Here is a 54,055-nt window from a genome sequence, read left to right as displayed (position 1 = left end):
GTAGCGGCCGGGGTCGGCGTCACGGACCTGTCGCCAGACACACCGGTCCATGATCGCAGCGGTCGTCGACGACTCGGAGAGATAGGGGTACTGGATGAACACGTAGCGGACGGTCCCCGGACGAACGTGGTTCTCGACGAGTTGCGGGAAGGTGTTCTGCTCGAACCGGCGACAGAACGGGCACTGGTAGTCGCTCCAGTAGTACACGTCGACCGGCGCGTCCATCGCGCCCAGGATCGGGTGCCCCCCGAGGTCGATCCCGAAGCCGGTCGTCGCGGTACTGCTGTGTAACTGCGCGCCGTTCGATTCGTTCGATTCGTTCGACGCCGATCCGTCGGCGCTGTCGCCCTCGAGACGTGACGCGCCGTAGACGATCCCCCCGCCGGCGACGACCGTCCCCATGCCAGCGAGCATGGCGCGGCGTGTCGTCGATGAATCCGGACCTGCCATACGTCGTTGTCGTGGCGGGGCTCACATAGACCGTCCGGCGATTTGCTGAGTCTGCAAAGACCGGCCACGCGGGCGGCTACGGCACCAGCCGTCGCGTTCCGGTCACTGGAAGCCGATGGGCTGGGCCTGAGAGCTCTCGTCGCCGGCCTGGCCCATCTGCTGGGCGAGTTGCTGGCGGGCCTGGGCGATCTCTTCGGCCTGGTCGACGAGTTTCTGCGTGTCGACGTCGATCCCCGCGACGGGAGCGATGGCGTCGAGCAAGAGGGTGCGCGCCGCCTCGGGATCGGGGAACTGGGCGTTGGACTGGACGACGAACCCGAGGCCGTCGACGTCGTCCTGTTCGGCCCGCGAGAGGAGGTTCCCGGTCGGGCCGCTGATGAGCCCGCTCTGTGGCGGGGCGGGGATGTCGTACTCGGCGAGCAGGTCGCCGGCGTCGCCGGTCGCGATGCCGTGGAGTTTCGGCGGCCCGTCCTTCTCTGCCGGGAGCCCGCTGAGATACAGCGGCAGGGCGTCCTGCTCGTCGATCCAGCCCGAGAGACAGGCCGCGAACTCCGTCGCGTCGCTGGGGGAGACGGGCACGTCGCTCTGGAGGGCGAGCAGGTCCCGCTCGTGATCGGCGTAGATCCGGACCGGCGGCTCGACGGCGGGGTCGCCCTCGTGGTAGACGGCCACGTCGGGCAGTCCCTCACACCGACAGGACGCGTAGTAACTCATGTCGAACGTGTCTACGAGGTGGTCGGTCGCGATTTTCCCGACGAGTCCGACGCCCGGGAGCCCCTCGATCAGGACCGGGGATTCCAGCGAGCGGTCGCCGTGGACTTCGACGTGTGCCATAGCGGAGCATGGGACGGGAGCGAATAAAAGTTCCTGGGGGTCGCCGTCTTGCGGTCGAGTGCCGGATCGACATCCAGAGGTCCCCGAGGGATGGACAGGAGTTCTCTCCGCGAGGAATTCCACGAATATTATGTGCATTTGTGTGGTAGTGACGGGTGATGATACTCGGGGAACGGGATCCGGAAGTGAAGGCGGGGGTACAGGACGTGGATCTGTCCGGACAGACAGTGCTTGTGACCGGGTCGACCAGCGGCGTCGGCCGGCAGGCCGCCACGGCGATGGGGCGACTCGGTGCCGACGTGATCGTCCACGGGCGCGACCGGGCGGCCGGCGAGAGCGCCGTCCGGGAACTAACCGATCTCGGGTCGGACGCCCAGTTCGTCTCGGCCGACTACACCGACCTGGAGGCGGTACGGGAGATGGCCGCCGAGGTCGAAGCGTCGGTCGACGAGATCGACGTGCTCTGTAACAACGCCGGCGGGCTGTTCGAGGACGGCGAGACGACCGAACTCGGCGTGGATCGGAACTTCCACATCAACCACCTCTCGCCGTTCCTGCTGACGACGGAACTGCTCGACACGCTCGCCCCGGACGCCCGCGTCGTCACGACCGCCTCCATCGGCCACCGCGTCTCCTCGTTGAACCTCGACGCCCTGATCGAACCGAGTCCGTTCTCGGAGTGGGCGGCCTACTGCCGGTCGAAGCTCGCGAACATCCACTTCGCGAACGAACTCGCGCGGCGACTGGACATCGCCGGGAGCGACGTGACCTCGAACTCGTTCCACCCCGGCATCATTCCGGGCAGCGAGTTCTCGCGGACGCTTCCGGGACCGATCCAGCAGTTCGGCGACCTGCTCGACGAGGTGCCCCTGACCGACTCGCCCGAGGACGGGGCCGCGACCATGACTTACCTCGCCGCGTCCGAGGACGTCGAGGGGACCACCGGCAAGTACTACGCGCGCTGTCGCGAGCGCCGCCCCGCACCCGACGCCCGCGACGAAACCGCCCAGCGCGACCTCTGGAAGCGCAGTGCGGACCTGCTGGGCATCGACGAACCGCTCGCCGAGTGCGCCTGAAAGGTTTTCCGTGCGAACGTGGACGTGTCGGTATGGGTACGAGCCGTGGCCCCGTCGCCGGGCCGTTCGTGGTCGTCCTCGCCGGGGTCGTGATCGGCGCGGTGCCGCTCCTGCTCGGTGACGTCCTCGCCATCTTCGGGGCCGACGGTGCCCCGACGGTCGGTCTCGGGATCGGCGGGGCACTCGTCGTCGTCGGCGTGGCCGCGTCTCTCCTGCCCTCGTTCACGACAGAACTCGGCGTCGTCGCCATCGTCCTCTCCCTTTTGTCCGTGTTCGGCGCACTCGGGGGCCTCCTCGTCGGCCTCCTGCTCGGCGTCGTCGGCGGGAGCCTCTGTGTCGCCTGGCAGCCGTCGGCCGGGTGACCGGGCCGACCGGGACGTGTCTCGGCCCGCGAGAGGGTTTTGTGTCTCGGACTCGTCCGTCCCGTATGGGCTCGATCACCCTCTTCACCACGTCGGAGTACGAACCGCAGGCGTTCGACGCCGTCCTGTTCCGGGACCAACTGGTCGTCTGTGTGCGAGCGGACGAGGATTCGGTCCGGCTGGTGCCACTCGACAAAGTCAACCACGTCGACGGTGACGCCGAGAGCGTCCTCGTCGAGACCGAGATCCCCGAGTCGTTCTACGGTGGAGCCGAGTACGGCTTCGCCGACGTCGAGCAGTTCCCCGACCTGCAGGCCCACCTCGAAGACATCGAGAGCGAAGCGTACTGACCGCCCGCTGGTCGAGTCGCTGGCTCTCACGGGCTTGGCCCGTTCGAGTCGCGGTCGAAGACCGCACACTCCCCGCTCGCTCGTTCGGAGACTCTCCCGCTGGTCGAGTCTCCCGAGTCGGGATGACCGACGTTTTTACTGCCGGGAGCGAACGGGCGGCCAATGGAGGTACTGGACCGCTACGAACCGCTGATCGACGACTTCGAGGCGTTCCGTGCGGCCTGTGAGCGCCCGCTGCCGTCGGTGGTTCGCGTCAACACGATCAAGACCGAGCCCGAGACCGCGCGGGCGGCCCTGGAAGCCGAGGGGATCGGCGTCGAACCCTGTGGGTGGCACGCCGGGCTGTTCAGACTGGACACCCAGCCAGGGGCGAACTGGCCGTACTACCACGGCTGGCTCCACGGGCAGGAGGAGGTCTCGGTCGTCCCGGCGACCGTTCTCGATCCCGACCCTGGCGACCGCGTGTGGGACGCCTGTGCTGCCCCGGGGAGCAAGACCACCCAGCTCTCGGCGCTGATGGACGACCGCGGCCTGCTGGTGGCCACCGACAACAACCTCGGGCGGATCTCCGCACTCCGGAGCAACGCCGAACGGCTCGGCGTCACCAACGTCGCCGTCACCCGCGAGGACGCGCGCAACCACTCGCTGAAACCCTGGGAGGCGAAGGCGTACGACGCCGCGCTGGTCGACGTGCCCTGTTCCTGTGAAGGCACCATCCGGAAGAACCCCGACACGCTGGACGAGTGGACGCTCGAACACGTCGAGGGCATCGCCGGCACGCAGAAGGGCATCCTCCGCCGCGCGGTCCAGACCGTCCGGGAGGGGGGCCACGTCGTCTACTCGACCTGCACGTTCGCCCCCGAGGAGAACGAGGCCGTCCTCGATCACGTCCTCGGCGCGGAGGACTGCCGGCTGGTCGAGTTCGACCTCCCCCTCGACCACGTGCCCGGAGTCACCGCGTTCGAGGGCGAGACCTTCGACGAATCGGTCCGGAAGGCCAAACGCATCTACCCCCACCACAACGACACGGGTGGGTTCTTCTGTGCGAAACTGGAGGTGACCGGATGAGCGACGATCGCGAACACGACGGCCAGACGTTCGTCCGCCTGCCGACCGATCCCGACGACCGGATCCACGAGGACCAGCCCACTCGCGATGAGGTACTGGACTGGTGGGACGAACGGTTCGGAATCGGCCGGGACTACCTGGCCGACTACACCTTCTGGGAGAAAGGGCGCGGGAAGGTGTGGGCCTTCCACGCCGACACCGAGTCGCCGGTTCGGGTCGAGGGGCTCGGCATGAGCGTCCTGCGGACCCGTGGCGACCACTGGAAACCGACGACCAACGCGGTCCAGCGGTTCGGTCACCGGGCCGAGCGGAACGTGATCGATCTCACTCGCGAGCAGGCGGAAGCGTTCGTCGCGGGCGAGGATCAGGAGGTCCCGTGGGACGGCGACTGGGGGTACCTGATCGCCACCCACGACATCGCCGGGGAGACCGAACCGCTCGGTGTCGGGCTCTATCTGCACGGCGAACTGCGCTCACAGATCCCGAAGGGGCGGCGGCGAGACCTCTGAGACCGGGCGGGTTCGGATCAGTACCCGGCGCGATACTCACCGTGTTTGACGCCGAGGAACAGACAGATCCCGCCGAAGACGGCCATCGATGGGAGAACCATCATCAGAACGGTCCGGGTACCCATCATCGGCGCGACGAGCAATGCGCCCACGCCGACGACGATCAACGCCGCGAACAGTGCCAGCGTCTTCGCGAGGTCGAACTCCATACGTGACCGATAGGAAGCGACGGAAATCAGGATTGTGCTTCCGGCGGGTCGGTCCGCAGGCCAAGGACCACCTCGGCGGTCAGTCGTCGCCGTCGTCGCCGCTGTCGGCTTTGGGCCGGACGAGGTCGGCAAGCGTCACCAGGATGCCCAGGACCCATCCGACGGGGACGGAGATGCCGAACCACATCCCGGCGAAGGCGATCCCTTCGAGGTCGTACCGGGTCCGGAGGTACGCGTTCACGTCGGCGAAGTCGAGGGGGTTCTCCAGGAGCCAGATTGCGAGGCTCTCGCTCCGCGGGAGGACGACCTCCGCGACCGTCGGCGAGTACAGCGCCGCGACGATCGGCGGGAGGAAGATCGCCGTCATCGCGAACGGCCAGGCGAACACGACCGTCGTCACCCGCCCGCCGATCACCCGGAAGCCGACCGCCAGCGCGGCGGCGATCACGGCGACGCCGGAGGCCGCCGCGACCGCGAAGAAGCCCTCCGTGAGCCCGTCGAACCGGACGTACGACGCCGCTGTCAGCCCACCCCAGAGGACGAGAAAGAGGGCGACGACGCCCACGGTACCGAGCCGGAGCGCCGCGCTGTCGAGCCGCCGGCTCTGGAAGCGCAGGATCACCCCGAACAAGACGAGTGGGTAGACGAGTCCGATGATCGGAATCCCGAGGTAGTACCAGGTGTTGTAGGTCAGTTTCTCCCGGGCCGTCTTCGGTTCCCACTTCCCGAGGACGGAACTCGAAGCGTTGCGCTGACGCGGAAAGAACAGCTCCATCCAGGTCTCGTGCATCCGCCGGAGATCGAAGCGGATATCGTCGACGACACCGCCGCCCGACGCGCGTCCCGCTGCCATGTGCGCCGGGTAACGACGCGGGGTGTATAATCATTCTGGCCTCGTCAGACGGGTGTCAGCAGGACTGCATTCCCGGCTGACGATCACCGCGACCGACCGCTCACCAGGCGTCGGGCGCGAAGTCGGGGTGGACCCGCCGATCCCGCGCCTCGATGGCGTCGATCCGGTCGATCTCCTCGGCATCGAGTTCGAGTCCGACGCTCTCCCAGTTGTCCTGGATGTGGGCCTCGCTCGTGGCCTTCGGGATGGCGGTGACGCCCTTCTCGCGGAGCCACGCCAGACTGACCTGCGCGGGGCTGGCGTCGTGAGCCTCCGCGATGTCGACGATCGTGTCGTTCTCGAACACCTGTCCGCGAGCCAGCGGCGAGTAGGCGACCAGTTCGAGGTCGGTGTCGGCGGCGAACTCGCGGAGGTCTTCCTGGGGCAGGAGGGGGTGCATCTCCACCTGGTTGGCGAACACGGGCATCTCGGCGTGTTCGCGGGCCTGTTTGACGTGGTCGGGCTCGAAGTTCGAGACGCCGAAGCGTTCGATCTTGCCCTCGTCGTACAGTTGGTTGAACGCCGAGATGGTCCCCTCGGGGTCGTACTCGCGGGCCGGCCAGTGGATATACAGCAGGTCGACGTAGTCGACGCCGAGTTTGTCGAGACTCGCCTCGGTGCTCTCGATCACGTCGTCGTGGGACAGTTCCGAGATCCACACCTTGGTCGCGAGGAACACGTCCTCGCGGTCCACGTCGGCCTCGGCGATGCCGCGGCCGACGGCGTCCTCGTTGCCGTAGGCCTGTGCGGTGTCGATGTGGCGATAGCCCGTCTCCAGTGCGGTCCGGACGCTCTCGGCACACTGGTCTTCGTCGTCGTTCTGCCAGGTTCCGAGACCGAGCATCGGCATCCCGCTGGCTCGCGGGACACTTTCGGAGTCGAGTTGGGGGGTCATAGTCACTGGAGGAATGGGTGCCGCGTGCAAAACCGTTGTGAAACCGGCGAGCGGCGTCAGCGCTCGAAGAACTTCGCGATCGCCTCGACGGGACTCGCAGGGTTCGATCCGGTGGTGTCGAACCGCTCTTTTGCGTAGTCGACCAGGATCGGGAAATCGCCGGTGTGGATGAGCTTCCCGATGGCGATCGGGCTCCCCTTGTTGGCCTTGGCCAGTGTCTCGTCCGGCGTCGCCCGAAGGTCCGCCATGAGCTGGTCGTACCGCTCGTTGGGGGCGAGATAGAGAAGCCTGGTCATCAGCAGGCGGTTGCGCATCTTGGGGGCGACTCGCTGGTGCCAGAGGTCCTCGTATATTTCCATGTTCGCCGCGGACGTGTCGGGTTCGGCCGGGGTGAGGCACCTGTCGGCAGTTGCGGCCGCGACGCGACCGGACTCCATGCACTTGTGGATGCCCTCGCCCCACAGCGGATCGAGGGTCGGGACGGTGTCGCCGATAGCCATGAAGTTGTCCGTACTCATCTCACCGGGCATCTGGATGTGGGCCGAACCCCGGTGCATCTTGCCTTCGAGTTTCGTCGCGTTCTGGAAGCGGGGGTCGGTGTCGAGCCAGTACTCGAGGTGGTCGTCGATGGTCATCCCCTCGTGACCTCGGGACTGGTACCGGTCGTTCTGGATGTAACAGAGTCCGACCTTGGCGGTGTCCTCGCCGGTGTGGAAGATCCATGAGTAGCCGCCCGGCGCGAGGTCGTGATCGAGGCGAAGCATCATCGCGTCGGTCAAGTCGGCGTACCGGTCGTGGTCCACCTCGAGACCCTCGAACTCGTACTCGATGCCGATGGCCTGGTTCCGTCGTTCCAGATCGCTCACACCCAGCGCACGGGCAAGCGGTGCGGACGGCCCCGTGGCGTCGACGACGATGTCGGCGTACACCTCCTCGTCACCGTTGTACTCGACGCCGACGATCTCGCCGCCGTCCATGATCGGGTTGGCGACGCGGGCGTCGAACCAGTACTCGGCCCCGTTCTCGCGGCCTCTCTCGACGAGCCACTGCTTGAAGTCGGCGAACTCGAGTACCGCGCCCGGTTGGTCCTGCACGTAGTGGTCGTTGGGCGACTCCAGAACGACGTTGTCGGTGTAGTTCATCACCACGTCGCTTGGCACGTTGAACGAGGCCATCATCGACGGGAACGTGCCGGCGGTCGACTTGTTGCTCTGGCGCGGGAACTCGTCTTCGGCCTCGGTTTCGAGCACGAGGACCTCGTAGCCCCGTGCCGCCAGGTCGCGGGCGCACTGTGCTCCAGCCGGTCCTGCACCGGCGACGACTACGTCGTAGTGATCAGTCATAGCGTCGTGTTGTGTACTGCAGATCCGTTCTCGTGGCGCTGTTCCCCACCGGATACCGAACCGTCTCGCCGTGCGCAGTACCGACACCCCGACTCCGTGACGGCGGCCCCCACCGCGTCATCCCCCGCGATGTTTTCGGACTGCGCACTCATTGTTCACCATTATCGCCTCATCTCGTAAAAAAGGACCCTCTCCGCGGCGAAAACAGCCGGCTCTCGCGGCGACGGGGTGGGCCGGTTAAAAGAGGCCGTAATTGAGAGGTAAAACGTTCATCAGGGGGCGAGTGTGAAAGAAAGGCATATGTTCGACGACCAGCCGGTACGAGGGGACCTCGACGAGCACGTCGAGAATATGCTCGACTTGCTCAACGATTACGACATCACACTCTCGAAGGGGACACCGGAGGACGCACGCCACCAGCTGACGGTCATGACGGACCTCTCGACGGGCGAGCCCGAGGAGGTCGACACCGTCGAGGACGTGGAGATCCCGCCGGCCGGGGACGGCGAGGAGCCCATCCCGGCCCGGGTCTACGCGCCGGCCGGCGACGGCCATCCGACGGTGACCTACTACCACGGCGGCGGCTTCGTCGCGGGTGACATCGACACCCACGACGAACTCTGCCGGATGCTAGCTAACCGCGCGGAGGCGGTGATCGTCTCCGTCGAGTACCGCAAGGCACCCGAAGCGGCGTGGCCGGAGCCGATCAAGGACGCCTACGCCGGCGCGCAGTGGACCGCCCGCAACGCCGACGAGCACGGGGCCGACACGGGCACCCACGTCGTCGCGGGCGACAGCGCCGGCGGGAACCTCAGCGCCGTCGTCTCGCTGATGGCCGCCGAACGCGGGATGCCGGACATCGACCGACAACTCCTGCTCTATCCCGCGACCACCTACATGGATCCGATGCCGTCCCGGGCACAGAACGGCGACGGCTACTTCCTGACCGCCCAGGATATGCTCTGGTTCGTCAAACACTACATCGACGACGAGATCGACGCCCACCACCCGTGGGCGTTCCCGCTGAACGCACGCCGGGACGAGCTCGCCGAGACACCGCCCGCCTACGTTCTGACCTGCGGGTACGACCCGCTCCGGGACGAGGGCCACGCCTACGCCCAGGAACTCGCCGAGGCCGGCGTCGACGTGGAGTACAGCAACCACGAGTCGATGATCCACGGTTTCCTCAACATGGAAGGTATCGTCGACCACACCTACGAGGGCGTCGAGGAAGTCGCCGAACAGATCCGTAAAGCCTGACAGCGGGGCGTTTTTGCCGGTGGCTCACTATCTGCCGCTATGGTCGAGTCCGGGGTCGTCGTCGCCGACACCGAAGGCAAGCGGGCCGACGCCCTCGCCGTCCGCCACGCCGTCTTCGTCGAGGGCCAGGGTATCGACGAGGACCGCGAACGCGACGGGCTGGACGGCCAGGCGACTCACGTGGTCGCCTACGACGACGGGGATGCAATCGGGGCCGCCCGGCTCCGCGAACCCGAGCCCGGAACGGGCAAAGTCGAACGCGTCGCCGTCCGCGAGAACCGACGCGGCGAGGGGTGGGGCCGGCGCGTGATGGCGACCGTCCACACCGCGGCTCGCGAACGCGACCTACCTCGACTCGTCTTGCACGCACAGGTCGCCGTCGAGGGGTTCTACCGGCGACTCGGCTACCGCACGGTGAGCGACGAGTTCGAGGAGGCAGGTATCCCCCACGTCGAGATGGTCCGTGCGCTGGACCGAGGCGGCGAGATTTAGCAGTTCGTGACCTCGACGTGTTCGGCGAGTGCGACCAGGTCGTCCAGAGCCGAGCACGGTTCGACGACCGTCGCCTCGGGGTCGTAGTCGACGAGCCCGAGCGCATCCAGTTTCGGGAGCGTCCGGTGGTGCAGGTCGACGACGACGCGGTCGCGGTCCTGCGCACCGTCGGGGCGCAGACAGACCTCGGTCGCCAGTTCCTGCACCGGGACGGTCCCCTCGGTCCCATGGAGTATCCGGATGACCGCCCGCCGACGCTCGCCGGCGAGCGCCTCGAGCGCGTCCGCGACCGGAACCTTCCCGAACTCCGAGAGCCCACGAGCGGACTGCTGGTCCATCGGTTCGGCCTTTGGACTACACTGCGAAAGTGTTACTGAGCGACTTTCGATCAGAGAGTGATCGAGAATCAGGAAGTGATCCAGTTCACAGTTCCCGGGTCCGGTCTGACGCGACGATCTCGTCGAGGAACTCCTCGACCCACTCGACGGCGGCGTCGGTGTCGTTGGTGACGACCGCCAGCAGGCGATCCATATCGTTGGAGACGGAGACGGCGACGCGGCCGCCACCGACCGCCGCGCCGTAGTTGTAGGCGTGTTCGGTCGCGTACACCGTCGTGGTGTCGGCCTCGACGATTGCGCCGAACTTCTCGGGGTAGTTGGCCAGTCCGGTCTCGACGACCTCCTCGGAGAGAACGAGGCGGGCGGGCACCGCCTCTTCGACAGTCAGTCGGTGGAACCCCTCGACGATGTAGGGGATGATCCGGTTGGAGTAGCCGTAGAACTCGCCGGCGGATCTGGCGAGGTCGACCATCTCCGTCAGCGGTTCGTGTGGCGCGTGATCTTCGGCGCGGTGGACCTCGGCTCCGTCGAGGAGTCGCATATCGAATCCAGCGTCACGGGGGAGATGTGAGAACAGTCCCTCGACCTCGGTGAGCGTCTCCAGCGTCCCGGCGACACGCTCGAACTCCACACAGCAGAGGTCTCCGAAGTTGGTCAGTTCGTAGACGGTCCCCTCGGAGGTGAGGATGCCCGCGTCTTCGAGTTCGCGGAACGCCCGGTCGACCGTCGGACGCGAAGCCCCCGTTCGCTCCTGGACGGCCTGCTTGTCGAACACGTCGTCACACAGACACCTGAACACGTCGTGGCGCTTATAAAAGAGGTGAAGAATCCCGGCGACGGAATCTTCGCTCATCACCCCACAACTCCGCCCTCACCGAGTAAAGTATTCCGGTCGTTTCGCTAACAAGCCCCCGGTAGCGCTGTTGATAGGCCGGTTTGCGGTGTCGGTCGTGGCATCAAGCGAGCACCTGTACCGCGTCGATCACGTCGTATGTGATTCACAATAGGTCGGGCGTCCAGCCGTCGACGGTGATCGCGACCGTGTGAGGCCGCGAAACGATCTCGGTTTTTTCATACCCCGTCGCCGAACACCGCGCATGGATTCGAAGGACGGTTCGACGGACCTCGGCATATCGTCATACGAGGAAGACCGGGATCTCTGGCTCGACGGGTTCGCGAGTCTGTTCGGGTTCGGGTGGCTGGCGGAGCGGTTACCCGCTGATCTGCCGCCGTCGTACCTGTACGCAGTGGTCACGGTCGTCGGCTCCAACGTCCTGACGATCACGTACAACCTGGCCAACGGCGTCCCGTTGATCTACCGGACGAACCCGTACTTCGTCCTCCAGCCGTTCGTGTTGTTCGCCGCGGTCTACGGTGCGCGGACCCTCCAGGCGGAGTACGACAGAGTGATGGCGGAGATGGCGATCGCCGAACGGGCCGACGACCCCGGGTCGTTGCTCGATCCAGTCCCGTCGTGGCTCCCGTGGGTGCTGTTCGGCGTCGGCGCGGCACTCCAGCTCACCCGGGCGGTCCTCGACATGGGCGGATGGGGCGTGACGGATATCTTCGCCAACTTCGTCCTGTTCCCGTTCGTCTTCCTCCCCATCGTCGTGCAGTTTTTCACGGTCTACGTCTCGATCGAGTTTCTCGCGCCGTGGCAGCTCTCGAAGTCGACGGTCGGGATTCACTTCCTCGATCCGGAGGGTGTCGGCGGGCTCCGACCGCTCGGTGAGTTGATCAAGAAGGCTTACTACTACGTCGTCGTCGGGCTTGTCGGGTACGCACTCATCACCTACGCACCCTTCGTCGACACGTCGTGGCGTGTGTCGGCGGCCGCTGGTGCGATCTTCACCGCGGTCTGGGTCGGCACCGTCGCCACCGTCGCGTTCGCGGTGTTCACGCTCCACCGGTTCATGCACCACGAGAAACGCTCAGAGATCCAGCGCCTGGAACGGGAGATCCGCGAGCGCATCGAGAACCCGTGGGACGTGAAAAACTACGAGATTCCGGACGAAGACCGCGAAGAAGTCGAAGACCTCCGCGAGCGGATCCAGCAGGTCAGCGCGACCAGCGAGTATCCGGCGACGTTCAGCATCTGGTCGCAGTTACTCCTCAGCATCGCGATCCCGAAGGCGATCCAGCTGGTCCTCGCGAGTGCCTGAGTCGGGGGTGGCGGGGCGGTCGCGGTGCAGTGGCTGTGCGGTCGCGGTGCGGAGCAAGGAAGTCGTACGGAGTTCGCGCCGGGGGCGCGAACTCCGCCTTTTTTGGTCGAGCTTTTTTGCGCGAGCGGTTCGCCGTAGGCGAACCCGAGTGGTTCGAAAGGCGCGAGGCGCCTTTCGTCATCACGAGAGAGCGAAGCTCTCTCGAACGACGGAAAAAAGGTCGTCTAGTAGAACTCCCGGACCAGGTCCATCGCGTCGTCGGGCGCGCCGTCGGGGATGTCGTGCATGGGCTCGCTCAGGCCTTCACGCTCGTCGAAGGGAACTGACCCTTCGTCCTGGTAGATGACGCCCTGGTACTCCTTGTCGGCGTCGAGGATGGCCGACTTGGCGTCGTCGTAGTCGGTGGGATCGTGGTCGGTCTCGCTGAGGTCGACGATGGTGTCCCGGAAGTAGTCGTAGGTGTCGACGTCGTTGAAGGTGACGCAGGGGCTGTAGACGTTGACGAAGCCGAAGCCGTCGTGTTCGATGGCTTTCTTGACGATCTCGGTGTGGCGCTGGGAGTCCGAGCTAAACGACTGGGCGATGAAGGTGCCGCCCGCGGCCAGCGCGAGTGCGAGGGGGTTGACCGGGGGCTGTTTGGGCCCGTCGGGTGAGGTCGAGGTCTCGAAGTCCTCTCGGCTGGTCGGCGAGGCCTGGCCCTTGGTGAGACCGTAGATGCGGTTGTCCATGACGACGTAGGTCATGTCGACGTTGCGGCGGACGGCGTGGATGAAGTGGCCCGCGCCGATGGAGTAGCCGTCGCCGTCCCCGCCGGCGACCATCACTTCGAGTTCGGGGTTGGACAGCTTCGTCCCGATGCCCACGGGCAGTGCGCGGCCGTGGACGCCGTGGAGCGCGTAGCTGTGCATATAGGTGCCGATCTTCCCGGAACACCCGATGCCGGCGACCACGAACGTGTTGTCCGGGTCGTTGCCGGTGTTCGCCAACGCTTTCATCATGCCGTTCATCGTCCCGAAGTCGCCGCAGCCGGGACACCACGTGGGCTGCTTGTCGGATTTGAAGTCCGTGAATCTGATCTCGGAGCTCATTATTCTGCCTCCACCTCGGTGGGTTCGCCGAGTTTCGCTTCGATTTCTTCTGCGAGTTCGTCGGCCTTGAATCGCACGCCGTTGTACTTGTTGACGCGCTTGACTCGTGTGAGTGTGTCGTGTTCGAGAAGGTCCGCGAACTGGCCCGTCGAGTTACACTCGACGACGATGACCTCGTCGGCGGCGTCGATCTCATCGGACAGGTCCGGACGGGGGTGGATGTACGGCACCGAGATGAACCGCACGTCGGTGCCCTCCTCCTCGAGGAAGCCCAGGGCCTCACGCATCGCGCCCTCGTTGGACCCCCACGAGATGACGAGGGTGTCCGCGTCGGGCTCACCGTACTCGCGGTAGTCCCATTCTTCCTCCTCGCGGGCGGTGTCGACTTTCTGCTGGCGCTTGTCGACCTGCTCGATGCGGATGTCCGTGTCTTCGGTCCGGCGACCGAGTTCGTCGTGTTCGAGCCCGGTCGTCATGTGTGCGCCGCCCTCGGTCCCGGGGAAAGCCCGCGGGCTGACGCCGTCGGCGTTCGGGAAGTGGGGCTGGAACTGCCCCTGTTCGTTCTGCCAGTCGGAGATCGAGTCCTCGTCGACGACCTTCCCGCGGTCGATCTCGACCTCGTCCATGTCGAAGGTCTCCGGTGGGAACGTCTGCTCGGACACCGACATGGCTAGGTCCGAGACCAGGAAGACCGGCGTCTGGTACTTCTCGGCGAGGTTGAACGCCTCGATCGTCTTCCAGAAACACTCCGAGATGTTCGTCGGCGCGACGACGAAGCGGGGCACCTCGCCGTGGCCGCCGTACAGGGCCATGTTGAGGTCGCCCTGTTCCTGTTTCGTCGGCATCCCGGTCGAGGGACCCGAGCGCTGCACGTCGGTGATGACCAGCGGCGTCTCACTGGTGGCGACGAGACCGAACGTCTCGGTCATCAGGTCGATCCCGGCACCGGAGGTGGCGGTCATCGCGCGTGCACCGGCCCGCGCCGCGCCCAGTGCCATGTTGATGGCCGCGAGTTCGTCCTCGGCCTGCACGACCTTCCCGCCGTAGGAGTCGAGACGGCCAGTCAGGTACTCCATGATGCTCGTCGCGGGCGTGATCGGGTACCCGGAGTAGAACCGACAGCCGGCGGCGATAGCTCCCATCCCGAGGGCCTCGTTGCCGTTCAGGAGAACGTAGTCGTTGTCGGTCGTCTCCATGTCGTAGTCGGTGTCGGCGTCGCACTCCTCGGCGACGTACTCCTGACCGAGTCGGGCGGCCTTCTTGTTGTTCTCGACGATGGCCTGTCCCTTGTCTTTGAACCGCTTCTCGAGGGACTCGTCGAGGTTCTCGATGGGGAAGTTCGTCACCTCACAGGCGGCCCCGAGCGCGACGATATTACGCATGATCGCGCCGCCGGCGTCCTCGGCCAGCGATTTGAGGGGCACGTCGAGCCCGATCATCTCGTCGGGGATCTCGACGTCCTGCATCGTGGTGCGTTCACCGTCGTAGATGATGACGCTCCCCTCGTGGAGTTCGTTCATGTTCTCGTCGATGGTTCGCTCGGTCAACGCGATGAGAATGTCGAGCCTGTCGACGACACTCTCTACCTGGTCGACCGAGGTACGGATCTTGTACGCCGTGTACCCACCACGGATACGCGACGCGAAGTCCTTGGAGGTGAAGACGTGGCGACCGGCACGGGACAGAGCCTGCGCGAAAATCTTGCCCGTCGAGTCGATCCCGTCGCCAGCTTCACCGCCGATGGCCCAGTTGAGGTCCGCGGGCATACTAGCGAGGGGCTACCCAGCCACGACGCAAAAGCCTTCTGCAATAGGTGTTCAACCCCGCAAATCGGTCAGTTAACTGACTGTCCGTCCAGTTCTCTTCGGATCGAAAGCACCTTTCGGCAAGGGCACCCAGAGGGGAAATATGGAAGACGAACCCCTCTCCGTCGCCACCGTCGAGTCGGTCGGTCAGGACGCCATCGCCATCGCGTTCGAGTCACCCGCGGACTTTGCCGCCCGCCCGGGCCAGTTCGTCAAGCTCGTGGCCGACGTGGACGGCGAGCGTGAGAGCCGCTTCTACACGATCTCCTCGTCCGACGTCGAGGACACCTTCGAGGTCACCGTCGAGATCGACCCCGACGGAGCGTTCGGGCCGATCCTCGCCGATCTCGAGGCCGGCGACGAACTCGTCGTCTCGGGCCCCTACGGCAACGCCTACTACGAGGACGAGCCGCGCGTGGTCGTCCTCGCTGGCGGTCCCGGTGTCGGTCCCGCGGTCGGTATCGCTCGCCGCGCGCTCGCGGACGGTAACGAGGCCGCCATCGTCTACCGCGACGACGACCCCATCCACGAGGACGCACTGGCCGATCTCGAAGCCGAGGGCGCGACGGTCCACGTCATCGACGCCGGCGACGACATGGTCGCGACCACGACGGACGTGGTGACTGGCGAGGCGGGCGAACAGGTGTTCGTCTACGGCTTCGCGGACTTCCTGGACGCCGCGACGGCCGCCATCGACGCAGCCGGTGGCGACCCCGACGCCGCAAAGGTCGAGAACTTCGGCTGAGAGAACGCGGGTGGGATTTAACCCCCACGGGTCGGTACTCCGGGTGATGAGTGTGTGTCGGCCGTCACGCCCGGCCGCCCGGGCCGGTGTACTCCTGCTGGTCGTGAGCGCGGTGACGGTACTGGCGAATCCGGGATTTCTCGGCCTGGTGACAGTCCAGGCTCAGGAGGGCACCAACGGGACGACCGCGAACACGACCGGCAACGGCTCCCAGTTGCAGACCGCCGATAGCGAGGGGGCAGACGGCGGCAGTGGAATCGTCGGGACCGTTCTCGGCCTTCTCGGTGGCCTGGTCGGTGCCCTCGGCGGCCTCGTGGGTGCCATCGCCGGGTTCCTTGACAGCCCCATCGGCCACGCGCTGGTCGGGATTCCACTGGGGCTCTACCTCGGCCTGAAGGCCATCGCACTGTATCTGGAGTACTACGAGTAGCCGAACTGGCGACCCGGCGCAACTGCCGGTGACCCCGCCCGACGTATCGGTCCGCGCCTCATATACCGCCGCCAGTGTGAAGTGTTACAAATATATAATTTATACCTGTTGCAACACACCACCAGTTGATAATTGTCGCCGAGTCCTTTTTCAGTGGCATCGAACGTTCAGGTGGAGATGGGACCACTATCGGATCGCGACGCGGGTGGTACAGCAACCGACACACGCTGGCCGTGGTCGCGAACTGCGGCGATCACACGGAACCAGAGCCATACGGGAGGTGTCCAAGCATGAGCCACATCGACGACGGACGCACGGAACCGGACGTGACTGACCGAGAAGCGTACTTCGTAGGCGGCGGGATCGCGTCGCTGGCGGGCGCGGCGTTCCTCGTACGGGACGGCGGTATGCCGGGCGAGAACGTTCACGTCCTCGAAAAACTCGACGTGATGGGCGGGGCGCTCGACGGAGCGGGCTCGCCCGAGGAGGGATACGTCATCCGCGGCGGGCGGATGCTCAACTTCCCCACCTACGAGTGTACCTGGGACCTGCTGGACTCGATTCCCGCGCTGGAGGACGAGGACAGGTCGATCAAGGCGGTGATGGACGAGTTCAACGCCGAACACGAGACCTACGCGGAAGCGCGGCTGATGAACAGCGACCAGGAGATTCTCGACGTGTCTTCCTACGGCTTCGAGATGGAACATCGCCTCTCGCTGTTACAGCTCGTCCTCACGCCCGAGGAGAAACTCGGGGACACGCGGATCGAGGAGTGGTTCTCGGAGTCGTTTTTCGACACGACCTTCTGGTATCTGTGGGCGACGACGTTCGCGTTCCAGCCGTGGCACAGCGCCGCGGAGCTGCGCCGGTATCTCCACCGGTTCATGCACGAGTTCCCGCGCCTGCACACGCTCGAGGGCGTCGACCGGACCAAGTACAACCAGTACGACTCGATGGTCCGTCCGCTCCGCCGGTGGCTCGAAGCGCGGGGCGTCCAGTTCGAGGGCGGCGTCGAGGTGACCGATCTCGACATCGTCCCACGTCGGGAGGGCAAGACCGTCGAGGCGATCCACTGCGACACCGACGGTGGGTCCGAGACCATCGCGGTCGAGCCCGAGGATCTGGTGTTCGTCACGAACGGCTCGATGACCGACGGGTCGAGTCTCGGGTCGATGACGGCGGCCCCCGACCTGAACACGACCGGGGCCTCGTTCCAGCTGTGGAAGTCGATCACCGAGGAACACCCGGAGTTCGGCGATCCGTCGGTGTTCGCCGATCACGTCGAGGAGACCAAGTGGGAGTCGTTCACCGTCACCCTCGACGAGCCGGATCTGCTCGAACACATCGTCGAGGTCACGCAGGAAGAACCCGGGAACGGGCTGGTGACGTACACGGAGTCGAACTGGCTGCTGTCCACCGTCGTCGCCGCACAGCCCCACTTCGCGAACCAGCCCGACGACGTGAAGGTGTTCTGGGGCTACGGGCTGTTCCCGGAGGCAGAGGGCAACCACGTCGAGAAGAAGATGGAAGACTGTACCGGCGAGGAGATCCTCGAAGAGCTCTGTTACCACCTGGGCTGTCTCGACCGCTTCGAGGAGTTCGTCGACGACGCAAACTGCATCCCCTGCATGATGCCGTTCATCACGGGCCAGTTCATGCCCCGGACCCCCGGTGATCGACCGGACGTGGTCCCGGACGGGTCGAACAACCTCGCGTTCCTCGGCCAGTTCGCCGAGGTACCACGGGACGTGGTGTTCACCGTCGAGTACTCCGTCCGGTCGGCCATGATGGCCACCTACGAGCTGCTCGACATCGACGGGGAGATCCCGCCGGTGAGCGATCACGAGTACGAACCCGACGTGTTGCTCGACGTGGGGAAGGCGGCGTTCCGATAGCGTCGCCCTCGTCTTCGCCGTCCCGAACCGTTATTCGGGGGGCGACGGACCGTTCGCGCATGGGACTGCGAGACGCACTCGGCGAGTGGCTCGGAAGCGACGACGAACGGGTGAGAATACCGGCCGATGACGGGTCCGATGCGCTGGCACTGGCCCGTGAGATCGCCGAGAACCCCCGGACGATCGAGTTGCGGGACGGCCGGGAACTGGGCTACGCAGCCGTTGGCGACCCCGACGGCGAGCCCCTGCTGTTGTTCCACGGCTTCCCCAACTCGCGGGTGTTCGCGGCGGCGTTCGACGAGGTGGCTCGCGAGCAGGGCGTCCGCGTGATCGCCCCCGAGCGTCCGGGTGTCGGCGTCTCGGATCCGGATCCCGACCGGACGTTGACCGACTGGCCGGCCGACGTGGCCGATCTGGCCGACGCGCTCGATCTCGACGGGTTTCCCGTCCTCGGAATCTCGGCCGGCGGGCCCTACGCCGCGGCGACGGCCGCGCTCCTCGATCAGCGGGTCGAGCGAGCGGGGATCGTCTGCGGGCTCGGGCCGATGGCGGCGGTCGGCCTCCGGGATCGACTCTGGTACTACAGCGCCCGCGTCCTGCCGCCGGCGGCGAAACTCGGGCTGTGGCTCGCCGGGCGGCAGGCGCTGAACGACCGGGACGCCTTCCTCGAATCCATGGCCGAGAACGCCGCGCCGGCGGACGGGCCGGTCTGGACGGGCGAACTCGGGACGGTCGTCCACGCGAGCATGGTCGAGTCGCGCCGCCACCACGGCCTCGATCCGCTGGTGACCGAGACCGCACTCTTCGGCCAGTCGTGGGGCTTCGATCTCGGAGCCATCTCGGTGCCGACGTGGCTGTGGTACGGGAAGGCCGATACTGTCGTCCCGCCGGCGATGGGGTACTATCTCGCGGACGCCATTCCGACCGCGGAATCGCATTTCTACCCCGACCTGGGACACCTCTCGACGGTCGCGGAGACCGAGCGCGAGGTGTTCGAGACGCTCTCGACCTGAGTCGTGCTGCCGGGTCGGAGGACATTTCAGTGCGAACGAAAAGGATGGGGTGAGAATGGTCCGCGACGTGAACCGGACGGCGGTCGACCGCCGGCAGGACCGGTTGCTGTCGGAGTACGGCGACGTGCCCGTCCGTGAGGAACACGAAGAGGTGCCCGCCGACGTGTTCCCGGAGTTGCGTGACCTGGCCACGGAGGGGTACACCGGCGGCGGCTACGTCTGGGTGATTCGCGAACCGCCCGAGACCGCGCCGCTCTCGGAGTCGCTCCCGGCCGACATCGAGGAGGATCGGCGGGTCCTGATGATCCTCTCGCGGGGCTCGACCCGGTGGGGCCTGCCCGGCGGCGGCCGGGAGTGTGGCGAGTCCTACGAGGAGGCCGCGGTCCGCGAGGTGCGGGAGGAGACCGGGATCGACTGTCGGATCGTCGAACCGTTCCTGCTCCGCCGCCGGGTCAGCGTTTCGAAAGGTGATCACGACGAACGACTCCACACGCTGTGGGTCTTCTTCGACGGCCGCTACGAGGGCGGCCACCTCGCCATCCAACCCGGCGAACTCAACGGTGCAGCCTGGTTCGCCCAGCCGCCCGCGCGGATGCACCCGGAAGGCGAGTTCCGGGCCGCAGACTGGGAGTGATCGTTATCACGGCCGATAATACAGGAGACACCTTTTACTGTATTGGGAGGTATGCACAACCAAGACACACTGTCGCCGAGGGGACGGTATGCCGACCACGCCAATGTTCCAGTACAGTATCTACGTACCCGTATTGTTGCTCGTCGCGATCATCTCGTCGGTGGCCGCGTACTTGGGGTACGCAAAGCGCGACCGGCGCGGGACTATCTGGTACGCCAGGGCCATGGTCGCCATCGCGTCGTGGTCGCTGTTTCTGGCCCTGGCCGTGGCCAGCACGAGCTACCAGCTGAAACTGGTCTTTTTTTCGGGGTTTCTCGTCTCGACGGTCATGCTCTGTAGCTGTTGGTTCCTCTTCGCCATCGCCTACACCGGCCACTACGACAGGTTGCCGCGGTACCTGCCCCACGCCCTCCTCCTCGTACCGCTGTTGTACGTCCCGTTGACCCTGACCAATCAGACACACGGGTTAGTACTCGCGGACGCCCACCTGGTTCGTGAGGGGGAGACGGTGCTACTGGCGTACGACTGGGGACTGGTCCCCTGGGCGTTCATCGGGCTGACCTACGTCTTGCTGTTGAGCGCGACCGCGATCCTGTTCCGGAAGGCGATCCACTCTCGGAACGTCTACCGGAAATTGAGCCTTGTCCTCGCGTTCGGCGGGCTGTCGATGTGGCTGGGTAACGTGATCACCGTCGCCGGCTTCAGCCCGTTCCCACACATGATGATCGTCCCGCTCTCCTTCCTGTTCTGGGGAGCTGTTGCCCTCGTGCTCTTTACGAGTATCCGGTTCGTCCAGTTGCTCCCGATCAACGCCGTCCTCGCCCGGTTCAGTTCGCGGTTCGACGACGTGTTGCCGCTGGCCCGGGACTTCGTCATCGAGGAGATCGACAGCGGCGTCATGATCTTGGACGCCGACGGACGGATCGTCGACATCAACTCGACGGCCAGGAAGATGCTCGGCGTCGAGGACCGGGTCGTCGGCAAGCCCGTCTTCGGCGTGATCGACCTCGGCAAGTACTGGGACGACTACGAGGAGGGAGAACTCCTGAGCGAGCGCCGAAAGCAGATCTGGGTTCCGGTGTCGGACGACGAGGAACGTTGCTACGACGTGAACATCTCGGACATCGAGGATCGTTCCGGGAACTTCGCCGGGCAGAGCGTCCTGCTGTACGACGTGACCGAGCAGAAAGAGCGCGAAGAACAGCTCCGCCAGCGCGAGGAGGAACTCCGCCAGCAGAAACAGGACCTCGAACAGCAGGCCGAGCAACTCGAACACCAGAACGAGCGCCTGGATCGGTTCGCCAGCATCGTCTCCCACGACCTGCGCAACCCGCTGAACGTCGCCAGCGGCCGCGTCGAACTGCTGGGCGCCAAACTCGACGGCGAACATCGGGAGGACGTCGCGGAACTGGAGATGGCCCACGAACGCATGGGAGACATCATCGACGACGCACTCACGCTGGCCCGCTCGGGGAAGGCCATCACCGAGACGGAGGACGTGGACGTGGGATCGGTCGCGACCGAGGCCTGGGAGAACGTCGACACCGACCGGGCGAGGCTCGATCACGACCTCGATCTCCGGCTGGAGAGCGACCGTGACCGCCTGCTCAACGTCTTCGAGAACCTCTATCGGAACGCGCTGGATCACAACGACGGCGACCTCAGGATCCGGGTCGGCACCCTCGCCAACGACACCGGGTTCTACGTCGAGGACACCGGCACGGGCATCCCCGAAGACGAGCGCGAGGCAGTGCTCGAACAGGGCTACACGACCCACGAGGAGGGGACCGGCCTCGGGCTCGCCATCGTCCGGGACATCGTCGGGGCCCACGGCTGGGAACTGTCCATCACCGAGAGTCCGGAGGGCGGCGCGCGCTTCGAGATCGAGTGTTTCCGCGAGCCCGTCGAGGTCGGAGCGGCGACGGCCTGACGCCGGTCAGTGCTCGACGACTTCGAGCAGGACGCCGCCGGTCGATTTGGGATGGAGAAAGGCCACGTCGTGTCCCCAGGCCCCACCCCGCGGTTCCTCGTCGATCAACTCGACGCCGGCCTCACGAGCACGGTCCAGGGCCGCCTCGATGTCGTCGGTCGCCACCGCGAGGTGGTGAATGCCCGGGCCGTCCCGGTCGAGATAGCTGGCGATGGCTCCCTCGTCGTCGAGCGGTTCCAGCACCTCGAAGAAGCCGTTGCCGAGGTCGAGAAAGACCACCGCCATCCCGTCGAACTGTTCCTCGTGAGCGACCGTGGCGTCGAACAGCGTCGCGTACTGTTCGGCGAGCGCATCGGCGTCGGCGGTCGCGATACCCGCGTGATCGAACTGCATACCCCCTGCTGGGAGCGGCGGGACAATCAGCCCTGCGACAGTCGCGGGTATGTGTGGCGTGGTAACTGTCATCAATAACTAAGACGGTTCGCCGTGACCGTGAGGTATGGAGGCACCGAAACCGGGCCGACTTGACGACGACAGGCGACGGATCTACGAGTACGTCGAGCGGGAGGGGCGGGTCGAACCCGAGCGAGCGCGGGCGGCGCTAGGGTTCGAACACCGCCGCTTCGGCCACCATCTCTCGATGCTCAAGCGCGACGGCTACCTCACCGAGCGCGACGGACGACTGGAGATCGCGATGGATCCCGGCACGGCCGAGCAGTACGAGACCGACGGGCTCGCAGTGACGATCCGACCGGCCCGGCAGGACGACATCGCGGGTATCGTGGGCACACTCCGGCAGGTCGCGGCCGATGGGAGCTACATCGAGGCGGAAAGCGTCGCCCAGCAACTCGACTACGAGGACTCCTTGCTCCGGCACAACGAGTTCGAGTCCCGCGTCTTTTTCGTCGCCACCGTGGGCGAGGACGTCGTCGGCTGGGTCCACCTGGAGATCCCCGAACTCGACAAGCTCCACCACACCGCGGAGTTGACCATCGGACTGGTCGAGGCCCACAGGGGGCACGGCATCGGGACCCGCCTGCTGGATCACGGGCTCGACTGGGCCGAGGAGATGGGACTGGCGAAGGTGTACAACAGTTTCCCGGCGACCAACGAGGGCGCGATCGAGTTCTTCGAGGCCCACGGCGGGGCGGTCGAAGCCGTCCGCGAGGATCACTACCGGATCGACGGCGAGGCCGTCGACGAGGTGATGATGGCGGTCACGCTGTAGCGCCAGCGGGGACCTACTCGGGGTCGAAGATGTCCTCGATCCGGCAGTCGAAGTAGGTGGCGAGCTCGAAGGCCAGTTCGAGCGATGGGTCGTACCGGCCGCGCTCGATGGAGTTGATCGTCTGCCGGGTCACGTCCACCTCTGCGGCCAGATCGGCCTGGCTCAGATCGTGTCGCTCGCGTCGGTCGCGGAGGTCGTTTTTCATGCGTTGTAGCGGACGACGGTGTAGACGACCCCCCAGAGCAAGAAGAGGGCGGAGTAGGCGTAGATGCCGCCCCAGACGACCGGGGGGATCGTGTAGTAGCCGAGATTGTCCAGCAGGTAGAGGCCGATCACGACGGGAAGCCCGACGTAGGCGGCGATCATGATGAGCGCGCCGCTCGCCCGCTCGTGGAGTCGCTGTTCGCGCTCGTCGCTCAGCTGGACGGAACTCGCGAACTGCAGGTACAGCAGGGCCGTGATGCCGCCGAGACAGGCGACCGCGTACACGACCAGCCCGACGAAGGTCTGATCGAGCAACATTCCGGCGAAGAAACTCACGATCCCGACCGCGAAGACGGCCATGATGATCCGATTGTAGCGCTGTCCTCTCCGTGCTGGATGGTCCTGTGTCGTCGACATGGTTTTCAGGGCGGTGTAAAGCGACGTTTCCGTAAAGGTCGCTTTACAGTAAAGGAGACTTTACACGTATACTTAGTTCTGTCGCTGATCGGATGACTGTCGAAAACCAGATCGAGAGGGATTCTCCCGTCAGATACCGCCGCCCTGGTACTCGCCGAACACGTCCCGCATGGCGTCACAGATCTCGCCGGTCGTGGCGTAGACCTTGACGGCGTCGATCAGGTACGGCATGAGATTCTCGTCTCCGCGGGCGGCCTCCCGGACCGCGTCGAGTTTCGCCTCGACTGCCTCGTCGTCGCGATCGTCGCGGACCGCCGCGAGCGTCTCCTGTTGCTGGGCTTCGAGCGACTCGTCGACTTCCTCGATATCCACGTCTTCTTCTTCCTCGACCTGGTACTCGTTGACGCCGACGATGACCCGCTCGCCTTCCTCCTGTTCGCGCTGGCGCTCGAAGGCCACGTCCTGGATCTCCCGCTGGACCCACTGGTCCTCGATAGCCGGGAGCATCCCGCCTTTGCCGTCGATCCGGTCGAGAATCTCGAAGGCCTCTGCTTCGAGGTCGTCGGTCAGGCTCTCGACGTAGTAACTGCCGCCCAGCGGGTCGATGGTGTCGGCCGCACCCGACTCGTGGGCGAGGATCTGCTGGGTCCGCAGCGCGGTTCGGACGCTCTCCTCGGTCGGGAGCCCGACGGCCTCGTCTTTCCCGTTGGTGTGGAGACTCTGGGTTCCCCCGAGGACGGCGGCGAGCGCCTGGTAGGCCACACGGACGACGTTGTTCTCGACCTGCTGGGCCGTCAGGGTGGAGCCGGCGGTCTGCGTGTGGAATTTGAGTTGCTTGGACTTGGGATTTTCCGCGTCGAAGCGCTCCTCCATGATCTGGTACCACATCCGTCGGGCCGCGCGGAACTTCGCGACTTCCTCGAGGATGTTGTTGTAGGAGGCAAAGAAGAAGGATAGCTGCGGGGCAAAGTCGTCGACGTCCAGGCCGGCCTCGATGGCGGCCTCGACGTACTCGATGCCGTTGCCGAGGGTAAAGGCGATCTCCTGGGCGGCGGTCGATCCGGCCTCCCGGATGTGATACCCCGAGATCGAGATGGTGTTGAAGTTGGGGACTTCCTCGGCACAGAACTCGAAGATGTCCGTGATGATCCGCATCGACTGCTCGGGCGGGTAGATGTAGGTGTTGCGTGCGATGTACTCCTTCAGCACGTCGTTCTGGATAGTACCCCGCAACTCCTCGCGATCGACGCCCTGCTGGTCGCCGACGGCGATGTACATGGCCAACAGGACCGACGCAGGGGCGTTGATGGTCATCGACGTGGAGACTTCGTCCAGCGGGATGCCCTCGAACACGGTCTCCATATCCGAGAGGGAGTCGATGGCGACGCCGGTCTTGCCGACCTCGCCAGCGGCCATGGCGTTGTCCGAATCGTACCCCATCTGTGTGGGGAGGTCAAAGGCCATCGAGAGGCCGGTCTGACCCTCGTCGAGCAGGTAGTTGAACCGCTCGTTGGTCTCGCGTGCCGTCCCCATGCCGGCGTACTGGCGCATGGTCCAGAGCCGGCCGCGGTACATCGTCGGGTAGACGCCCCGCGTATAGGGTTCTTCACCGGGAAAACCCAGGTCCTCGTCGTAGTCGATATCGTCCACGTCCGCGGGCGTATACAGGCGGTCTACAGTCTGTCCCTCCGTGTCGGTAGTGAACGTCTCCTTGCGCTCACCGAACCGCTCGACGGTCGGCTGGACCGACTCCTCGTCCCAGTCGGCCTTCGCCGAGCGGATTTCCCGGAGGTCCTCCTCGTCGAACATGGCTGGGTGAACGGTGTGGCCGTGTATAAGCGTTGTCTGACCGGACGGCGACGACGCGGCGGGCGGCTCACTCGCCGAAGCAGTCCGAGTGTATATGGGCCGAGGGTAAATACGACGGGTCCATGAGCACCCACGAGGTCGTCTATCACGCGCTCCTGGCGGTGGGCGGGTTGCTGTGTGTGGGTGTCGCCTCTTACGCCTGGCGACGCCGCGAGCGTAGCGGCGCGAAGCTGCTCGTCGGCCTGTTCGTCGCCGTCGTCTACTGGATCGTAACGACTTCGCTGGTGCTCGTCTTCGCCGGCACGCCGCTCGGTCGCGCCGTCGCCCGGGCACAGTACGTCGGCGTCACGCTGTCCACGATGTTCGTCGTCCTGCTCGCGCTCCAGTACACCGGCCGCGAGAAGTACGTCACCCGATCGACGGTCGCGCTCCTCGCGATCCACCCGCTCCTGACGAACGTGGCGGTGTGGATCCCGCCGTTCCGGGAGCACTTCCTCACCTTCGGCGCGGCCGACCCCGGGACGTTCTACGGCTACGCCTACGAGTTCGGCGGCCTGTTTCTCGTCCACACACTGTACTCGTACATCCTCCTGGTCGCGGCCGCGGTGATGTACGTCAGCTTCGCCGTCCGCTCGGACGACATCTACCAGCGCCAGACTGTGGCGTTGATCGTCGGCCTGCTCGCGCCCTGGTTCGGGAACGCGATCTATCTGCTCGGCCCGATCAGCGTCGACATCACGTCGCTGACTTTCGCGATCACCGGGCTGGCGCTATGGTGGGCCATCTTCTACCAGGACTTCCTCGAGGTCGTCCCGGTCGCCCGGGGGACGATCGTCGACAACCTCAACGCCGGCGTCGTCGTCCTCGACCGCAACGACCGGGTCGTCGACATCAACCCCCGCGGGCGCGAGCTACTCGACCTCGACGACGCGGCGATCGGTCGCCCCGTCGCGGACGCACTCGCGTCCCACACGGCGATCCACGACGCGTACGCGACGCTAACCAGCCACGAGGACAGCGACGAGACGGAGGTCGCCGTCGAGGGGCGTGACTTCCGGATCGAAGTCTCGCCACTGTACAACCGACGGGACGAGCGGATCGGCAACCTGCTCGTCGTCGAGGACATCTCGGAGCGAAAGCGTCGCCAGCGGGAGTTACAGCGCCAGAACGAACAGCTCGAACAGTTCGCGAACGTCGTCTCCCACGACCTCCGGAATCCGCTCAACGTCGCGTCGAGCAGACTGGAACTCGGGATCGAGACCGGCGACGAGGAGCACCTTCGCCGGGTCGAGCAGGCCCACCAGCGGATGGACCGCATCATCGACGACGTGTTGACCCTCGCCAGAGAGGGGTAACAGGTCGAAGCCCGCTCGCGGGAGTCTCTCCGGTCGCTGGCCGAGCGCGCCTGGCGACACGTCGAAACACCAGCCGCCGAACTCGTGGTCGCGGACGACCGCGAGATCGAGGCCGACGAGCAGCGTCTCGTCCGGGCACTCGAGAACCTGTTCCGCAACGCTCTCGAACACGGCCGGGAGGACGCCACCGTCACCGTCGGCTCCACCCAGGCGGGATTCTACGTGGCTGACGACGGACAGGGCATCGCCACGGACCACCAGGACGAGGTGTTCGAGGACGGCTACACCACCAACGATGACGGGACCGGGTTCGGGCTCGCCATCGTCCAGAGCATCGTCGAGGCCCACGGCTGGGAGATTACGGTGCGTGACAGCGAGGACGGTGGCGCGCGCTTCGACGTGAGGGGCATCACGCCGCCGACCGGCCGAGAGGACGGCGTTACCCAGTCACCGCCGACCGATCTGTCGGGGTAGGCCGTCGTGGCTCCCGTGAGTCAGCGCCCGGTGTCGTACTTGTAGGTCGCTTCGTCGGGATCGATCCCGAAGTCTTCGGGGCCCTCCTCGGGTTCGCTCTCGCCCTCGTCGGCGGCGGCGCGTTTGAACGCCTCCCGGAACCGCCGGGGCATCCGGAACTCCGCGACCGACAGGGCCATCGGGACGGCGTCGGGCGCGGTCGCCTCGCGCTTCTCGTCCAGTCGGTCCTGCAGTTTCTCCGGGAGCGAGCCGGCGTCGATGGGCTCGAACTCGAACTGCCGGAGGTAGTCGGGTGCGTCGGTCAGCGAGTAGACGGTCTCGAACCCCTCGTCGCCGGCCTTCTGGATGAGCCGTTCGACGACGTGTGCCCCGATCCCCTGCCCGCGCCAGTCATCGAGGACGCCGATCGAGGTGAGTTCACAGACCGCCTCGTCGTCGGCCTTGTGGACGCGGATCCGCCCGAAGCCCGCCTTCTCGTTGGTCTCCTCGTCGATGGCGATGACGTAATCGCGCGAGCGAAACGCCGTCTCGTCCAGGCCCATGTCCTCGATGTGATCCAGAAGCCAGACCTCCTCGCGGTTTTTCGCGTCCCGGACGTACATACCCGACCCTTGGCCACGCCCGGCTAAAAACGTTGGCAGGCGTCAGACACCGCACGGAACGCCCCGCGGCTCGCGGTCTCGGACACTCGCCGCGACCGCGCCGCCCCCGACCGTAACCTATTTTCACTCCGTTGCTTTAGGTAGGCCTAAAATGGTCGGTGAGACGCTCTCGAAGATCAGGGCGCGGATCGAGGATCTGGCGGTCGACGGCGGGGAGTACCGGGTCGTCTGCGGGCGGACCGGTGTCTGTCCGGTCCCGGTCGCCGGCGCGCGGTTCCAGGACCGGGAGACTGCCGAGAAGGCGGCGGAGGCGGCGGCCGCTTACCGGGCCGTGTTGCGCCGGTGGGACCCGCAAGCGCCCTGCTACGACTTCATCGCCTGCGAGGAACCGAGCCGGGCGACCCGGACGGTGACACCCCCGACGACCGGCGAGACGGCGTCGCTAACGGGGTTCTGTCACGACGTGGCCGCGGCCGTGTTCGAGACACTGTCGGCCGAGGGGTACGCCGACCTGGAGTCGTCGATCATGGACGTGTACTGCGAGACCGCCGACGCTATCGACGACCCCGACGACCTCTGTCTACACCTCCTTCGGACCCTCTCGTTCGAGTTAGGAGCCAGACTCACCGAGGCCGAACAGACGGCCATCCTCCGGGCGGCGGCGACGGAGCTCGCCGAGCCTGCGGACAGCGACCGGCCGCTGGACGCCACTCTCCGGCGGTTACAGCGACTCGACATCCTGGACGAGTACGCCGTCGACGCACACGCCGACCCCGCGGACGGGAGCGCCTGGACGGTGACGATCACCGACTACGCGCTCACCTCGCGGTCGGCGTCGTTACCGACCTTGCCCATCGCGATCGACCTGCTCGGACGGCTCCCGGGCCCGGCGCTGACGCTGTCCGATCCGCGTCGCCTCGACGACGGCCGGTGGCGGTTCGACCTCACGGTGACCGATGACGGGGATTCCGGCGGACTGGTTCGGGTCAGCGCCACTGGCGCGTCCTGACGCACGTCGGTTCGGGACCTCGGTACGTCGCCCCGGCCGCCAATTCGTTCGGTGATAATGCGGCCCAAGTGTTTATCAACTATCTTAGCTTATCGCCAGCCATGGCTGCCTTCGGGTCGGCATCGACGACCGTCCTCTACGTGGGTGACGACGGAAGCGTCGTCGAGCGGGCGCTTCCGGACCTCGGCGGAACCGACGAGGAGGTGACGGTCAGGACCGTGTCGGAGATGGCGGGCGCTCTCGCAGTCGTCGAAAAAGCGGGCACCGACTGTGTCGTCAGCGAATTCGATCTGACCGACGGGACCGCGACGGATCTCGTCGCACGTCTCCGCGAGGACTACCCGACACTCCCGGTCCTCGTGCTGGCCGATGACGCGAACGAAGTGGCGGCGTGCATCGAAGCGGGTGCGACCGACGCGCTCACGACCGCGACGGCGACGGCCAGCGAGGAGTTACTGGCCGGACGCATCGAGAGCGCGCTGGCCCGTGACGAAGCCCCCGAGGCGACGGCGGCGACGGGTCGACAGTACCAGACGCTCATCGAACACGCCGAAGACATCGTGACGGTCATCGCACCCGACGGGACCATCGAGTACCAGAGCCCGTCCGTCGAGCGCGTGCTTGGCTGGGACCCCGAGGAGATGGTCGGTGAGTACGCGTTCAACTACATTCACCCCGACGACCGCGAGGAGATGCGACAGCAGTTCATCGACCTCGTCGATCAGGAAGGGACCGTCATCGAAGACGTGCGGTTCCGGCACAAGCGGGCCGACGGATCGTGGGCCTGGCTCGAAGCCGTCGGGAGCAACCGGAAGGACACGACCGTCAGCGGCTACGTTTTCAACTCCCGCGACATCACCGATCGACGGGAACGCGAGCGGGAACTGGAACGCTACGAGACCGTCGTCGAGGCGATCCCGGACGAGGTGTACACGCTCGATACCGAGGGAGTTCTCACGTCCGTCGAGCCACCGACGGGGCGTGACCAGTCGGTCGCCGGGTACGAACCCGAGGAACTCGTCGGCCAGCACGTCTCGACCGTGATGGAGGATGCCGACATCGAGCGCGCGGAATCGCTGATCCGGGACCTGATCGAAGACGACGACTCACGGCGCGGGTCCGTCGAGATGGATCTCGTGACGAAATCCGGCGAGCGGATCCCCTTCGAGAACCACATCGCCATCATGCCGTCGAGCGACGGATCCGTCCGGGGGACCGTCGGCGTCCTCCGGGACATCGCCGAGCGCAAGGAACGCGAACGGGAACTCCGGAAAGCCGAGACGACATTCCAGAACGCACAGGACGGGATCGTCCTCGTGGACGTCACGGACGACGACCGATTCGAGATACGACGGGTCAACCCGGCCTACGAGTCGATGTCGGGCCTGTCGGAGTCCGAGATGATCGGCCGAACACCCCGGGAGATACTCGACGGCGAGATCGGCGACCGGATCGAAGCCCGGTTCGAGGAATGTGTCGAACAGAAGACGACGCTGTCCTACGACGAAACCTTCGACATCCCCGGGATTCCGACCCACTGGCACACGCGGATCGCACCGGTCGTCGTCGACGGCGAGGTGGCGCAACTGGTCGTCGCGACCCGGGACATCACCGAGCGCAAAGAGCGCGAACAGGAACTGAAGCTTCGCAACCGGGCCATCGCAGAGGCACCCATCGGCATCACTATCGCCGACCGGACGCGGCCGGACACGCCAATCGTGTACGCGAACGGCGGGTTCGAGCAACTCACCGGCTACGACGTGACGGAGATCGACGGACGGCCCCTGACCCATCTCACCGATGCGGAGACCGACGCGGAGAAACAGGCAGAACTGGACGCGGCCGTCGACGGTGACGAACCCGCGACGGTCGAGCTCATGCTCGCCCGGCAGGACGGCACGCCGTTCTGGGGCCGGGTCAGCGTCGCGCCGGTCAGAAACGAGGACGGCGACGTGACACACACGGTCGCGTTCCAGCAGGACATCACCGAACCCAAAGAGTACGAACAGTGGATCGAACGCCGCTTCGACGAGTTCAGCGAGGTCCTCGCCGAGGACCTCCGAGAGCCCTTACAGGAAGCACAGAGGCAACTCTCGGCGGCCCGGAACGCCGACGACGAGCAGGCGCTGGACGCCGCCGCGGACTGGCTCGACCGCGCCGAGAAACTCCTCGACGACCTGACGACGGTCCACTCGTTCTCGGTCAAATCCCGCGACATCTCCGAGGCCGCCCGGCGCGGTTCGAGCGGGAGCGAGTGACGGGCAGACCCATTACTCGGCCGATATTATCACCCGTGATAGCATCGAGCGAACGTATTAGTATCGACACAACTAACAGCAAGTTGCAATCGGTTTAACCGCGAGACGGGGCCATGACAGAGACAGAACCGGTCGTTATCGTCGTCGAAAACAACGCGACCCGGGCGGAGCTGTACGAACTGTGGCTGGAGGAGTGTACGGTTCGGATCGCGCTGACGAAACGGCAGGTCGTCGAGGAGTTCGATGCGGCGGTCGACGTGGTCGTGCTGGCCGAGGAGTTCGGCGACGGGGCGGCACCGACGGTGCTGGAGAAGATCCGAGGGCACGGTGGCTACTGCGAGATCGTGACGACGACGCCCGACCGAAACAGCGTGTTCCCGGAACTCGACGTGGACCACCATCTCACGAAACCGGTGTTCGAGGACGAACTCCGGTCGCTGGTGGACCGACTCGCACGCCGGTCCCGGTACCGGGCGGCGGTGATCGAGTACTACAAACGAACGACCCAGCTGGCCTCGGCGGAGGTCGGTTCGAAGGCTGGCGACGGGGACGACGAGGAGCGTGTCGCCCTCGAACGGCGGGTCAAGGCGCTCAAACGGCGACTCAAGCGACTCCAGCAGGGGATGGACACCGACGATATCCGCGCTGTCCTCGATTCGATCAGCGAGTCACGTGAACCAGAGGAGCCGAGTGACGACCAGAGCAAGTACGCGCCGGACAAGTGCGTCAACTGCGGCCGGAAGTGGGGTGTCGGTCCAGGTGACGACCCGTCACGCGGGTACAAACGACTCGGCTCGTACGTCTGGCGGTGTACCGACTGCGGCCACGTCCAGATGCAGACCGACCCCAGCCACCGCCGACTCGCCCCGTACCACTGACAGGTCGGCTTCCGGCGGGGGAAGCTACTTTAGCGGGTCGGCGGAATACCGGACCATGGCATCCGAGTCCCTCGCCGATCTCGACGAGATCGTCCACGAGCCGAGCCGGGCGTTCGTCGAGTCGACCAACGTCTGGGAGTTCATGCAGACCTACGACATCGACGACTACGAGGCACTGATCGAGCGAACCACGACCGACATCGACGGCGTGCCCGAATCGGGCGTCGACTGGTTCTGGGACGAACTCGTCGACTACCTCGGGATCGAGTTCTACGAGGAGTACGACCAGATCCGCGATGACACGGACGGCCCGCAGTTCACCGACTGGTACCCCGGCGGCGAGCTCAACATCGCCCACAACGTGGTCGACCGCCACGCCGCCCCGGACAACGAGCGCCGGAACAAGGTTGCCACCATCTGGGAGGGCGAAGACGGCGAGATTCGAGAGGTTACCTACCACGAACTCCAGCGACAGGCCAACCAGGTGGCTAACGCGCTCGAACAGCGGGGCATCGGGACCGGCGACACCGTCGGGCTCTATATGCCGATGGTCCCCGAAGTCGTCTCGATCCTCTATGGCTGTTTCAAGGTCGGCGCTATCGCCGTCCCCATCTTCTCGGGCTTCGGCGTCGACGCCACCGCCACGCGCATCGAGGACCCCGAGTGTTCGGTCCTCGTCACGGGCGACGGGTTCCTCCGGCGGGGCGATCCGGTCACGCTCAAAGAGACCGCCGACGAGGCCATCGCACAGGCCGACACCGACGTGGAGTCGGTGATCGTCTACGACCGACTGGGCGCGAGCGACCCGGACACGGATCTCTCGATCCCGATGACCGACGGCCGCGACGAGTGGTGGGCCGACGCCGTCGCCACCCAGTCCGACGACTACGACACCAAATCGCTCCCCAGCGATCAGGAGTCGATGCTCCTCTACTCGTCGGGGACCACCGGCAAACCGAAGGGGATCGTCCACACCCACGCCGGCGTCCAGACCCAGACCGCCAAGGAACTGTACTTCGGGTTCGACCTGAAGCCCGCAGACCGCTTCTTCTGGGTCAGCGACATCGGCTGGATGATGGGGCCCTGGACCCTGATCGGGAACCACACCTTCGGCGGGACCATCTTCATGTACGAGGGCGCACCGGACCACCCCCAGCCCGACCGGTTCTGGGAGATGATCGACCGCCACGATCTCACCCAGTTCGGCATCTCACCCACCGCGATCCGCGCGCTCCGCAAGCAGGGCGACGAGTGGGTCGAGGGCCACGACCTCTCCAGTCTGCGCCTGCTGGGCTCGACGGGCGAACCCTGGGACCCCGAGTCCTGGCAGTGGTTCCACGAGACCGTCGGCGGCGGCGACACGCCCATCATCAACATCTCCGGCGGGACCGAGATCTGTGGTTGTTTCCTGATGCCCATGCCGATCAACGACCTCAAGTCCTGCACCCTCGGTGGACCCGGACTCGGCATGGACATCGACATCGTGGATTCGGACGGGACCTCGATCGAAGACACCCACGAACGGGGCTATCTGGTCGCGCGTGACTCCTGTCCCTCGATGACCAAATCCCTCTGGAGCGGTGACGAGCGCTACCTCAACGAGTACTGGTCGACCTGGGACGACCTGTGGGACCACGGCGACTGGGCCCAGAAGGACGCGGACGGCTTCTGGTTCCTCCACGGCCGGGCCGACGACGCCCTCAACGTGGCCGGCCGCAAAGTCGGACCCGCCGAGGTCGAGGGCGCGGCGATGGACCACGCCGCCGTCAACCAGGCTGCCGCCATCGGTGCCGACGACGACACCACCGGCACCGCCGTCGTCCTCTACGTGATCGTCGAAGACGAGTTCGAGGCCAGTGACGACCTCCGCGAGGAGATCCGCGAACAGGTCGGCGAGGAACTCGGCAAGCCGTTCCGGCCCCGAGAAGTCCTCTTCGTCGAGGCGTTCCCCAAGACCCAGTCGGGCAAGATCATCCGCCGGGCCGTCCAGGCAACCTACGAGGGCGAGGACCTCGGTGACATGAGTAGTATCGAGAACCCGGCCGCGCTGGACGCCATCGAGGACGCCCGGTAGTTACAACATCTGAGAATCGCGGACGAACACTTAGGCGGATCGACCTGTCCGTATGCGATATGCCCCCCTGGTTGTGGCTGTTCCAGGCGGCGCTGGTACTGGCCGGGGGACTGTCGGCCCTGCTCACGTACTACACCTGGCACAACCGCGAGCGCATCGGCGCACTACCGCTGTGTGCCACCATGGTCGGCGAACTCGTCTGGATCGGGGCCCTGCTCGTCGCGACGGCGGCGCGTGGCACCCCGGTAGCCCTGATGGCGAACCGGTTCGTCGTGCCCGGTTCGAACCTGGTGGTCGTGGGCTTCTTCGTGTTCGTACTGGAGTACACCAACCGCGAGGCGTGGGTGCGACCGCGGTACCTGCTGGCCCTTTCGGTCGTGCCGATCGTCGCGACCGTCGTCGCGTTCACGAACCCGACCCACGGGCTCTTCTTCGAGGTCGGCGGCCTCGACGCGACGCGACCGACGGGGTACCTGCTCGAACCCGGTCTCGGATTCCTGTTGAACACCGTCTTCACCTACTCGCTGATCGCCGCCGCGACCGTCATGCTACTGAGCTTCGCGGTCGATGCCGCCGCGACCTACCGCTACCAGACCGGGGCGATGCTGGTCGCAGTCGCCGTTCCCTGGATCGGCCACGCTCTCCGGACTGCCGGGCTGGCCCCGGCCGGAGTGACACCCATCGCGTTCGCCGTCACCGGTGGTGCGCTGGTCTGGGCGGTCTTCCGGGCGCAGTTGCTCGACCTCGTCCCAGTCGGTCGCCACCGCGTCATCGACGACCTCAGCGCGGGCGTGTTCACCGTCGACTGCCAGGGCCGACTCGTCGACATCAACCCCATGGGACGGCGGTTCTTCCGGGTCGATCCCGACCAGCGGGTCGTCGGGGAACACGTCGAGGACATCCTCGCCGACTACCCGACGGTTCGCAACTACTACGTGGCAGTCGCCGACCTCGGCGAAGAAGTGCAGTTCGAGGCGGGGCTCGACGGCCGCTACTACGAGATCGAGGCGTTCCCGCTGCACGATGCGCGCGACCGCCACGTAGGCCAGACGATCATCGTCCGGGACGTGACCGAGCGGACCGAACGCGAACAAGAACTCGAACGGCAGAACGAGCGGCTCGAGCGGTTCGCCAGCGTCGTCTCCCACGACCTCCGCAACCCCCTCAGCGTCATCAGCGGCCGCGCCGAGGTCGCCCGCGAGGCCGACGACGTGGAGCCCCACCTCGACTCCATCGTCGAGAGTGCCGACCGGATGGGCGAGATCATCGACGACGTGCTCGCACTGACCCGCGGCGACGACGAGCTGACCCGCGAACCCGTCGCCGTCGACGACCTCGCACGGGAAGCCTGGGACCACATCGACTCCGGCGGAGCCACCCTGGCCGTTCTCACCGACGAGACGATCCGGGCGAATCGATCCCAGCTCTCACAGGCCTTCGAGAACCTCTTTCGGAACGCCGTGGAACACGGTTCCACGAGCCCCCCTTCGCCCACTCAGGAGGACGCCGTGGAACACGGTTCCACGAGCCCTGACTCACAGGCTCGTCAGGACGCCGTGGAACACGGTTCGACAGGCACCCGGAACGCTTCGCGTTCTGGTGAGGGTGCCGAGGAAACCTCGGCAGACCATCGGACTGCGTCCGATGACACCGTGAAACCCAGCGACGCGGACCTGAGGGTCCGTGTCGGATCGTTCACCGACGGCGATCTCACGGGTATCTTCGTTGCCGACGATGGAACCGGCATCCCGACCGACGACCACGAGCGCGTCCTCGAAGACGGCTTCTCCACGAGTGAACACGGGACCGGCCTCGGACTGTCCATCGTGTCGGACATCGCCGCCGGGCACGGCTGGGACGTTCGCGTCGCCGACTCGGAGTCGGGCGGGACCCGGATCGAACTCGTCACCGGCGCACGGCCCACGGAAGCCGTGCGACCGGCGACGAGGGAGTGACGCCGCTCAGTCCAGTACGTCGTCGGGATCGAGGCCCGACGGTCCCTCACCGCCCACGACGAGCGTGGGCTCCGGCCCGTTCTCGGCCAGCAGTACCGAGGCACCGACCTGCAGGGGCGCGAAGACGCCCGCGACGAGCGTCCCCGGCCGAGCGAGCGACGCGCGAACCGCGACGGCGTCGTCCTCCGTGAGGGCCCGCTGGTCGACGACGCGCTCGGCGGCGGTCAGCAGATCCTCGTGCGTGTAGGTCCGGTTCGCCGTGATCAGCGCGGACTGGTCCGTCGCCACCGTGTCCGGCGGCATCGTGGGGTTCTCGCTCCAGATATCCCGCTCGAAGTGGATCACGTCGGGCTCCGACGGTTCGTCGCCGTAGATCACGCGTTTGGTGCCGGGTTCGACGCTCAGCCCCTCGATCTCCGTGGCGGGACCGACGACAACCCGCGGGTCTCCTTCGGGGGGGAGCCCGAACCGCACGGGCGCGCCCAGCAGCGCCGCGCCGAACACGGAAAGCAGCGATTGCGGTGCCGGGTCGACCGCGACGGCGACGGCCCGCTCGGGACCCACGCCGTGGTACCGGAACAGGCTCGCAGTCTTCCAGGCGTCGGTACAGAACTTGTGTGCGGTGTAGGGCTGTGACCCGTCGCCGTACACCAGCGGTTCTTTCACCCGACGCTCGCGCGCGACGAGATCGCCGATGACGTCCATACCGATCGTAACTGCCGGGCCGGTTTAAGTCGTCTGCCACGGCCGCGTGCCGCATTCGGTCTCCCGAATGGAGAAACGGCGCGAGGCCGCCAAGGGGGGAAGGGGTGGGATTACCAATAGCGGTCGAGTGACCGATACCGACCCCGCGCCGCTTGTAGGTATATAGTTCATAATATTAAGTCTAATTGTGGCGGAACTATCAGACAGTTGGACTCACAGAAGCGACCGGAGCCGAAAGCTCAGAAGCTGTTTTTCAGCCGCTCGAAAAAGCCCTGCTCGACGTCGACTTCCTCGCCGCCGGCTTCGGCGAACGCCTCCAGGGCCTCGCGTTGCTCGTCGTTCAGGCTCTCCGGCGTGACGACCCGAACCCGCACGAACAGGTCGCCGTTCCCGCGACCACGGAGTTTCGGCATCCCCTTGTCGTCGAGCCTGAACACCTCACCGCTCTGGGTGTGTTTCGGGATTTCGAGTTCGACCGCCCCGTCGAGTGTCGAGACCTCGACCGTATCCCCGAAGACCGCCTGCGGGAACGAGATGGCGTACTCGTGATAGAGGTCTTCGCCCTCCCGGTCGAATTCGGGGTGGTCCTCGATCGACACCTCGATCAGCAGGTCGCCGCTGGGCCCACCGCCTTCGCCGGGTGCCCCCTCGCCCTCCATCCGGAGGGTCTGGCCGTCCCGAATCCCAGCCGGGACCTCCACGGACAGGGTCACTTCGTTGCGGATCTGGCCTTTCCCGCGACAGGTGTCGCAGGTCTCACTGTAGAGCGTGCCCTCACCCTCACAGCGCCGGCAGGTCGTCGTCTGCTGGACCCGTCCCATCGGCGTCTGCTGGACACGGGTAACCTGTCCGCGACCCTCACACTCCGGACAGGTCCGCGAGTCGCTGTCGGGCGGGTGCCCCTCGCCGTGACAGTCGGGGCAGTTCTCGGGCCGGGTGATCGCCAGTTGCTTCTCGACGCCACTGGCTGCCTCTTCGAGGGTGATAGAGAGTTCCGTTCGGAGATCGGTCCCCTGGCGGGCACCGCCGCGACCGCCGCCACCGCCGAAGAACTGCTCGAAGATGTCGCCCATATCGCCGAAGGGACCGCCCTGTCCGAACGGATCACCGCCGGCACCGCGCTGCCCGCGTGCCCCGCCGCCACCGCCGCTGAACCCGCCCTGTTTCTGGGCCTGCTCGAACCGCTCGTGGCCCAGCCGGTCGTACGCCTGGCGCTTCTCCTCGTCGGTGAGGACCTCTTTCGCCGTCTTGGCTTTCTTGAACTTCTCTTCGGCGTTGGGATCGTCGCTCACGTCGGGATGGTACTCCCGAGCCTTCTCTCGATAGGCCTGCTTGATCTCGTCCTCGGTGGCATCCCGTGACACGCCGAGTACGTCGTAGAAATCCTCGCTCATTCGTTGTCCCACCCTATTCGATTGAGGTACTTGAAAAGAACGGGTCGGCCAGCGCCGTCCCGCCCAGTCTACGACCGCATATCCGCGTCGAGAACGATCACCACCGCCGCCAGCAACACGCCGACCGCCACCATCGACGGCGAGACCGCACCGGATACCGGCGTCTCACGGAGCGCCTTCTTCACCGGGATCCCGAGCCACGCCGCGGCCAACACGAAGACGATTCCCCCACCGACTATCGCGACCGCCCCGCAGTAGACGAGCCACTTCGCGGTCGCTACTACCCGTGCCAGCACTCCCTGTCCGTCCATCGGTTCGAGTTCAGGTTCTGACAGGCAAAAGTATTATCTTATGTATATGTCTGTATTTATAATCAGTCGAGGCGCGAAACCTGACGCTCGTCTATCGAGCCGACGAAGACACCTCCTTTCAGCCCTCGTCATAAGCTCAGAAAGCTCCGATGTCTGGCGGGCTCAGGAGGACGACTCCTCGCGTTACTCGTCGTCGCCCTCGTCTAACTCGAAAAGTTCACTCCGTTCACTTTTCGAGGCACCGTCAGCGCAAATCGCTGACGTGCTGACGAAGACTCGTCCTTTCAGTCCTTGTCCTCGTCAACATCCTCGAAGTCCGCATCTACGTACTCCTCGTCGCCACCCTCGGGACCCGCACCGCCCGGACCTGGACCGGCTCCCGCACCGGGACCTGCGCCCGCAGCGCCAGCACCACCGGGGCCCGCACCGCCAGCAGCCTGCTGGGCCTGCTCCTGGTACATCTGCTTGCCGATCTCCTGGAGTTCCTCCGAGAGGCTCTCAGTCGCCGATTCGAGAGCGTCCGACGCAGTTTCGAGTTCGTCGCTGTCGACGTTCTCGTACTCCTCGAGGGCCTCCTGAACGCGGTCGATCTCGGCCTCGATGTCGCTCTCGAGGTCGGCGTCGATTTCCTCCTCGTTCTCGTCGAGGAGCTTCTCCGCGCGCTGGATCGCCGACTCGGCCTCGTTGCGCGCCTCCACGAAGTCGCGGCGCTTCTGGTCCTCCTCGGCGTGTTCCTCGGCTTCCTCCTGCATCTCCTCGATCTGCTCGTCGCTGAGGCCGGCACCACCCTCGATGGTGATCGACTCGGCGTTCCCCGAGCCCTTGTCTTCGGCCTCGACGTTGACGATCCCGTTCTCGTCGATGTTGAAGCCGACCTCGATCTGGGGCGTTCCGGCGGGTGCGGGCGGGATACCCGTCAGCTGGAACTCACCCAGCAGCTCGTTCTCCTCGGCCATCTCGCGTTCGCCCTGGAACACCCGGACCTGCACGGAGGTCTGGTTGTCCGCAGCTGTCGTGAAGATCTTCGACTCCTCGGTCGGGATGGTGGTGTTCTTCTCGATCAGGCGCTCGAACAGGCCACCCTTGACCTCGATCCCGAGCGAGAGGGGCGTCACGTCCAGCAGGACGATGTCGTCCACGTCACCGGAGAGGACGCCGCCCTGAATGGCCGCGCCCAGCGCGACGGCCTCGTCCGGGTTGACGTTCTTCTTTGGCTCCTGGCCGGTCAGGTCCTCGACCTTGTCCTGGATCATCGGCATCCGGGTCGATCCACCGACGAGCAGGACCTCGTCGATGTCGCCCTTGGAGTAGCCGGCGTCCGCCAGTGCCTGCTCGGTCGGGCCGACCGTCCGGTCGACCAGATCCTCGGTCAGGGACTCGAACTTCGCGCGCGTGATCTTCTGTTCGAGGTCCTTCGGGCCGTCGTCGTCGGCCGCGATGAAGGGCAGATTGACCGTCGTCTCCTTTCGATTGGAGAGTTCGATCTTGGCCTCCTCGGCGGCCTCGGTCAGCCGCTGGAGGGCCTGCCGGTCGTCCCGGAGGTCGATGCCGTGTTCGGCCTCGAACTCGTCGGCCAGATAGTCGATGATGGCCTCGTCCCAGTCGTCGCCACCGAGGTCGTTGTCACCGTTGGTTGCGACGACCTCGTAGACGCCGCCGCCGAGATCGAGAATAGAAACGTCGAACGTCCCGCCGCCGAGGTCGTAGACGAGCACGGTCTGGTCGGATTCGTCGTCCAGCCCGTAGGCCATCGAGGCCGCGGTCGGCTCGTTGATGATGCGTTCGACCTCGAAGCCGGCGATCTCGCCGGCGTCTTTGGTGGCCTGGCGCTGGCGGTCGCTGAAGTACGCGGGGACCGTGATGACTGCCTTCTCGATCTCGTCGCCGAGGTACTCCTCGGCGTCGCGTTTGATCTTCTGGAGGGTCATCGCCGAGACCTGTTCGGGGGTGTACTCCTCGCCGTCCATCTCGACGGTGTACCCGTCCTCGCCCATGTGGCGCTTGATGGACTGGATCGTGTTGTCGGGGTTCTGGACGGCCTGGTTCTTGGCCGGTTTCCCGACGAGTTGCTCGCCGTCTTCGGTGAAGGCGACGATCGAGGGTGTGGTTCGGTCACCCTCGCTGTTGACGATGATCTCCGGGTCGCCCCCCTCCATCACCGCGAAGGCGCTGTTGGTGGTACCGAGGTCGATACCGAGAATCTTGTTGCTCGCCATTGTTGTCCCCACCTACCGGTCTGAATCGGTTAAAAGTTGCTAGATTGGAGAGGAACGAACCCGACCGCTCCCAACTGCTTCCGGCGTTTTAGCCCGCGGCGACGGGCACTGACCGGGAGATATATTACGTACCGCAATCAGCGCGAAGCGGGCCAGCGACCCGACCTCGGGCCGTCACTCCTCGCTGACGGTGACCTGTGCCGTCCGGATGACCTTCTCGGCCATCTCGTAGCCCGGGCGGTGGACCTCCGCGATGGTGCCTTCGGGCTGGTCGGACTCGACCCGGAGCAGGACCTCGTGGCGCTGTGGGTCCACGTCCTGCCCCGGTTCAGGTTCGATCGACTCGACGTTCTCCTGTTGCAGTTCCTCGTCGAACTGGCGAAGCGTGGCCTGGATCCCGTCGCGGATGTCGGCGTCCTCGTCCTGTTCGAGCGCGCGTTTCAGGTTGTCCCGTACGTCGAGCAGGCGCTCGACCAGGTCCTCAGTGGCCCGCTGTTTCTCCTCCTCGCGGCGCTTTTTCATCCGCTTTTTGTAGTTCTGGAAGTCGGCCTTCGTCCGGGCGAGCTTGGATTCGAGTTCTTCGGCCTCGTCCTCGCGGGTCTCCAGTTCCGACTCCAGGGAGTCGACGCGCATCCGGAGCGAGGCGATCTCGTTTGCCAGCTGTTCGTCGTCGGTCGACGCGACGCGGTCGAGCAGGTCCTCGCCGGCCTCGAACGACTCGGTGGCGTCGCCGCTCTCGCCGTCGCCGTCCTCGGCCACGTCGTCGAGCGAATCCCACTCGTCGGCCGTCGTGTCGGCGGCGGACGCCTCGTCGTCGGGGGATGGGTCCGCCGCGTCGTCGGCTGCCGGCTCGTCGGCGTCGTCCGTTCCGGAGGCGTCCTGCTCACTCATGTGCGTACAGTGCCCCGCGATGGGTAAAAGGGTTCAGAAATCCGTCGCCCGCACCCGGACGTCCAGTCTCACGGTCGAACCGCGAACGCCTCGGGATTGTACCGCAACGCGTCCGCCACGGCCCGCCAGTCGCCGCGGTCCCGGAGCGCGTACCGGGCCAGCGCGGGGTTGCGGATCAGTTCGAGTTCGGCCAGTCGCAAGCGGTCGGGCGCGTACAGATCCGTCCAGTCGAGTCGGCGCATTCGCTCCTCGCGATCGCTCTCGGCTTCGAACGTGAGCCGGCCGCTCTCGACGTCGATGGCTCCGTACTGGTAGCGCGTCCACGTAAGATACTCGTCGAACGGCACCGTCTCGGTCGGCTCACCCTCCCGCCGATACTGGGCGCGAAAGCGCTGGTGTGGCTCCTCGCCGCCCCAGAGGTGCCCCCTGGCGAGCAGTTTCACCCGCCCGTCGCTCTCGACGGCGAGGTGGTAGTCGATCCGCGCCCGCTCGTACCCCCGCGTTCGGAACTCCTCGGCCACCGACGGCCCCTGCAACACGAGTTTGTCGGTCCGCTCGAACGGCCGCCCCGTCTCCAGCGCCCGCTGGTAGACCGACGTACACGACCGGTCCGTGGCCGCGTCCCCGGCCCACTGCTCGGAGTCCGTCTCGTGCGGATCGACCCAGGGCATACGTCCGACTACGAGTCGGCAACATTTGTCGGTTTCGGCGCGGGGCGGTCGGCACCGCAGTTCGATACGGCAGGCGGTGGGTTCTTTCCGGGTCCCAGCGTAGGTACGGCCGTGCTGACGTTGCGTTTCGAGGACGGGACGATTCGGCTGTCCGGCGACGTACCGGCGGGATTGCCCGGCGTCGAGCGCGACCACCGTTCCCGGACCGGGCGCGCCCCGGCCGTCCGGTACCACGAGATCCGGCGCGCGCTCGACGAGCGTGGTGTCGCCGTCGAGGATCGCGTCCTCGACCGCCAGTCGCTCGATCTCCAGTCCGCCTACGAACTCCGCGAGTACCAGCGGACGGCGCTCGACGCCTGGCTGGACACGGACGACACTGGAAATAGCGCCGCAGAGAGCCAGCCTGCGCCCCGCGGCGTCCTCGAACTCCCCACCGGGAGCGGGAAGACGGTCATCGGGATCGCAGCCATCGAGCGGCTCGGCGTGCCGACGCTCGTGGTGGTGCCGACCATCGACTTGCTCGAACAGTGGCGCGAGGAACTACAGCGGGAGTTCCACGTGCCGGTCGGACAGTTCGGTGGCGGGAAGCAGGTCGCCGAGGCCCTCACGGTTTCGACCTACGACTCTGCGTACCTCCGGGCCGACGACGTGGGCGATCAGTTCGGCCTGCTCCTCTGCGACGAGGTCCACCACCTCGGCGGCGAGGGGTACCGCGACATCGGCCGGCTGTTCGCCGCGCCCGCTCGCCTCGGGTTGACCGCCACCTTCGAGCGCCCCGACGGCGCACACGAGGTGATCGAAGACCTCGTGGGCCCGGTGGTCTATCGGCTCGACGCCGACGACCTCGCGGGCGACCACCTCGCCGAGTACGACCTGAAGCGGATCGAAGTCGCGCTCACTCCCGAGGAACGCGAGGCGTACGAGCGCCACCAGGGCACCTTCACCGACTACCTCGCCCAGTCGACCATCGAACTCCGGAGCGGAAGCGACTACCAGGAACTCGTCAAGCGCTCCGGGAGCGACCCCAGAGCGCGGGAGGCCTTGCTCGCCAAACAGCGCGCCCGCGAGATCATGATGAACGCCGACCGGAAGGTCGGTGAACTCGCGAGCATCCTCGACCGGCACCGCGAGGATCGCGTGATCGTCTTCACCGCCCACACCGATCTCGTCTATCGCCTCTCCGAGCGGTTCCTGATGCCCGCGATCACGGGCGAGACGAGCGCCGACGAGCGCCGCGAGATCCTCTCGCGGTTCCGGGCGGGGACCTACTCGACGATCGTGACGGCGAACGTCCTCAACGAGGGCATCGACGTGCCCGACGCCAACGTCGCGGTCGTCCTCTCGGGCAGCGGAAGCGAACGGGAGTTCACCCAGCGACTCGGGCGCATCCTCCGCCCGAAAGGCGGAGACAACGGCGACGGGGACAGCAACGGGGACGGAACTGCGAGTCCGGGCCGAGCGCTCCTCTACGAGATCGTCAGCGAGGAGACGGCCGAGGAACGGGTTGCGCGTCGTCGTCGTTAGGCACCGACCGACCGTTCTTCGAGATCGAAGTCCAGATTCGATCCCTCCCAGAACTCGTCGTACGGCACGTCGAGGGTGATCTCGGTCGGTGCGGTCTCGTTCGCGCCGAGGACGAGATCGGTCGATCCTGCGACCGTCCGGTTACCGATCTGCCGGGAGACGGACACCCGGACACCCCGTCGCTGGTCGGCTTTGTTCCAGACCTCCATGTCGATGACGGTGGTGTTGTCGCCGGCGCGGGTCTCCCAGTCGGGGACGGCAAAGCGGTTCGGCTCCGGCGTCGGGACCGACTGGTCGCCGTCGCCGGTGTCGACCTCGCCGGAAGGGGGCTGGAGCGTCGGCCGCGGCGTGTTCATACAGCCCGCGGTGAGGGCGACGACCACCACGAACGCACACAGGACCTGTCGGCGATGCATACAGGTCGGTCGACAGTGACGAGGCATGAATCTTCTCTCTCACTGTGGGGCTTTTTGTCGCTCGCTCGCCACTCCCGAACCGTGCTGACGAAGGACCTGCTCCGCGTGTCCCGGGCCGGCGGCGGCTACCAGCCCCGCTTCGCCGACCCCGACGACGAGGCGCTGGCGGCCCGCGTGATCGGCGTCTACCAGGGCCACGTCGGTCAGTCCCGGACGGTCCTGCAGGACGCGCTCACCGACCTCGAACGCGAGGCCGACGACTTCAAACTCGTCCGGGGGTTCGCCAAACTCCTCGAACGGGAGGCGGTCTTCGAGACCCGCGCACCGGTCGAACCACGTCGCGCCCGCGAGGCCGCGTTCGAGGCCGCTGCCGAGATCGGCGTCGTCACCAGCGAGGAACGCGAGCAGGCACTCGCGACCGCGGCCGACCGGCTGGACTGCGATCCCGCCGCGGTCGACCGCGCCCTGTACGCCGACCGCGAGTGCGAGCAGGTACTCGCCGACCCGAACGTCCGCTGGGAGCCCGCCGACCTCGTGGCCCAGTACAACCTCTCGTTGGCCCAGACCGCCCTCTTCGACGCCACCGAGGTCCGGGTGCGGTCCTCGGACCCTAAGAGCGTCGTCTCGGCGGTCAAGCGCCTCCGCCTGATGTACGAGATTCGCCGGACCGACGGGGGCCGCGAGATAGTCGTGACGGGCCCGGACGCCCTCTTTCGCGCGACTCGCCGCTACGGCACCCGCTTCGCCCGCCTGCTCCGGACGGTCACGGGTACCGCCGAGTGGACCCTCACCGCGACCGTCGACGACCGCGGGACCGAGCGCGAGATGACCCTGACCGACGCGGACGTGTCGGTCCCCGACACAGAGCCCGTGACCGAGATGACCTTCGACAGCGGCGTCGAAGCGGACTTCGCCACTCGCTTCCAGTCGCTGGATCTGGACTGGGAACTGCGCCGGGAACCCGAACCGCTCGCGGCCGGAGCCCACGTCGTCGTCCCCGATTTCGCCTTCGACTACCGGCACGCGGACTTTCGAGTCTTCTTCGAGATCATGGGCTTCTGGACGCCCGAGTACGTCGAGAAGAAACTCGACCGGCTGGCCGAGCTGGAGGACGTGGAGATGCTCGTCGCCGTCGACGAGAGCCTCGGGGTGGGCGAGGCGATCGAAGCCCGCGATCACCGCGCGATCCCCTACTCCGGGACCGTCCGGCTCAAGGACGTCAGGGACGCGCTCCGGCGCTACGAGGACGAGTTGGCCGCCGACGCCGCTGCGGACCTCCCCGACGAACTCACTCCCGACGACGACGCGATCACCCTCGACGAACTGGCCGACCGCCACGGTGTCAGCGGATCTGCCCTCGAAGGCAAATCGTTCCCCACCCACGAGCTGGTCGGGCGAACCCTCGTCCGGCCCGCCGTACTGGAGGTGCTGGCCGACGAGATCGAGACCGGGATGGCACTCTCCGAGGCCGAGGCGGTACTCGACGAGTACGGGCTCGATGACGCCAGCGCGGTCCTCTCGCGGCTCGGGTACCGGGTGGAGTGGGAGGGGCTGGGTGGCGGCACGGTGAGAGAGAAGTAGCGAAGCGGTTTTGTCGCGCTCGGCGGATGGACCGGTATGCAGGACCTCACGGCACACCACGTCGGCCTGACGGTGTCGGATCTGGATCGGGCCGTCGAGTTCTACCGGGACACGCTCGGGCTCGACGTACTATCGGAGTTCTCGGTCGGCGGGGAAGAATTCGCCACCGGCGTCGGCATCGCGGGCGCGTCCGCGAACTTCGCCCACCTCGACGCCGACGGCGCGCGCGTCGAACTCGTCGAGTACGAGTCGGCGAGCGACAGGCACCCGGAAGGCCGGCTGAACAAGCCCGGCGTGACCCACCTCGGGCTGGAAGTCGACGACCTCGACGGGTTCTACGCCGACCTGCCCGACGACGTGCCCACGATCAGCGAACCCCAGACCACCGAGAGCGGGACGCGAATCTGCTTTTTGCGCGATCCGGACGGACATCTGGTGGAAGTGCTGGAACTGTAGGCGCTGGCGAACGATCACTCGGTCGAACGGACCACAAAACACGTACCACCCCGGGAGAGAGGTGACGGTATGCAGCGCCGCGCAGTGGTGGGGGTCCTCGTCGTTTTGGGGATCGTCGCCGTCGGTGGGGGGATCGCCGCCGTCGTGTTTCCCGCGCTATCCGGTGGCCCACCGAGCGTGTCGACGGTGACGGACCCGAACCCAGACGGTGAAGTCGGTGGTCTCTACAGCGGGACCAAAACCGATCCGGAGAGCGGCGTGCGAATCGGCGGCGGCGCAGGCGGTCTGCCGATCCTCCTCTGGAACGACGGGACGACGAGGCGGACACTACAGGTGGGACTCGTGCATCAGGAGAGTGGCGAAACGCTCGTCGACAGGCAGGTCACGCTCCCGCCCGACGGGACGTATCTGGTCCGGATTCTCCACCCGGACCGGTATACGCTGACGGTCGGTACCGAGTCCAGCGAACAGACGGAAACGCTGCGCGTGACCCACACGGATTTCCGCTGTAGCGACCAGCGAACGACGATCCGGGTCCGGGAGAACGGGACGGTGATGTCGAGGACGCAATGGGAGGAGGTCGCCTGCGACTGAAGGAACGAGACGGCGTCACACCGGTCAGTCTTCGAGCGTCCCCGGACTGACGGGCACGTCGGCCAGTTCCACCCCGTCGGGCAGACCGTCGGCATCTTCCGGGACATAGCCGGCCGGGAACGCGTCGACGGTATCGGGCACGACGAAGCCCCACGTCGCGTTCCGGGCCGCTTCCGCGTCGAAGACGAGCAGGGGGCGAATCCGGTCGTAGGTGACGGCACCGTCCCGCGTCGGCGCGACGAAGGACTCGTCGGCCGCGGTGTCGGGGTCGTTGCCACGGTCCGGGGCGATCACGGCGTCGAAGCCGTGGTCGTCGATCACGGTCGCCAGTCGGTCGTCACCAGCGATCACCAGATCGAGCCCCCAGCGGTCGACCCAGCGGGCGACGAAGGCGTCGGGGGCGACGGAGTCAGCGAGAACGACCGGCGGGAGCGGACGGTCTCGGTCGGCGGCCACCGCCCGGACCAGATAGAGCGCGAGCGTCGAGTCCCGATCACCGGTCCAGATCACGGCCGGCGCGTCGTACGCGTCGAGCGTCTTCCCCACCACGTCACTGGCGCGCTCGAACTTCGCGGCCAGCGTCGGGTAGTCCGCGGGGGTCTCGCCCGCGCCGTCCGTGTAGTCGACTCCGGAGTGGTCCGGAACGCCGTCGGTCATTGCCGGTGGCTGGGAGAGCGATCGCCGTAGGTGTTCCGGACGCAGGGACGATCAGGGAGCCGTCCCCGTCAATCCTCGCAAACGCCATCGCCGTGGCCGTTGTCGGCCGTTTGCGTGCCCTTATGCGTGGCCTCGGGAACGTTCGATATGAAACAGCATACGCACGCGAGCGGCGGGCGGATGCGCGCCCGTGCCTGGACCATCGCCGCACAGTTCTACGACCCCGCGGATTACGGCATCCCCGACCTTCCGGAGTGGGTCGAGGGCCGGGACGCCGAGGGCCGACTGGTCTTCGCCGATCCCGAGACTGGCGAGGCGTTCATCCGGGCCGAGAACCCCACGAAAGTGCGGCGGTAGGGTGGTTGGGTGGTCGGTGGGGCTGTGGAGTCCAGCATCCGGCGCGTCTGTGGCGCGCCGGTTCACTCCGCGCGACCAGGGCGGGACAGAAGGTCCCGCTGGCAGCCGGCGCTACGCGCCGGCGAAGGGAGCGCGGAGGGAGTTTTTGTACTAAATTTTTGCGAGAGGGGTTCGCCGAAGGCGAATCCCCTCGAAGTAAAAATTTAGGGTCCTACATATAACCGAGATCGCGCAGGCGCTCCATCAGGTCCTCTTTGTCCTGGGCGCGGCCGGCGCGCTCGGTCGTGTTCTCCATGTCCTGCAGCCAGGCGGGCTCCTCGGCGGACTTGTCGGTGCTCACTTCGCTACCCAGCGATCGGAAGCCAGCGAAGTACTTGGGCGAGACCGGAAGGTCGTCCTTCGTGAGGTCGCCGGGGATGTCGTCCTGGCCCTGGGGAACGTGGCCGTCGTCGGGGTACTCGTCGACGGTGTCCGGGACGACGAAGTGCCAGTAGGCGTTCCACACGTCGGGTTCGGCGAACTGCAGGATCGTCTGGATGCGGTCGTGGGGCGGGTAGATGTCGGGGTCGTGCCGGGCCGAGAAGAACGTCTCGTCGGCGCGGGCCTCCTGTTCGTCCCAGCGGACGCCGGAGAGGATGCCGTCCACGTCGTACTCCTCGATGGTGTCGTTGAGCGCCACCGTCTTGAGCAGGTGGTTGCCGACGTAGGTGTCCAGCAGGAACGGGAAGGTGTCCTCCTCGTACTCCAGGATGTTCCGGATGTGGTGTTGGTTGTGCTCGCTGAGTTCGTCGACCGGGATGTCGTCGCCGGGGGTCAGGTCGTTCTCGTCGACGTACTCGCCCACGTCCTCGTTGCGGGCGTAGATGAGTTCCAGACCCCACTCGTCGGCCCACTTCTCGACGAAGTCGAACAGTTCGTCGAAGTGCTGGTAGTGGTCGATGAAGACCGCCGGGGGGACTTCGAGGTCGTACTTCTCGGCGACCTCCTTGATGAAATAGAGGGTGAGCGTCGAGTCTTTCCCACCGGTCCACATCACGACGGGATTCTCGTACTGTTCGAGACCCTCGCGAGTGACCTCGATGGCCTTCTCGATCTTGTCCTCGATGGTCGGGTAGTCCGACGGGTCTTCACCTTCACCGTCCGTGTAGTCGACGTCCAGGTAGTCTGGGAATTCCGCCATGGTGTAATGAGATATAATTACTGCCCGGTAAGTGTTTTTCGGGATTTCGTTCGTGTGGGTTAGCCTACCATATCCCCCCGGTCGGGCGACGGCGAGTGGTCGCGGGCCCCTGAATTATAAAGGGGGCCGCCGTAGGCGAGGCCATGAGCGAGTTGCAAGCGGACCTGCGAGCGGCGTTCGAAGACGAGGGGTACGACGTTGACGACGTGACGGTCAACCGCGATCAGGTACGGATCGTCCTGCTGGCCGAAGGCGAGAGCGCGAGCGACCTCGAAGCGATCACGTACGGCGTCGTCGACGAGGACGACGTGCTCACGATGAACGTGACTACCGAACAAGTCGACGGGCAGGGAATGAGTACCGTCGTCACCTTCCGTCACCGGGGCTGATGCCACACGGGACGACGCGGTGGAAGGGACAGCGACAGTCCCACTCACGGTTCGATTGAACAGCAGGTATTTTACGATGGTTTCCTGACGTGTTCGTATGAAGCGATCACTGTTGGTACTGGTAGTTGCCGGAGCGATGTTGGTGGCAGGCTGTTCGGGGCTCACTGGCTCCGAGACGCCGACGGCCACGGGCGAGAATGGAACAGCAGACAGTGCGGCGGCATCGGTCGACGTGTCGGCGACGCTCGACGACGAGGCTGTCGCCGAGATCGGGTACGCCGTCACAGTCGACGCAGTGAACGAGGGTGACACGGCCGAGAACCACACGGTCGGTCTCAGCGTCGACGGTGAGCAGGTCGCCTCGGAGACGGTTCGCGTCGGAGCGAACGCCGAGCGGAGTGTCACCCTCCGTCACGTGTTCTCCGAGCCCGGCGAGTACACGGTCGAAGCCGCCGGCGAGTCCAGGACGGTGACGGCCATCGAGAACCCAGTACCGGCGGCCCGCGAGCGGATGCAGGGCGTCGATACCATCGTGACCGAAGAGCGTCAGTCGATGAATCTCACGCTCCAGGGCCAGCAGAACGGCCGGATGACCATGCGCGGCGAGGGGACCGGGCGGTACGATATGGTTCACAATCGGTCCCACACCACCATGGAGAACGACATCGAGTTCGGCGGATTCAGCTTCGTCCAGCAGGTCGACACGTGGTACGCGAACGGGACCGAGTACGAACGGTCGAAAAACGAGAACGAGATCGAGTACGAGTACGAGACCGAGGAGACGACGTTCGACGACGTCTCACCGCCGATCGACATCCCGGTCGAACTGACGAACCGGTCGCGGGCGACGGTGACCGACGACACCGTCATCGTCAGCGGGGACCTCGATACGCTGCTGGGACTGGCCAGCCTCTTTGCCAACTCCAGTAGTGGCCCTGCCGAGGACGACCTCGACAAGATCGATTCGATGCGCTTCGAGGTCGGTGTCGACAGGGAGACGGAGACCATCTCCTACGTCGAGATGGACGTGCAGATCGACGGCCTCGAAGTCGGCAGTTCGACCGGGAGTGGCAACGTCACGATGCACGCCGAATTCGTCGAGTTCGACACGCCGGTCGACACGGCGATCCCTGAGAGCGTCCGCGAGGCCGCGTCGAGAACCGCGCGGACCACCGGTTCGAGCGGGACGGAAACCGCGGCGCTCAGCGGACAGTCGTAGCGAGAAACAGGCGGAGCCGCGATTCAGCTGATGAACTTGTTAAGCGACACAGCCTGTGCATCTTTACACATGAATTTATCCGTCTGTAGCCCCTTGTTTGAACTACGATGGCCGACCGCAAGGCGGTGCGAATCAACGTTCTACCGGAGCGAAAAGAGGAATGGGAAGAGTTAGCCGAGAAGGAAAATCGGAATCTGTCAGACACTATCAGGAAGGCGATGGCCGAATACAAGGCCACAGTAGAAAGTTCAGGGGGAGAAACCGCAGGTCTACCGGAGTCGGTGGAAGAAGAGATATACGAAACGGGAGACACCGTAGAACTCCTTCACAACCAGATAGAGGTGATGAATCAGCGGTTTGAGCGTATCGAGGAGGAAATGAGCGCCAACCGCGAGGTCCGGGCAGTGGCAAATGAGGTCTTCGAGATTCTCCCGGGGAAAGGGAACGTCGGGAATCCCTCTGAATTAGCAGACGGCAGTGTGGCTTTTCTCGGCACCATCGAGTGGATAGCAGACACACTCAATGAGACGGGAGAGATGGTTGAACAGGCCACTGACCAACTGGTGGCAGACCACCGACGCGTCCACGAAGTTGTACCGGACGACGAGGAACCGCGGTACTACAAGGAGTCTCGATAATGCGAGAGCAAGATATTGACCAGTTCGTGCGGCAGGCGCGTGTCAAAAAGGGACCACGAAAAGGAGAACGGCTGGCGGAAAACAGCAGGCAACTCTACCAGAGACACGTCCGAACCTATTTCGAGTGGCTACAAGAGAACGGTTTCGAGGATTGGTACGACGTGAAGCCGAGAGACATAGGCTCATATCTCACCTATCGGTTGGAAGAAAATGGGAGTAGCTCGGCGGACGTGACCAATCATGCACAGGCACTCAAGCGGTTTTACGAGTGGTTGGGGCAGGACTACGCACGAGATAAGGTCAACCCGGCGGCTCGGCACCTCGAAGTAACGAGTTACGGGTCAACCGAGACGCTCCGGAAGAAGAAGGGATACGAGAAAGGAATCTCGGACGAGGAATACCAGCAACTGCTCGACAACGTAGGCAGTCGCCATAGGGAGCGAGACAAACTTATTATCCGATTCTTGGGAGAGATGGGCCTTCGACGTGCGGAGGTATCGAAGCTCAAGGTTGACTCCGTTCGGCTTGACGAAGGACGGAAAGGGCGGCTGTATGTCCCTGACGTGAAGTCCTCGGAGCGCCACATCCCTCTCCCTGTAGGCATGAAAAAAGACGTGCGGCGCTGGAAGGATGGTGGTCAACGAGAAGCCTACCAGTATGCCTCCCAATCCGACCGACTCTTCCTGTCCGAACGGTCAGAATCGCTTTCCGGGGAAGGAATCAACAAGGTGGTGAAAAAAGCCGCTGAAAACGCAGGAATCCAAGAAAGCTACCAAGACGCCAACGGACACGAGCGCAAGACCGTAACGGCACACCAGCTTCGCCACTACTTCGGACAGAAAATGTTCGACGAGGATGAAATGAGCCTGAAGGCCCTCTCCGAATACATGGGTCACTCGTCGGTTGATATTACCGCTGACCGGTACGGAGACATGAACAAAGACCAAGTGTTCGATATGCTGGACAAGCAGTTTCAGTGACCTCCATGCCCATTGCCCACCGCGTAGACGCGACCTGCCCGGACTGCGCCGACGATAGCGACGTATGGATGTTTAAGAAGGAAGAGCCGACCATCACAAAGGAACACTATACCTGCGAGTCCTGCGGGTGCGAGTGGACGGAGAGAAGACAAGACTAACTCACCCCCGTCACTCTTTCGCGGTATGCAACGGTTCTCCGAGGGCGACCGCGTTCGCGTGGACATACCCGACGAGACTGACCCCGACCACGAGCGCTACCACGGAGTTCGCGGGACGGTCGTTGCCGTACTCGAAGACGAAGCTGGTCGGGCTACTGGTGACGAGCGGGATTCGCTTCTCTTTCGTGTGGAACTCGAAGACGGTGAAGTAGTGGACTTCCGCTGGCGTGACCTTCGACCGCCATAGTCCAACCAGCGAAAGAGGTTCACGTCTTGCGGCTGATAGTACCGGGTATGAGCAACGAACAGGACAAGTCCCCCGAAATCAACCTGCCCGAGGACGAAGACGAAGTTGCCGAAATCGCAGGTGCGGAGACGGAAGAAGAGAAGGCGCTGGCCGTCGCGCAAGCAAAATTGATAGGAGACTTACCTGACGAATAGCTGTTATAGGCCTATTCCGGAATCTCGTATCGACTGAACTCGGTTCCCCCACAGTCCGGACACTCCTCGGTCCCCGGCGACACGTTCGTCCCACAGTTGCGACACTCGACTACTACTTTGGACCCACCACCGGGCAGTAACCGAGTGACGACTGTGCGGACACCCATCGTCCTCTTTGCTTCGGGTGACTGCGAGTTAACGGTGGCGGACAAGTCATTCACCGGAAATCCGGTGTACGAGGAAACTTATGAAGTAGCGGGTAGTGATTATCAGATGGAATAATCAGCTGGCAACACTTATTGAATAGCCGGAAAGCCATCGACACATGGCAGGACAGTGCTACTTCTGTCAAGGAGAAGTTGTTCATGCTGATAGAGGCGGAAATGGACTTAACTGCCCTAAATGTGGACTTTGGGCGCATATTCCATGTTTGGAAGGAACCAGTTATTGGGAAGAAACGAGTGGAGGGCTATTGAGTAGTGGGAGTGTGAAAACTCAATGCCCAAACTGTGGCAATATAGAAAAGCTGTAGACTAATACTGCCACCCCATCTTTTGCGGAAAGGGAACGGCGTACTGCCGAAACCTTACGTTCAAGGACGCCAAACCAACGAATGGAAGGAACACTGTCACACGCTCCTTCCATCCCCTTGGCATGAACACGGACGAATCGTCTCTCGGTCGCTGTCCTGACTGTGGCGAGTCTATATCCGAACCGTGGGTTCTCGTAGAATACCAGAAGGACGACGGCACAGAGGGCGTGTGGGCCGAATGTCCGGAATGCGAAGAGGTAGTCGCGCCGGAGTGACGTAGGCGACGTATCAGTCAGTCTGTGCGTGTTCGACCTGTTCAGCGGCTTCTATGCACTCTTCAAACTGAAGCGCACTCCGGATGTGGAAGTTCTTCTGTTCGAGACTATCCGCTTCAAGGGCTTCCTTGAGATGGTCTTCCGCCTGTTCTTTGAGGGGAGGGCGGTCGTTCATCACCGGCAGATACAGGTCTTCAGATATGTGGGCTTTTCCATCTTCTTGAGATTGTCTGACGGCCTGTCTGGACAGCAGAGTGAAGTGTTTTCCCTCGTGTATCCCGTGCAAGACACTACTGATGGAAATTCCCGACCAACTTCGTTGTCTGTTCTCTGCCACTGTCGAAGAGCGGGGCGGCTCCTTCGTTGTCGAAGTCCCCGAGCAAGAGATTCAACTTGGCGACCTTCAGGACGGGGAAACGTACCGTGT

59 protein-coding genes and 1 pseudogene (1 of these 60 cut by a window edge) are annotated in these 54,055 nt (G+C 65.3%); 35 read left to right on the top strand and 25 right to left on the bottom strand.

All coding sequences use genetic code 11. From position 1 onward, the window contains the following. On the bottom strand, window positions 1–450 hold the 5' portion of the coding sequence (locus tag BMX17_RS18260) for a DsbA family protein (RefSeq protein ID WP_092662775.1). 315 nt of this gene lie to the left of the window's left edge; only the first 450 of its 765 coding nucleotides appear in the window; the start codon lies at window positions 448–450; its stop codon lies beyond the left edge, outside the window. Window positions 451–552: 102 nt separating this feature from the next. Beyond that, window positions 553–1,284 (bottom strand): proteasome assembly chaperone family protein, encoded by a 732-nt coding sequence (locus BMX17_RS18255; protein WP_092662773.1) that lies wholly within the window; start codon window positions 1,282–1,284, stop codon window positions 553–555. 158 nt (window positions 1,285–1,442) lie between these two features. On the opposite strand from BMX17_RS18255, the gene BMX17_RS18250 reads away from it, so the two are divergent. The 5 genes from BMX17_RS18250 (at window position 1,443) to BMX17_RS18230 (ending at window position 4,649) form a co-directional block, all read left to right on the top strand. After that, the gene (locus BMX17_RS18250) at window positions 1,443–2,360 is read left to right on the top strand and encodes an SDR family NAD(P)-dependent oxidoreductase (RefSeq protein WP_092662771.1); all 918 of its coding nucleotides are present in this window, start codon (window positions 1,443–1,445) and stop codon (window positions 2,358–2,360) included. A 32-nt stretch (window positions 2,361–2,392) separates the two neighbouring features. After that, window positions 2,393–2,722: a DUF6114 domain-containing protein gene (locus BMX17_RS18245; protein WP_092662769.1), complete on the top strand. Its 330-nt coding sequence runs from the start codon at window positions 2,393–2,395 to the stop codon at window positions 2,720–2,722. Between the two features lie 65 nt (window positions 2,723–2,787). Continuing rightward, on the top strand, window positions 2,788–3,072 hold the full coding sequence (locus tag BMX17_RS18240; RefSeq protein WP_092662767.1) for a hypothetical protein: 285 nt from the start codon (window positions 2,788–2,790) through the stop codon (window positions 3,070–3,072). Between the two features lie 162 nt (window positions 3,073–3,234). Beyond that, entirely contained in the window at window positions 3,235–4,140 is a 906-nt protein-coding gene (locus BMX17_RS18235) for an RsmB/NOP family class I SAM-dependent RNA methyltransferase (protein WP_092662765.1), read from the top strand. Continuing rightward, window positions 4,137–4,649 carry a DUF7122 family protein gene (locus tag BMX17_RS18230; protein ID WP_092662763.1) on the top strand — a complete coding sequence of 171 codons (513 nt, stop codon included), beginning with the start codon at window positions 4,137–4,139 and terminating at the stop codon, window positions 4,647–4,649. Before BMX17_RS18235 ends, BMX17_RS18230 begins: the two co-directional genes overlap by 4 nt. Before the next feature lie 17 nt (window positions 4,650–4,666). On the opposite strand, the gene BMX17_RS18225 is transcribed toward BMX17_RS18230, so the two are convergent. The 4 genes from BMX17_RS18225 to BMX17_RS18210 all read right to left on the bottom strand — a co-directional run bounded on the left by BMX17_RS18225 (window position 4,667) and on the right by BMX17_RS18210 (window position 7,988). Next, entirely contained in the window at window positions 4,667–4,858 is a 192-nt protein-coding gene (locus BMX17_RS18225; RefSeq protein WP_092662761.1) for a DUF7333 family protein, read from the bottom strand. Window positions 4,859–4,937: 79 nt separating this feature from the next. Further along, entirely contained in the window at window positions 4,938–5,711 is a 774-nt protein-coding gene (locus BMX17_RS18220) for a hypothetical protein (RefSeq protein WP_092662759.1), read from the bottom strand. A 100-nt stretch (window positions 5,712–5,811) separates the two neighbouring features. Next, the gene (locus BMX17_RS18215; RefSeq protein ID WP_092662757.1) at window positions 5,812–6,645 is read right to left on the bottom strand and encodes an aldo/keto reductase; all 834 of its coding nucleotides are present in this window, start codon (window positions 6,643–6,645) and stop codon (window positions 5,812–5,814) included. 56 nt (window positions 6,646–6,701) lie between these two features. Then, a complete protein-coding gene (locus BMX17_RS18210) occupies window positions 6,702–7,988 on the bottom strand; it encodes a digeranylgeranylglycerophospholipid reductase (protein ID WP_092662754.1) in 1,287 nt (428 codons plus the stop codon). 300 nt (window positions 7,989–8,288) lie between these two features. On the opposite strand from BMX17_RS18210, the gene BMX17_RS18205 reads away from it, so the two are divergent. Together BMX17_RS18205 and BMX17_RS18200 are read left to right on the top strand one after the other, a co-directional pair. After that, complete coding sequence (locus BMX17_RS18205) at window positions 8,289–9,248, top strand: alpha/beta hydrolase (protein WP_092662752.1); 960 nt, start codon at window positions 8,289–8,291, stop codon at window positions 9,246–9,248. A 39-nt stretch (window positions 9,249–9,287) separates the two neighbouring features. Further along, the gene (locus BMX17_RS18200; protein ID WP_092662750.1) at window positions 9,288–9,740 is read left to right on the top strand and encodes a GNAT family N-acetyltransferase; all 453 of its coding nucleotides are present in this window, start codon (window positions 9,288–9,290) and stop codon (window positions 9,738–9,740) included. On the opposite strand, the gene BMX17_RS26335 is transcribed toward BMX17_RS18200, so the two are convergent. After that, window positions 9,737–10,078 carry a DUF7344 domain-containing protein gene (locus tag BMX17_RS26335; RefSeq protein ID WP_092662748.1) on the bottom strand — a complete coding sequence of 114 codons (342 nt, stop codon included), beginning with the start codon at window positions 10,076–10,078 and terminating at the stop codon, window positions 9,737–9,739. The genes BMX17_RS18200 and BMX17_RS26335 overlap by 4 nt on opposite strands. Before the next feature lie 85 nt (window positions 10,079–10,163). Beyond that, a complete protein-coding gene (locus tag BMX17_RS18190) occupies window positions 10,164–10,931 on the bottom strand; it encodes a helix-turn-helix transcriptional regulator (protein WP_092662746.1) in 768 nt (255 codons plus the stop codon). 244 nt (window positions 10,932–11,175) lie between these two features. On the opposite strand from BMX17_RS18190, the gene BMX17_RS18185 reads away from it, so the two are divergent. Further along, window positions 11,176–12,240 carry a hypothetical protein gene (locus BMX17_RS18185; RefSeq protein ID WP_211611389.1) on the top strand — a complete coding sequence of 355 codons (1,065 nt, stop codon included), beginning with the start codon at window positions 11,176–11,178 and terminating at the stop codon, window positions 12,238–12,240. A 224-nt stretch (window positions 12,241–12,464) separates the two neighbouring features. On the opposite strand, the gene BMX17_RS18180 is transcribed toward BMX17_RS18185, so the two are convergent. Continuing rightward, window positions 12,465–13,328, bottom strand: a complete 864-nt coding sequence (locus BMX17_RS18180; protein ID WP_092662744.1) for a 2-oxoacid:ferredoxin oxidoreductase subunit beta — start codon at window positions 13,326–13,328, stop codon at window positions 12,465–12,467. After that, window positions 13,328–15,094, bottom strand: a complete 1,767-nt coding sequence (locus tag BMX17_RS18175) for a 2-oxoacid:acceptor oxidoreductase subunit alpha (protein ID WP_092662742.1) — start codon at window positions 15,092–15,094, stop codon at window positions 13,328–13,330. The genes BMX17_RS18180 and BMX17_RS18175 overlap by 1 nt, the downstream gene beginning before the upstream one ends. Before the next feature lie 142 nt (window positions 15,095–15,236). Between BMX17_RS18175 and BMX17_RS18170 the strand changes: the two genes are divergently transcribed. The 6 genes from BMX17_RS18170 to BMX17_RS18145 all read left to right on the top strand — a co-directional run bounded on the left by BMX17_RS18170 (window position 15,237) and on the right by BMX17_RS18145 (window position 21,780). Beyond that, window positions 15,237–15,878, top strand: a complete 642-nt coding sequence (locus BMX17_RS18170; protein WP_092662740.1) for an FAD-dependent oxidoreductase — start codon at window positions 15,237–15,239, stop codon at window positions 15,876–15,878. Between the two features lie 46 nt (window positions 15,879–15,924). Then, window positions 15,925–16,308, top strand: a complete 384-nt coding sequence (locus tag BMX17_RS18165; protein WP_092662738.1) for a hypothetical protein — start codon at window positions 15,925–15,927, stop codon at window positions 16,306–16,308. Between the two features lie 290 nt (window positions 16,309–16,598). After that, entirely contained in the window at window positions 16,599–18,203 is a 1,605-nt protein-coding gene (locus BMX17_RS18160) for an oleate hydratase (RefSeq protein WP_092662736.1), read from the top strand. Between the two features lie 59 nt (window positions 18,204–18,262). Continuing rightward, complete coding sequence (locus BMX17_RS18155; RefSeq protein WP_092662734.1) at window positions 18,263–19,216, top strand: alpha/beta fold hydrolase; 954 nt, start codon at window positions 18,263–18,265, stop codon at window positions 19,214–19,216. Between the two features lie 55 nt (window positions 19,217–19,271). Next, window positions 19,272–19,850, top strand: a complete 579-nt coding sequence (locus BMX17_RS18150) for an NUDIX hydrolase (RefSeq protein WP_092662732.1) — start codon at window positions 19,272–19,274, stop codon at window positions 19,848–19,850. 88 nt (window positions 19,851–19,938) lie between these two features. Next, complete coding sequence (locus tag BMX17_RS18145) at window positions 19,939–21,780, top strand: histidine kinase N-terminal 7TM domain-containing protein (RefSeq protein WP_092662730.1); 1,842 nt, start codon at window positions 19,939–19,941, stop codon at window positions 21,778–21,780. A 6-nt stretch (window positions 21,781–21,786) separates the two neighbouring features. Here BMX17_RS18145 and mce read toward each other — a convergent pair whose 3' ends face one another. Beyond that, complete coding sequence (gene mce / locus BMX17_RS18140) at window positions 21,787–22,173, bottom strand: methylmalonyl-CoA epimerase (protein ID WP_092662728.1); 387 nt, start codon at window positions 22,171–22,173, stop codon at window positions 21,787–21,789. A gap of 106 nt (window positions 22,174–22,279) precedes the next feature. Between mce and BMX17_RS18135 the strand changes: the two genes are divergently transcribed. After that, window positions 22,280–23,008 carry a GNAT family N-acetyltransferase gene (locus BMX17_RS18135; protein WP_092662726.1) on the top strand — a complete coding sequence of 243 codons (729 nt, stop codon included), beginning with the start codon at window positions 22,280–22,282 and terminating at the stop codon, window positions 23,006–23,008. A 13-nt stretch (window positions 23,009–23,021) separates the two neighbouring features. On the opposite strand, the gene BMX17_RS18130 is transcribed toward BMX17_RS18135, so the two are convergent. The 3 genes from BMX17_RS18130 to BMX17_RS18120 all read right to left on the bottom strand — a co-directional run bounded on the left by BMX17_RS18130 (window position 23,022) and on the right by BMX17_RS18120 (window position 25,438). Beyond that, entirely contained in the window at window positions 23,022–23,213 is a 192-nt protein-coding gene (locus BMX17_RS18130) for a helix-turn-helix transcriptional regulator (RefSeq protein WP_092662724.1), read from the bottom strand. Continuing rightward, the gene (locus BMX17_RS18125) at window positions 23,210–23,629 is read right to left on the bottom strand and encodes a hypothetical protein (RefSeq protein ID WP_092662722.1); all 420 of its coding nucleotides are present in this window, start codon (window positions 23,627–23,629) and stop codon (window positions 23,210–23,212) included. The genes BMX17_RS18130 and BMX17_RS18125 overlap by 4 nt, the downstream gene beginning before the upstream one ends. A 129-nt stretch (window positions 23,630–23,758) precedes the next feature. Beyond that, the gene (locus BMX17_RS18120) at window positions 23,759–25,438 is read right to left on the bottom strand and encodes an acyl-CoA mutase large subunit family protein (protein WP_092662720.1); all 1,680 of its coding nucleotides are present in this window, start codon (window positions 25,436–25,438) and stop codon (window positions 23,759–23,761) included. A 122-nt stretch (window positions 25,439–25,560) separates the two neighbouring features. Here BMX17_RS18120 and BMX17_RS18115 point away from each other — a divergent pair, with 122 nt between their 5' ends. Continuing rightward, complete coding sequence (locus BMX17_RS18115; protein ID WP_092662718.1) at window positions 25,561–26,793, top strand: histidine kinase N-terminal 7TM domain-containing protein; 1,233 nt, start codon at window positions 25,561–25,563, stop codon at window positions 26,791–26,793. An 84-nt stretch (window positions 26,794–26,877) separates the two neighbouring features. Beyond that, a complete protein-coding gene (locus BMX17_RS18110) occupies window positions 26,878–27,267 on the top strand; it encodes a sensor histidine kinase (RefSeq protein WP_170845470.1) in 390 nt (129 codons plus the stop codon). A gap of 20 nt (window positions 27,268–27,287) precedes the next feature. On the opposite strand, the gene BMX17_RS18105 is transcribed toward BMX17_RS18110, so the two are convergent. Further along, the gene (locus BMX17_RS18105) at window positions 27,288–27,869 is read right to left on the bottom strand and encodes a GNAT family N-acetyltransferase (protein WP_092662714.1); all 582 of its coding nucleotides are present in this window, start codon (window positions 27,867–27,869) and stop codon (window positions 27,288–27,290) included. A 151-nt stretch (window positions 27,870–28,020) separates the two neighbouring features. On the opposite strand from BMX17_RS18105, the gene BMX17_RS18100 reads away from it, so the two are divergent. The 5 genes from BMX17_RS18100 (at window position 28,021) to BMX17_RS18080 (ending at window position 36,043) form a co-directional block, all read left to right on the top strand. Beyond that, the gene (locus BMX17_RS18100; RefSeq protein WP_092662712.1) at window positions 28,021–28,878 is read left to right on the top strand and encodes a DUF7551 domain-containing protein; all 858 of its coding nucleotides are present in this window, start codon (window positions 28,021–28,023) and stop codon (window positions 28,876–28,878) included. 101 nt (window positions 28,879–28,979) lie between these two features. Then, window positions 28,980–31,136: a PAS domain S-box protein gene (locus tag BMX17_RS18095; RefSeq protein ID WP_092662710.1), complete on the top strand. Its 2,157-nt coding sequence runs from the start codon at window positions 28,980–28,982 to the stop codon at window positions 31,134–31,136. A gap of 113 nt (window positions 31,137–31,249) precedes the next feature. Next, window positions 31,250–32,014, top strand: a complete 765-nt coding sequence (locus tag BMX17_RS18090) for a response regulator (RefSeq protein WP_092662708.1) — start codon at window positions 31,250–31,252, stop codon at window positions 32,012–32,014. 55 nt (window positions 32,015–32,069) lie between these two features. Further along, on the top strand, window positions 32,070–34,088 hold the full coding sequence (locus BMX17_RS18085) for an AMP-binding protein (protein WP_092662706.1): 2,019 nt from the start codon (window positions 32,070–32,072) through the stop codon (window positions 34,086–34,088). Between the two features lie 59 nt (window positions 34,089–34,147). After that, entirely contained in the window at window positions 34,148–36,043 is a 1,896-nt protein-coding gene (locus tag BMX17_RS18080; RefSeq protein WP_092662704.1) for a histidine kinase N-terminal 7TM domain-containing protein, read from the top strand. A gap of 6 nt (window positions 36,044–36,049) precedes the next feature. Here the strand turns inward: BMX17_RS18080 and BMX17_RS18075 are convergent, their stop codons facing one another. The 6 genes from BMX17_RS18075 to BMX17_RS27050 all read right to left on the bottom strand — a co-directional run bounded on the left by BMX17_RS18075 (window position 36,050) and on the right by BMX17_RS27050 (window position 42,231). Further along, a complete protein-coding gene (locus tag BMX17_RS18075) occupies window positions 36,050–36,748 on the bottom strand; it encodes an acyl-CoA synthetase family protein (RefSeq protein ID WP_092662702.1) in 699 nt (232 codons plus the stop codon). A gap of 239 nt (window positions 36,749–36,987) precedes the next feature. Further along, a complete protein-coding gene (gene dnaJ, locus BMX17_RS18070; RefSeq protein WP_092662700.1) occupies window positions 36,988–38,142 on the bottom strand; it encodes a molecular chaperone DnaJ in 1,155 nt (384 codons plus the stop codon). A gap of 68 nt (window positions 38,143–38,210) precedes the next feature. Beyond that, a complete protein-coding gene (locus BMX17_RS18065) occupies window positions 38,211–38,453 on the bottom strand; it encodes a hypothetical protein (protein ID WP_092662698.1) in 243 nt (80 codons plus the stop codon). Window positions 38,454–38,737: 284 nt separating this feature from the next. Next, window positions 38,738–40,669 carry a molecular chaperone DnaK gene (gene dnaK / locus BMX17_RS18060; RefSeq protein ID WP_092662696.1) on the bottom strand — a complete coding sequence of 644 codons (1,932 nt, stop codon included), beginning with the start codon at window positions 40,667–40,669 and terminating at the stop codon, window positions 38,738–38,740. A gap of 174 nt (window positions 40,670–40,843) precedes the next feature. Continuing rightward, window positions 40,844–41,560, bottom strand: coding sequence for a nucleotide exchange factor GrpE (locus tag BMX17_RS18055; protein WP_092662694.1), 717 nt, complete (start codon window positions 41,558–41,560; stop codon window positions 40,844–40,846). Window positions 41,561–41,628: 68 nt separating this feature from the next. After that, the gene (locus tag BMX17_RS27050; protein ID WP_092662692.1) at window positions 41,629–42,231 is read right to left on the bottom strand and encodes a hypothetical protein; all 603 of its coding nucleotides are present in this window, start codon (window positions 42,229–42,231) and stop codon (window positions 41,629–41,631) included. A 111-nt stretch (window positions 42,232–42,342) separates the two neighbouring features. Between BMX17_RS27050 and BMX17_RS27045 the strand changes: the two genes are divergently transcribed. Next, window positions 42,343–43,755 (top strand): DEAD/DEAH box helicase family protein, encoded by a 1,413-nt coding sequence (locus tag BMX17_RS27045; RefSeq protein ID WP_092662690.1) that lies wholly within the window; start codon window positions 42,343–42,345, stop codon window positions 43,753–43,755. On the opposite strand, the gene BMX17_RS18040 is transcribed toward BMX17_RS27045, so the two are convergent. Then, window positions 43,752–44,171, bottom strand: a complete 420-nt coding sequence (locus BMX17_RS18040; RefSeq protein ID WP_092662687.1) for a hypothetical protein — start codon at window positions 44,169–44,171, stop codon at window positions 43,752–43,754. The genes BMX17_RS27045 and BMX17_RS18040 overlap by 4 nt on opposite strands. Window positions 44,172–44,252: 81 nt before the next feature. Between BMX17_RS18040 and BMX17_RS18035 the strand changes: the two genes are divergently transcribed. From BMX17_RS18035 to BMX17_RS18025, 3 genes are all read left to right on the top strand, one after another. Further along, window positions 44,253–45,752, top strand: coding sequence for a DUF790 family protein (locus tag BMX17_RS18035; RefSeq protein ID WP_092662685.1), 1,500 nt, complete (start codon window positions 44,253–44,255; stop codon window positions 45,750–45,752). A gap of 36 nt (window positions 45,753–45,788) precedes the next feature. Further along, window positions 45,789–46,208: a VOC family protein gene (locus BMX17_RS18030; RefSeq protein WP_092662683.1), complete on the top strand. Its 420-nt coding sequence runs from the start codon at window positions 45,789–45,791 to the stop codon at window positions 46,206–46,208. A gap of 69 nt (window positions 46,209–46,277) precedes the next feature. Further along, a complete protein-coding gene (locus BMX17_RS18025) occupies window positions 46,278–46,802 on the top strand; it encodes an Ig-like domain-containing protein (RefSeq protein ID WP_092662681.1) in 525 nt (174 codons plus the stop codon). A gap of 24 nt (window positions 46,803–46,826) precedes the next feature. Here the strand turns inward: BMX17_RS18025 and BMX17_RS18020 are convergent, their stop codons facing one another. Then, on the bottom strand, window positions 46,827–47,459 hold the full coding sequence (locus BMX17_RS18020) for an adenine nucleotide alpha hydrolase family protein (protein ID WP_092662679.1): 633 nt from the start codon (window positions 47,457–47,459) through the stop codon (window positions 46,827–46,829). A gap of 147 nt (window positions 47,460–47,606) precedes the next feature. Between BMX17_RS18020 and BMX17_RS18015 the strand changes: the two genes are divergently transcribed. Continuing rightward, window positions 47,607–47,816, top strand: a complete 210-nt coding sequence (locus tag BMX17_RS18015; RefSeq protein ID WP_139203576.1) for a hypothetical protein — start codon at window positions 47,607–47,609, stop codon at window positions 47,814–47,816. A gap of 211 nt (window positions 47,817–48,027) precedes the next feature. Here the strand turns inward: BMX17_RS18015 and BMX17_RS18010 are convergent, their stop codons facing one another. After that, entirely contained in the window at window positions 48,028–48,996 is a 969-nt protein-coding gene (locus BMX17_RS18010) for a phosphoadenosine phosphosulfate reductase family protein (protein WP_092662675.1), read from the bottom strand. 143 nt (window positions 48,997–49,139) lie between these two features. Here BMX17_RS18010 and BMX17_RS18005 point away from each other — a divergent pair, with 143 nt between their 5' ends. The 7 genes from BMX17_RS18005 to BMX17_RS27040 all read left to right on the top strand — a co-directional run bounded on the left by BMX17_RS18005 (window position 49,140) and on the right by BMX17_RS27040 (window position 53,628). Then, a complete protein-coding gene (locus BMX17_RS18005; protein ID WP_092662673.1) occupies window positions 49,140–49,385 on the top strand; it encodes a hypothetical protein in 246 nt (81 codons plus the stop codon). A gap of 97 nt (window positions 49,386–49,482) precedes the next feature. Then, window positions 49,483–50,604: a hypothetical protein gene (locus BMX17_RS18000; RefSeq protein ID WP_139203575.1), complete on the top strand. Its 1,122-nt coding sequence runs from the start codon at window positions 49,483–49,485 to the stop codon at window positions 50,602–50,604. A gap of 107 nt (window positions 50,605–50,711) precedes the next feature. Further along, window positions 50,712–51,242 carry a hypothetical protein gene (locus BMX17_RS17995; protein ID WP_092662669.1) on the top strand — a complete coding sequence of 177 codons (531 nt, stop codon included), beginning with the start codon at window positions 50,712–50,714 and terminating at the stop codon, window positions 51,240–51,242. Continuing rightward, window positions 51,242–52,222, top strand: a complete 981-nt coding sequence (locus BMX17_RS17990; protein ID WP_092662667.1) for a tyrosine-type recombinase/integrase — start codon at window positions 51,242–51,244, stop codon at window positions 52,220–52,222. Before BMX17_RS17995 ends, BMX17_RS17990 begins: the two co-directional genes overlap by 1 nt. Before the next feature lie 183 nt (window positions 52,223–52,405). Next, window positions 52,406–52,627, top strand: coding sequence for a DUF8139 family protein (locus tag BMX17_RS17985; protein WP_092662665.1), 222 nt, complete (start codon window positions 52,406–52,408; stop codon window positions 52,625–52,627). 47 nt (window positions 52,628–52,674) lie between these two features. Continuing rightward, window positions 52,675–52,821, top strand: a complete 147-nt coding sequence (locus BMX17_RS26325; RefSeq protein ID WP_170845468.1) for a hypothetical protein — start codon at window positions 52,675–52,677, stop codon at window positions 52,819–52,821. A gap of 654 nt (window positions 52,822–53,475) precedes the next feature. Continuing rightward, on the top strand, window positions 53,476–53,628 hold the full coding sequence (locus BMX17_RS27040) for a phage terminase large subunit family protein (RefSeq protein ID WP_244515052.1): 153 nt from the start codon (window positions 53,476–53,478) through the stop codon (window positions 53,626–53,628). Between the two features lie 13 nt (window positions 53,629–53,641). On the opposite strand, the gene BMX17_RS25305 is transcribed toward BMX17_RS27040, so the two are convergent. Next, window positions 53,642–53,914: a hypothetical protein gene (locus tag BMX17_RS25305; RefSeq protein WP_139203574.1), complete on the bottom strand. Its 273-nt coding sequence runs from the start codon at window positions 53,912–53,914 to the stop codon at window positions 53,642–53,644. A 10-nt stretch (window positions 53,915–53,924) separates the two neighbouring features. Between BMX17_RS25305 and BMX17_RS27035 the strand changes: the two are divergent. Next, window positions 53,925–54,055: pseudogene (locus BMX17_RS27035) on the top strand (TRAM domain-containing protein); the annotation flags it as partial.

The sequence above is a fragment of the Halorientalis persicus genome, assembly GCF_900110215.1.
GTDB lineage: Archaea > Halobacteriota > Halobacteria > Halobacteriales > Haloarculaceae > Halorientalis > Halorientalis persica.
This window is presented reverse-complemented; position numbering and strand designations above follow the sequence as displayed.

Excerpts from the sequence above, each read along its gene's own strand:
- BMX17_RS18255 (WP_092662773.1), bottom strand. The coding sequence starts at position 1,284 with ATGGCACACGTCGAAGTCCACGGCGACCGCTCGCTGGAATCCCCGGTC.
- BMX17_RS18250 (WP_092662771.1), top strand. The coding sequence starts at position 1,443 with ATGATACTCGGGGAACGGGATCCGGAAGTGAAGGCGGGGGTACAGGAC.
- BMX17_RS18245 (WP_092662769.1), top strand. The coding sequence starts at position 2,393 with ATGGGTACGAGCCGTGGCCCCGTCGCCGGGCCGTTCGTGGTCGTCCTC.
- BMX17_RS18240 (WP_092662767.1), top strand. The coding sequence starts at position 2,788 with ATGGGCTCGATCACCCTCTTCACCACGTCGGAGTACGAACCGCAGGCG.
- BMX17_RS18235 (WP_092662765.1), top strand. The coding sequence starts at position 3,235 with ATGGAGGTACTGGACCGCTACGAACCGCTGATCGACGACTTCGAGGCG.
- BMX17_RS18230 (WP_092662763.1), top strand. The coding sequence starts at position 4,137 with ATGAGCGACGATCGCGAACACGACGGCCAGACGTTCGTCCGCCTGCCG.
- BMX17_RS18225 (WP_092662761.1), bottom strand. The coding sequence starts at position 4,858 with ATGGAGTTCGACCTCGCGAAGACGCTGGCACTGTTCGCGGCGTTGATC.
- BMX17_RS18220 (WP_092662759.1), bottom strand. The coding sequence starts at position 5,711 with ATGGCAGCGGGACGCGCGTCGGGCGGCGGTGTCGTCGACGATATCCGC.
- BMX17_RS18215 (WP_092662757.1), bottom strand. The coding sequence starts at position 6,645 with ATGACCCCCCAACTCGACTCCGAAAGTGTCCCGCGAGCCAGCGGGATG.
- BMX17_RS18210 (WP_092662754.1), bottom strand. The coding sequence starts at position 7,988 with ATGACTGATCACTACGACGTAGTCGTCGCCGGTGCAGGACCGGCTGGA.
- BMX17_RS18205 (WP_092662752.1), top strand. The coding sequence starts at position 8,289 with ATGTTCGACGACCAGCCGGTACGAGGGGACCTCGACGAGCACGTCGAG.
- BMX17_RS18200 (WP_092662750.1), top strand. The coding sequence starts at position 9,288 with ATGGTCGAGTCCGGGGTCGTCGTCGCCGACACCGAAGGCAAGCGGGCC.
- BMX17_RS26335 (WP_092662748.1), bottom strand. The coding sequence starts at position 10,078 with ATGGACCAGCAGTCCGCTCGTGGGCTCTCGGAGTTCGGGAAGGTTCCG.
- BMX17_RS18190 (WP_092662746.1), bottom strand. The coding sequence starts at position 10,931 with ATGAGCGAAGATTCCGTCGCCGGGATTCTTCACCTCTTTTATAAGCGC.
- BMX17_RS18185 (WP_211611389.1), top strand. The coding sequence starts at position 11,176 with ATGGATTCGAAGGACGGTTCGACGGACCTCGGCATATCGTCATACGAG.
- BMX17_RS18180 (WP_092662744.1), bottom strand. The coding sequence starts at position 13,328 with ATGAGCTCCGAGATCAGATTCACGGACTTCAAATCCGACAAGCAGCCC.
- BMX17_RS18175 (WP_092662742.1), bottom strand. The coding sequence starts at position 15,094 with ATGCCCGCGGACCTCAACTGGGCCATCGGCGGTGAAGCTGGCGACGGG.
- BMX17_RS18170 (WP_092662740.1), top strand. The coding sequence starts at position 15,237 with ATGGAAGACGAACCCCTCTCCGTCGCCACCGTCGAGTCGGTCGGTCAG.
- BMX17_RS18165 (WP_092662738.1), top strand. The coding sequence starts at position 15,925 with ATGAGTGTGTGTCGGCCGTCACGCCCGGCCGCCCGGGCCGGTGTACTC.
- BMX17_RS18160 (WP_092662736.1), top strand. The coding sequence starts at position 16,599 with ATGAGCCACATCGACGACGGACGCACGGAACCGGACGTGACTGACCGA.
- BMX17_RS18155 (WP_092662734.1), top strand. The coding sequence starts at position 18,263 with ATGGGACTGCGAGACGCACTCGGCGAGTGGCTCGGAAGCGACGACGAA.
- BMX17_RS18150 (WP_092662732.1), top strand. The coding sequence starts at position 19,272 with ATGGTCCGCGACGTGAACCGGACGGCGGTCGACCGCCGGCAGGACCGG.
- BMX17_RS18145 (WP_092662730.1), top strand. The coding sequence starts at position 19,939 with ATGCCGACCACGCCAATGTTCCAGTACAGTATCTACGTACCCGTATTG.
- mce (WP_092662728.1), bottom strand. The coding sequence starts at position 22,173 with ATGCAGTTCGATCACGCGGGTATCGCGACCGCCGACGCCGATGCGCTC.
- BMX17_RS18135 (WP_092662726.1), top strand. The coding sequence starts at position 22,280 with ATGGAGGCACCGAAACCGGGCCGACTTGACGACGACAGGCGACGGATC.
- BMX17_RS18130 (WP_092662724.1), bottom strand. The coding sequence starts at position 23,213 with ATGAAAAACGACCTCCGCGACCGACGCGAGCGACACGATCTGAGCCAG.
- BMX17_RS18125 (WP_092662722.1), bottom strand. The coding sequence starts at position 23,629 with ATGTCGACGACACAGGACCATCCAGCACGGAGAGGACAGCGCTACAAT.
- BMX17_RS18120 (WP_092662720.1), bottom strand. The coding sequence starts at position 25,438 with ATGTTCGACGAGGAGGACCTCCGGGAAATCCGCTCGGCGAAGGCCGAC.
- BMX17_RS18115 (WP_092662718.1), top strand. The coding sequence starts at position 25,561 with ATGAGCACCCACGAGGTCGTCTATCACGCGCTCCTGGCGGTGGGCGGG.
- BMX17_RS18105 (WP_092662714.1), bottom strand. The coding sequence starts at position 27,869 with ATGTACGTCCGGGACGCGAAAAACCGCGAGGAGGTCTGGCTTCTGGAT.
- BMX17_RS18100 (WP_092662712.1), top strand. The coding sequence starts at position 28,021 with ATGGTCGGTGAGACGCTCTCGAAGATCAGGGCGCGGATCGAGGATCTG.
- BMX17_RS18095 (WP_092662710.1), top strand. The coding sequence starts at position 28,980 with ATGGCTGCCTTCGGGTCGGCATCGACGACCGTCCTCTACGTGGGTGAC.
- BMX17_RS18090 (WP_092662708.1), top strand. The coding sequence starts at position 31,250 with ATGACAGAGACAGAACCGGTCGTTATCGTCGTCGAAAACAACGCGACC.
- BMX17_RS18085 (WP_092662706.1), top strand. The coding sequence starts at position 32,070 with ATGGCATCCGAGTCCCTCGCCGATCTCGACGAGATCGTCCACGAGCCG.
- BMX17_RS18080 (WP_092662704.1), top strand. The coding sequence starts at position 34,148 with ATGCCCCCCTGGTTGTGGCTGTTCCAGGCGGCGCTGGTACTGGCCGGG.
- BMX17_RS18075 (WP_092662702.1), bottom strand. The coding sequence starts at position 36,748 with ATGGACGTCATCGGCGATCTCGTCGCGCGCGAGCGTCGGGTGAAAGAA.
- dnaJ (WP_092662700.1), bottom strand. The coding sequence starts at position 38,142 with ATGAGCGAGGATTTCTACGACGTACTCGGCGTGTCACGGGATGCCACC.
- BMX17_RS18065 (WP_092662698.1), bottom strand. The coding sequence starts at position 38,453 with ATGGACGGACAGGGAGTGCTGGCACGGGTAGTAGCGACCGCGAAGTGG.
- dnaK (WP_092662696.1), bottom strand. The coding sequence starts at position 40,669 with ATGGCGAGCAACAAGATTCTCGGTATCGACCTCGGTACCACCAACAGC.
- BMX17_RS18055 (WP_092662694.1), bottom strand. The coding sequence starts at position 41,560 with ATGAGTGAGCAGGACGCCTCCGGAACGGACGACGCCGACGAGCCGGCA.
- BMX17_RS27050 (WP_092662692.1), bottom strand. The coding sequence starts at position 42,231 with ATGCCCTGGGTCGATCCGCACGAGACGGACTCCGAGCAGTGGGCCGGG.
- BMX17_RS18040 (WP_092662687.1), bottom strand. The coding sequence starts at position 44,171 with ATGCATCGCCGACAGGTCCTGTGTGCGTTCGTGGTGGTCGTCGCCCTC.
- BMX17_RS18030 (WP_092662683.1), top strand. The coding sequence starts at position 45,789 with ATGCAGGACCTCACGGCACACCACGTCGGCCTGACGGTGTCGGATCTG.
- BMX17_RS18025 (WP_092662681.1), top strand. The coding sequence starts at position 46,278 with ATGCAGCGCCGCGCAGTGGTGGGGGTCCTCGTCGTTTTGGGGATCGTC.
- BMX17_RS18020 (WP_092662679.1), bottom strand. The coding sequence starts at position 47,459 with ATGACCGACGGCGTTCCGGACCACTCCGGAGTCGACTACACGGACGGC.
- BMX17_RS18015 (WP_139203576.1), top strand. The coding sequence starts at position 47,607 with ATGAAACAGCATACGCACGCGAGCGGCGGGCGGATGCGCGCCCGTGCC.
- BMX17_RS18010 (WP_092662675.1), bottom strand. The coding sequence starts at position 48,996 with ATGGCGGAATTCCCAGACTACCTGGACGTCGACTACACGGACGGTGAA.
- BMX17_RS18005 (WP_092662673.1), top strand. The coding sequence starts at position 49,140 with ATGAGCGAGTTGCAAGCGGACCTGCGAGCGGCGTTCGAAGACGAGGGG.
- BMX17_RS18000 (WP_139203575.1), top strand. The coding sequence starts at position 49,483 with ATGAAGCGATCACTGTTGGTACTGGTAGTTGCCGGAGCGATGTTGGTG.
- BMX17_RS17995 (WP_092662669.1), top strand. The coding sequence starts at position 50,712 with ATGGCCGACCGCAAGGCGGTGCGAATCAACGTTCTACCGGAGCGAAAA.
- BMX17_RS17990 (WP_092662667.1), top strand. The coding sequence starts at position 51,242 with ATGCGAGAGCAAGATATTGACCAGTTCGTGCGGCAGGCGCGTGTCAAA.
- BMX17_RS17985 (WP_092662665.1), top strand. The coding sequence starts at position 52,406 with ATGCAACGGTTCTCCGAGGGCGACCGCGTTCGCGTGGACATACCCGAC.
- BMX17_RS26325 (WP_170845468.1), top strand. The coding sequence starts at position 52,675 with ATGAGCAACGAACAGGACAAGTCCCCCGAAATCAACCTGCCCGAGGAC.
- BMX17_RS27040 (WP_244515052.1), top strand. The coding sequence starts at position 53,476 with ATGAACACGGACGAATCGTCTCTCGGTCGCTGTCCTGACTGTGGCGAG.